General features: G+C 43.1%; 63 protein-coding genes (1 of these 63 running past the window's edge). 36 read left to right on the plus strand and 27 right to left on the minus strand.

Annotated elements, in window-relative coordinates:
- Window positions 1-446 (plus strand): IS630 family transposase (locus tag H6F41_RS07725; protein ID WP_190401965.1); only part of this gene is annotated, 446 nt, incomplete at its 5' end.
- A gap of 51 nt (window positions 447-497) precedes the next feature.
- A complete protein-coding gene (locus tag H6F41_RS07730) occupies window positions 498-917 on the plus strand; it encodes a hypothetical protein (protein ID WP_190402900.1) in 420 nt (139 codons plus the stop codon).
- 71 nt (window positions 918-988) lie between these two features.
- Here the strand turns inward: H6F41_RS07730 and H6F41_RS07735 are convergent, their stop codons facing one another.
- On the minus strand, window positions 989-1,552 hold the full coding sequence (locus H6F41_RS07735; protein ID WP_190402901.1) for a Uma2 family endonuclease: 564 nt from the start codon (window positions 1,550-1,552) through the stop codon (window positions 989-991).
- Between the two features lie 129 nt (window positions 1,553-1,681).
- Here H6F41_RS07735 and H6F41_RS07740 point away from each other — a divergent pair, with 129 nt between their 5' ends.
- Both H6F41_RS07740 and H6F41_RS07745 read left to right on the plus strand, forming a co-directional pair.
- The gene (locus H6F41_RS07740; RefSeq protein ID WP_199288701.1) at window positions 1,682-2,464 is read left to right on the plus strand and encodes a uracil-DNA glycosylase; all 783 of its coding nucleotides are present in this window, start codon (window positions 1,682-1,684) and stop codon (window positions 2,462-2,464) included.
- Entirely contained in the window at window positions 2,464-2,754 is a 291-nt protein-coding gene (locus tag H6F41_RS07745; protein ID WP_190402902.1) for a DUF2288 domain-containing protein, read from the plus strand. The genes H6F41_RS07740 and H6F41_RS07745 overlap by 1 nt, the downstream gene beginning before the upstream one ends.
- A 262-nt stretch (window positions 2,755-3,016) precedes the next feature.
- Here H6F41_RS07745 and H6F41_RS07750 read toward each other — a convergent pair whose 3' ends face one another.
- The 5 genes from H6F41_RS07750 to rnc all read right to left on the minus strand — a co-directional run bounded on the left by H6F41_RS07750 (window position 3,017) and on the right by rnc (window position 7,657).
- Entirely contained in the window at window positions 3,017-3,712 is a 696-nt protein-coding gene (locus H6F41_RS07750; RefSeq protein ID WP_190402903.1) for an esterase/lipase family protein, read from the minus strand.
- Between the two features lie 11 nt (window positions 3,713-3,723).
- Complete coding sequence (locus H6F41_RS07755) at window positions 3,724-3,936, minus strand: hypothetical protein (RefSeq protein WP_190402904.1); 213 nt, start codon at window positions 3,934-3,936, stop codon at window positions 3,724-3,726.
- A complete protein-coding gene (locus H6F41_RS07760; protein WP_190402905.1) occupies window positions 3,933-4,847 on the minus strand; it encodes a glycosyltransferase family 2 protein in 915 nt (304 codons plus the stop codon). Before H6F41_RS07760 ends, H6F41_RS07755 begins: the two co-directional genes overlap by 4 nt.
- A gap of 90 nt (window positions 4,848-4,937) precedes the next feature.
- Window positions 4,938-6,554, minus strand: coding sequence for a glycosyltransferase (locus H6F41_RS07765; protein ID WP_190402906.1), 1,617 nt, complete (start codon window positions 6,552-6,554; stop codon window positions 4,938-4,940).
- A 329-nt stretch (window positions 6,555-6,883) separates the two neighbouring features.
- A complete protein-coding gene (gene rnc / locus H6F41_RS07770) occupies window positions 6,884-7,657 on the minus strand; it encodes a ribonuclease III (RefSeq protein WP_190402907.1) in 774 nt (257 codons plus the stop codon).
- Between the two features lie 55 nt (window positions 7,658-7,712).
- Between rnc and H6F41_RS07775 the strand changes: the two genes are divergently transcribed.
- The 5 genes from H6F41_RS07775 to H6F41_RS07795 all read left to right on the plus strand — a co-directional run bounded on the left by H6F41_RS07775 (window position 7,713) and on the right by H6F41_RS07795 (window position 11,805).
- On the plus strand, window positions 7,713-9,029 hold the full coding sequence (locus H6F41_RS07775; RefSeq protein ID WP_190402977.1) for an ABC transporter substrate-binding protein: 1,317 nt from the start codon (window positions 7,713-7,715) through the stop codon (window positions 9,027-9,029).
- A gap of 128 nt (window positions 9,030-9,157) precedes the next feature.
- Window positions 9,158-9,547: a type IV pilus biogenesis protein EbsA gene (gene ebsA / locus H6F41_RS07780; protein WP_190402908.1), complete on the plus strand. Its 390-nt coding sequence runs from the start codon at window positions 9,158-9,160 to the stop codon at window positions 9,545-9,547.
- 122 nt (window positions 9,548-9,669) lie between these two features.
- Window positions 9,670-9,933, plus strand: coding sequence for a hypothetical protein (locus H6F41_RS07785; protein WP_190402909.1), 264 nt, complete (start codon window positions 9,670-9,672; stop codon window positions 9,931-9,933).
- A 44-nt stretch (window positions 9,934-9,977) separates the two neighbouring features.
- Entirely contained in the window at window positions 9,978-11,228 is a 1,251-nt protein-coding gene (locus tag H6F41_RS18750; protein ID WP_199288702.1) for a glycoside hydrolase family 19 protein, read from the plus strand.
- 16 nt (window positions 11,229-11,244) lie between these two features.
- Entirely contained in the window at window positions 11,245-11,805 is a 561-nt protein-coding gene (locus H6F41_RS07795; protein WP_190402910.1) for an AAA family ATPase, read from the plus strand.
- Window positions 11,806-11,807: 2 nt separating this feature from the next.
- Here the strand turns inward: H6F41_RS07795 and H6F41_RS07800 are convergent, their stop codons facing one another.
- The gene (locus H6F41_RS07800) at window positions 11,808-12,605 is read right to left on the minus strand and encodes an LmeA family phospholipid-binding protein (RefSeq protein WP_190402911.1); all 798 of its coding nucleotides are present in this window, start codon (window positions 12,603-12,605) and stop codon (window positions 11,808-11,810) included.
- 281 nt (window positions 12,606-12,886) lie between these two features.
- Between H6F41_RS07800 and H6F41_RS07805 the strand changes: the two genes are divergently transcribed.
- Both H6F41_RS07805 and H6F41_RS07810 read left to right on the plus strand, forming a co-directional pair.
- Window positions 12,887-13,399 carry a GNAT family N-acetyltransferase gene (locus H6F41_RS07805; protein WP_190402912.1) on the plus strand — a complete coding sequence of 171 codons (513 nt, stop codon included), beginning with the start codon at window positions 12,887-12,889 and terminating at the stop codon, window positions 13,397-13,399.
- A 138-nt stretch (window positions 13,400-13,537) separates the two neighbouring features.
- Window positions 13,538-14,314, plus strand: a complete 777-nt coding sequence (locus H6F41_RS07810) for a class I SAM-dependent methyltransferase (RefSeq protein ID WP_408962534.1) — start codon at window positions 13,538-13,540, stop codon at window positions 14,312-14,314.
- A gap of 62 nt (window positions 14,315-14,376) precedes the next feature.
- Here H6F41_RS07810 and thiD read toward each other — a convergent pair whose 3' ends face one another.
- Window positions 14,377-15,195 carry a bifunctional hydroxymethylpyrimidine kinase/phosphomethylpyrimidine kinase gene (gene thiD / locus H6F41_RS07815; protein WP_242022964.1) on the minus strand — a complete coding sequence of 273 codons (819 nt, stop codon included), beginning with the start codon at window positions 15,193-15,195 and terminating at the stop codon, window positions 14,377-14,379.
- Between the two features lie 189 nt (window positions 15,196-15,384).
- Here thiD and H6F41_RS07820 point away from each other — a divergent pair, with 189 nt between their 5' ends.
- From H6F41_RS07820 to brnA, 11 genes are all read left to right on the plus strand, one after another.
- Entirely contained in the window at window positions 15,385-16,032 is a 648-nt protein-coding gene (locus H6F41_RS07820) for a Mo-dependent nitrogenase C-terminal domain-containing protein (RefSeq protein WP_190402914.1), read from the plus strand.
- A gap of 180 nt (window positions 16,033-16,212) precedes the next feature.
- Window positions 16,213-16,830, plus strand: coding sequence for a DUF3611 family protein (locus H6F41_RS07825; protein ID WP_190402915.1), 618 nt, complete (start codon window positions 16,213-16,215; stop codon window positions 16,828-16,830).
- 126 nt (window positions 16,831-16,956) lie between these two features.
- A complete protein-coding gene (locus tag H6F41_RS07830; RefSeq protein WP_190402916.1) occupies window positions 16,957-17,718 on the plus strand; it encodes a DUF1350 family protein in 762 nt (253 codons plus the stop codon).
- A gap of 739 nt (window positions 17,719-18,457) precedes the next feature.
- Complete coding sequence (locus H6F41_RS07835; RefSeq protein WP_190402917.1) at window positions 18,458-19,888, plus strand: form I ribulose bisphosphate carboxylase large subunit; 1,431 nt, start codon at window positions 18,458-18,460, stop codon at window positions 19,886-19,888.
- 72 nt (window positions 19,889-19,960) lie between these two features.
- Window positions 19,961-20,389: a chaperonin family protein RbcX gene (locus tag H6F41_RS07840; protein ID WP_190402918.1), complete on the plus strand. Its 429-nt coding sequence runs from the start codon at window positions 19,961-19,963 to the stop codon at window positions 20,387-20,389.
- Window positions 20,390-20,478: 89 nt separating this feature from the next.
- A complete protein-coding gene (locus tag H6F41_RS07845) occupies window positions 20,479-20,814 on the plus strand; it encodes a ribulose bisphosphate carboxylase small subunit (RefSeq protein WP_190402919.1) in 336 nt (111 codons plus the stop codon).
- A 91-nt stretch (window positions 20,815-20,905) separates the two neighbouring features.
- On the plus strand, window positions 20,906-21,166 hold the full coding sequence (locus H6F41_RS07850) for a hypothetical protein (protein WP_190402920.1): 261 nt from the start codon (window positions 20,906-20,908) through the stop codon (window positions 21,164-21,166).
- 9 nt (window positions 21,167-21,175) lie between these two features.
- Window positions 21,176-21,556: a PIN domain-containing protein gene (locus H6F41_RS07855; protein ID WP_190402921.1), complete on the plus strand. Its 381-nt coding sequence runs from the start codon at window positions 21,176-21,178 to the stop codon at window positions 21,554-21,556.
- Window positions 21,557-21,584: 28 nt separating this feature from the next.
- Window positions 21,585-22,130 carry a hypothetical protein gene (locus tag H6F41_RS07860; RefSeq protein ID WP_190402922.1) on the plus strand — a complete coding sequence of 182 codons (546 nt, stop codon included), beginning with the start codon at window positions 21,585-21,587 and terminating at the stop codon, window positions 22,128-22,130.
- Between the two features lie 415 nt (window positions 22,131-22,545).
- Window positions 22,546-22,809 carry a BrnT family toxin gene (locus H6F41_RS07865; protein ID WP_190402923.1) on the plus strand — a complete coding sequence of 88 codons (264 nt, stop codon included), beginning with the start codon at window positions 22,546-22,548 and terminating at the stop codon, window positions 22,807-22,809.
- A complete protein-coding gene (gene brnA / locus H6F41_RS07870) occupies window positions 22,799-23,032 on the plus strand; it encodes a type II toxin-antitoxin system BrnA family antitoxin (protein WP_190402924.1) in 234 nt (77 codons plus the stop codon). The genes H6F41_RS07865 and brnA overlap by 11 nt, the downstream gene beginning before the upstream one ends.
- Here the strand turns inward: brnA and H6F41_RS19160 are convergent.
- The 5 genes from H6F41_RS19160 to H6F41_RS07890 form a co-directional block, all read right to left on the minus strand.
- On the minus strand, window positions 23,025-23,150 hold the full coding sequence (locus H6F41_RS19160) for a hypothetical protein (protein ID WP_277873987.1): 126 nt from the start codon (window positions 23,148-23,150) through the stop codon (window positions 23,025-23,027). The genes brnA and H6F41_RS19160 overlap by 8 nt on opposite strands.
- Window positions 23,151-23,190: 40 nt before the next feature.
- Window positions 23,191-23,634, minus strand: a complete 444-nt coding sequence (locus H6F41_RS07875) for a hypothetical protein (protein WP_190402925.1) — start codon at window positions 23,632-23,634, stop codon at window positions 23,191-23,193.
- A 168-nt stretch (window positions 23,635-23,802) separates the two neighbouring features.
- The gene (gene secF / locus H6F41_RS07880; RefSeq protein ID WP_190402926.1) at window positions 23,803-24,771 is read right to left on the minus strand and encodes a protein translocase subunit SecF; all 969 of its coding nucleotides are present in this window, start codon (window positions 24,769-24,771) and stop codon (window positions 23,803-23,805) included.
- A complete protein-coding gene (gene secD / locus H6F41_RS07885) occupies window positions 24,768-26,249 on the minus strand; it encodes a protein translocase subunit SecD (RefSeq protein WP_190402927.1) in 1,482 nt (493 codons plus the stop codon). Before secD ends, secF begins: the two co-directional genes overlap by 4 nt.
- Before the next feature lie 336 nt (window positions 26,250-26,585).
- Window positions 26,586-27,401 carry a mechanosensitive ion channel family protein gene (locus H6F41_RS07890; protein WP_190402928.1) on the minus strand — a complete coding sequence of 272 codons (816 nt, stop codon included), beginning with the start codon at window positions 27,399-27,401 and terminating at the stop codon, window positions 26,586-26,588.
- Between the two features lie 494 nt (window positions 27,402-27,895).
- Here H6F41_RS07890 and H6F41_RS07895 point away from each other — a divergent pair, with 494 nt between their 5' ends.
- Window positions 27,896-29,398, plus strand: a complete 1,503-nt coding sequence (locus H6F41_RS07895) for a protein kinase domain-containing protein (protein WP_190402929.1) — start codon at window positions 27,896-27,898, stop codon at window positions 29,396-29,398.
- A 44-nt stretch (window positions 29,399-29,442) separates the two neighbouring features.
- On the opposite strand, the gene H6F41_RS07900 is transcribed toward H6F41_RS07895, so the two are convergent.
- Complete coding sequence (locus tag H6F41_RS07900) at window positions 29,443-29,742, minus strand: hypothetical protein (RefSeq protein WP_190402930.1); 300 nt, start codon at window positions 29,740-29,742, stop codon at window positions 29,443-29,445.
- 23 nt (window positions 29,743-29,765) lie between these two features.
- Entirely contained in the window at window positions 29,766-31,109 is a 1,344-nt protein-coding gene (locus tag H6F41_RS07905) for a hypothetical protein (protein WP_190402931.1), read from the minus strand.
- Window positions 31,110-31,354: 245 nt separating this feature from the next.
- Here H6F41_RS07905 and H6F41_RS07910 point away from each other — a divergent pair, with 245 nt between their 5' ends.
- Window positions 31,355-32,644, plus strand: a complete 1,290-nt coding sequence (locus H6F41_RS07910; RefSeq protein ID WP_190402932.1) for a glucose-1-phosphate adenylyltransferase — start codon at window positions 31,355-31,357, stop codon at window positions 32,642-32,644.
- Between the two features lie 105 nt (window positions 32,645-32,749).
- Here H6F41_RS07910 and gatA read toward each other — a convergent pair whose 3' ends face one another.
- Entirely contained in the window at window positions 32,750-34,210 is a 1,461-nt protein-coding gene (gene gatA / locus H6F41_RS07915; RefSeq protein WP_190402933.1) for an Asp-tRNA(Asn)/Glu-tRNA(Gln) amidotransferase subunit GatA, read from the minus strand.
- A 198-nt stretch (window positions 34,211-34,408) separates the two neighbouring features.
- Between gatA and H6F41_RS07920 the strand changes: the two genes are divergently transcribed.
- The 5 genes from H6F41_RS07920 to msrA all read left to right on the plus strand — a co-directional run bounded on the left by H6F41_RS07920 (window position 34,409) and on the right by msrA (window position 38,354).
- A complete protein-coding gene (locus H6F41_RS07920; protein WP_190402980.1) occupies window positions 34,409-34,813 on the plus strand; it encodes an STAS domain-containing protein in 405 nt (134 codons plus the stop codon).
- Window positions 34,814-35,181: 368 nt separating this feature from the next.
- A complete protein-coding gene (locus H6F41_RS07925) occupies window positions 35,182-35,577 on the plus strand; it encodes a Mini-ribonuclease 3 (RefSeq protein WP_190402934.1) in 396 nt (131 codons plus the stop codon).
- Window positions 35,574-37,127 carry a 23S rRNA (guanosine(2251)-2'-O)-methyltransferase RlmB gene (gene rlmB / locus H6F41_RS07930; protein ID WP_190402935.1) on the plus strand — a complete coding sequence of 518 codons (1,554 nt, stop codon included), beginning with the start codon at window positions 35,574-35,576 and terminating at the stop codon, window positions 37,125-37,127. Before H6F41_RS07925 ends, rlmB begins: the two co-directional genes overlap by 4 nt.
- 144 nt (window positions 37,128-37,271) lie before the next feature.
- Window positions 37,272-37,568 (plus strand): DUF1816 domain-containing protein, encoded by a 297-nt coding sequence (locus H6F41_RS07935; protein ID WP_190402936.1) that lies wholly within the window; start codon window positions 37,272-37,274, stop codon window positions 37,566-37,568.
- A gap of 132 nt (window positions 37,569-37,700) precedes the next feature.
- A complete protein-coding gene (msrA, locus tag H6F41_RS07940; RefSeq protein ID WP_190402937.1) occupies window positions 37,701-38,354 on the plus strand; it encodes a peptide-methionine (S)-S-oxide reductase MsrA in 654 nt (217 codons plus the stop codon).
- Between the two features lie 43 nt (window positions 38,355-38,397).
- Here the strand turns inward: msrA and H6F41_RS07945 are convergent, their stop codons facing one another.
- Window positions 38,398-39,657 carry a glycosyltransferase family protein gene (locus tag H6F41_RS07945; RefSeq protein ID WP_190402938.1) on the minus strand — a complete coding sequence of 420 codons (1,260 nt, stop codon included), beginning with the start codon at window positions 39,655-39,657 and terminating at the stop codon, window positions 38,398-38,400.
- A gap of 176 nt (window positions 39,658-39,833) precedes the next feature.
- On the opposite strand from H6F41_RS07945, the gene btpA reads away from it, so the two are divergent.
- Window positions 39,834-40,700 carry a photosystem I biogenesis protein BtpA gene (btpA, locus tag H6F41_RS07950; protein WP_190402939.1) on the plus strand — a complete coding sequence of 289 codons (867 nt, stop codon included), beginning with the start codon at window positions 39,834-39,836 and terminating at the stop codon, window positions 40,698-40,700.
- Between the two features lie 83 nt (window positions 40,701-40,783).
- Window positions 40,784-41,659: a vitamin K epoxide reductase family protein gene (locus tag H6F41_RS07955; RefSeq protein ID WP_190402940.1), complete on the plus strand. Its 876-nt coding sequence runs from the start codon at window positions 40,784-40,786 to the stop codon at window positions 41,657-41,659.
- A 29-nt stretch (window positions 41,660-41,688) separates the two neighbouring features.
- Here H6F41_RS07955 and H6F41_RS07960 read toward each other — a convergent pair whose 3' ends face one another.
- Window positions 41,689-42,504, minus strand: a complete 816-nt coding sequence (locus H6F41_RS07960; RefSeq protein WP_190402941.1) for a transporter substrate-binding domain-containing protein — start codon at window positions 42,502-42,504, stop codon at window positions 41,689-41,691.
- Between the two features lie 261 nt (window positions 42,505-42,765).
- On the opposite strand from H6F41_RS07960, the gene H6F41_RS07965 reads away from it, so the two are divergent.
- Window positions 42,766-43,599 carry a glycosyltransferase family 2 protein gene (locus tag H6F41_RS07965; RefSeq protein ID WP_190402942.1) on the plus strand — a complete coding sequence of 278 codons (834 nt, stop codon included), beginning with the start codon at window positions 42,766-42,768 and terminating at the stop codon, window positions 43,597-43,599.
- Window positions 43,596-44,531, plus strand: a complete 936-nt coding sequence (locus tag H6F41_RS07970) for a glycosyltransferase family 2 protein (RefSeq protein ID WP_190402943.1) — start codon at window positions 43,596-43,598, stop codon at window positions 44,529-44,531. Before H6F41_RS07965 ends, H6F41_RS07970 begins: the two co-directional genes overlap by 4 nt.
- Before the next feature lie 2 nt (window positions 44,532-44,533).
- Here the strand turns inward: H6F41_RS07970 and H6F41_RS07975 are convergent, their stop codons facing one another.
- From H6F41_RS07975 to H6F41_RS07985, 3 genes are read right to left on the minus strand one after another with little or no spacing between them, the layout of a single operon-like run.
- The gene (locus H6F41_RS07975) at window positions 44,534-45,322 is read right to left on the minus strand and encodes a class I SAM-dependent methyltransferase (protein ID WP_190402944.1); all 789 of its coding nucleotides are present in this window, start codon (window positions 45,320-45,322) and stop codon (window positions 44,534-44,536) included.
- 43 nt (window positions 45,323-45,365) lie between these two features.
- The gene (locus H6F41_RS07980) at window positions 45,366-46,265 is read right to left on the minus strand and encodes a glycosyltransferase family 2 protein (protein WP_242022966.1); all 900 of its coding nucleotides are present in this window, start codon (window positions 46,263-46,265) and stop codon (window positions 45,366-45,368) included.
- Window positions 46,266-46,272: 7 nt separating this feature from the next.
- The gene (locus H6F41_RS07985) at window positions 46,273-47,520 is read right to left on the minus strand and encodes a glycosyltransferase family 4 protein (RefSeq protein ID WP_242022967.1); all 1,248 of its coding nucleotides are present in this window, start codon (window positions 47,518-47,520) and stop codon (window positions 46,273-46,275) included.
- A gap of 636 nt (window positions 47,521-48,156) precedes the next feature.
- Between H6F41_RS07985 and serA the strand changes: the two genes are divergently transcribed.
- The 3 genes from serA to prmC are packed head-to-tail and all read left to right on the plus strand — an operon-like array spanning window position 48,157 to window position 50,871.
- Entirely contained in the window at window positions 48,157-49,740 is a 1,584-nt protein-coding gene (serA, locus tag H6F41_RS07990) for a phosphoglycerate dehydrogenase (protein WP_190402947.1), read from the plus strand.
- A 54-nt stretch (window positions 49,741-49,794) separates the two neighbouring features.
- Window positions 49,795-49,941, plus strand: a complete 147-nt coding sequence (locus H6F41_RS07995) for a hypothetical protein (protein ID WP_190402948.1) — start codon at window positions 49,795-49,797, stop codon at window positions 49,939-49,941.
- Window positions 49,942-49,995: 54 nt separating this feature from the next.
- A complete protein-coding gene (gene prmC, locus H6F41_RS08000; RefSeq protein WP_190402949.1) occupies window positions 49,996-50,871 on the plus strand; it encodes a peptide chain release factor N(5)-glutamine methyltransferase in 876 nt (291 codons plus the stop codon).
- 66 nt (window positions 50,872-50,937) lie between these two features.
- Here prmC and H6F41_RS08005 read toward each other — a convergent pair whose 3' ends face one another.
- From H6F41_RS08005 to H6F41_RS08030, 6 genes are all read right to left on the minus strand, one after another.
- Complete coding sequence (locus tag H6F41_RS08005; protein ID WP_190402950.1) at window positions 50,938-51,429, minus strand: Tic20 family protein; 492 nt, start codon at window positions 51,427-51,429, stop codon at window positions 50,938-50,940.
- Window positions 51,430-51,499: 70 nt separating this feature from the next.
- Window positions 51,500-52,009: a Tic20 family protein gene (locus H6F41_RS08010; RefSeq protein WP_190402951.1), complete on the minus strand. Its 510-nt coding sequence runs from the start codon at window positions 52,007-52,009 to the stop codon at window positions 51,500-51,502.
- Window positions 52,010-52,112: 103 nt separating this feature from the next.
- Window positions 52,113-53,096, minus strand: a complete 984-nt coding sequence (gene bioU, locus H6F41_RS08015; RefSeq protein WP_190402952.1) for a (S)-8-amino-7-oxononanoate synthase BioU — start codon at window positions 53,094-53,096, stop codon at window positions 52,113-52,115.
- A 209-nt stretch (window positions 53,097-53,305) separates the two neighbouring features.
- A complete protein-coding gene (locus H6F41_RS08020) occupies window positions 53,306-54,271 on the minus strand; it encodes an acetyl-CoA carboxylase carboxyltransferase subunit alpha (protein WP_190402953.1) in 966 nt (321 codons plus the stop codon).
- A 192-nt stretch (window positions 54,272-54,463) separates the two neighbouring features.
- Window positions 54,464-55,561 carry a tetratricopeptide repeat protein gene (locus H6F41_RS08025; protein WP_190402954.1) on the minus strand — a complete coding sequence of 366 codons (1,098 nt, stop codon included), beginning with the start codon at window positions 55,559-55,561 and terminating at the stop codon, window positions 54,464-54,466.
- Window positions 55,562-55,574: 13 nt separating this feature from the next.
- On the minus strand, window positions 55,575-56,054 hold the 3' portion of the coding sequence (locus H6F41_RS08030; RefSeq protein ID WP_190402955.1) for a pentapeptide repeat-containing protein. Its footprint extends 228 nt past the window's final position; the window shows 480 of its 708 coding nt (coding positions 229-708); its start codon lies off the right edge, out of view; it ends in the stop codon at window positions 55,575-55,577.

The following is a 56,054-nucleotide window of genomic DNA, read 5'->3' on the forward strand; positions in this document are numbered from 1 at the left end:
TTCCCTATGCTTGGCAAGAGAAAGGGACGGGTTTAAGCTTACCCAGTCAACGCAGTAAGAGGTTAAATGTCGTGGGTTTGATGAATCGAAACAATGACTTATCTGCTTATGTTTTTGAACGCAGTATCACCAGTGCAGTCATTCTCGCTTGTATCGATGACTTTGCTCGTCAATCTACCAAGCCAACAGTGATTGTTATGGATAAAGCCTCTATTCATACCAGTCAACTGATTCAAGAGAAATTAGAGCAGTGGAAGAACCAGCAAGTTGAGATTTTCCAGTTACCCCCTTATAGTCCCCAGTTGAACTTGATTGAAATTTTGTGGCGTTTCATGAAGTATGAGTGGATTGAACTCAATGCATATGAATCTTGGGAAAGTTTAGTCTCTTATGTTGAAAAAGTTCTTCGAGACTTTGGTTCAACTTATGTAATTAATTTTGCTTAGCTACTTATGTTTAGGTGGCTTTGGTAAACTTAGGAAAAATCATGATGCTTTATGATGAACGAGCTAAAAATCTCAACTGAACATCCTGATCGAGCGATCGTCATTCTCCAAAGAACAATTCGTGCTGAAATGTTACGCATAGAACAAGGTAAATTTCAGATTGAGCAGAAACTGAAAAAATTTGAGCAAAAGTATCAAATTTCATCCATTGAGTTTGCAAACCACTGGACAGCAGAAGACCTAGAAGGGAAAGATTTAGAGTACATAGAATGGTTCGGGGAATATCGTTGTCTACAAAATATTGAACAAGATTTACAGATTTTGAACAGCTTGCAAAATATTCACCTATTAGGACTTACGCAGAATTTGCTAAGACCCTCACCCCTAGCCCCTCTCCCATCAAGGGAGAGGGGAACAAGAAAAACCTCTTACTCCCCTTCTCCCAGAACGGGAGAAGGGGTTGGGGGATGAGGGCAATTTGGATTTTGTGTAAGTCCTAAATATGTTGATCAAGGCGATCGCCCCAATGGAAGTCGAACCCGCTAAAATTCCACATCTTCATAGATGGCTGCGATCGCACATTCAAAATCAATACTAGCAAGTTGTACCAATTCACCTTCCCCATAAGAAGTTAACTCCCACTTACGGCGTTCATTTAGACGAAATGCTTCGACAGTAACTTGCTCAGAGCTAACTAATACATATTCACACAAACTCGTTAACTGTCGATAACGCGCAAACTTACCACCTCGGTTATAAGCCTCTGTGCTAGGCGATAGCACTTCAATGATTAGAGTGGGATAAAACACAGCCTTTGCTGAATTGCGATCGCGATCATCACAAGTCACTAATAGATCAGGATAAAAAAACTCACCATTTTTAGAAATCCCCACCTTCGCATCTGAACCTAATACCCGACAGTTGCGCCCTCTCACATGGGGACGTAACAAAGCAATTAAATTAGCAGCGATCGTACTATGGTCGATTGTCCCACCTGCCATCGCAAATACTTCACCATTGATGTACTCATATCTGATTTCTTGCTTTGCTTCCCATTCAAAATATTCATCAGGGGAAATTTTTGGGTTATTCGGTACAGCAATCATAATTTTAAGATCCTATAATTTGCTCTAGTTTTAGAATAAGGTTGATTTTGACCGATTCCCAGTGGATGAGGGGCTTGAAAATTGATATAAGATATTAAGCAAAGATTTTGGGGCGCATATCCTTATTCTATGACCGAAAAAGAACAAATGAGCCTGTTTGACCTGACTCCATCGGATGTACCGTTGGCAGATCTTCTCCATGCAGAAGGAGCTATTGCCGAGGTCGCGCCTACCAAAAAGACTGGACGAGCTTCTAAAAATGCTAGCCTCAAGCCTGCGGCATTAGTACCAGTCCATGAGCAATTTGCGAGCCTAGATGCATTGCGAGAGGCGGCTTGTAACTGCCAGAAATGTCCCCTTGCCCCCACCCGTACCAACGTTGTCGTCGAGAGAGGCAATCGTAATGCCAAAATTCTGATTATCGGTGAAGCTCCGGGAGAACAAGAGGATCTATCGGGCTTGCCCTTTGTTGGTAAATCAGGACAGCTTTTAGACAAAATCTTGCAATCTGTGGGCTTTGACACCGAGAAAGATGTTTATATTTGCAACACGGTTAAATGCCGTCCCCCCAATAACCGTGTCCCGACCGAAGTGGAGACCACTACCTGCAAACCCTATTTACTTGAGCAAATTCGACTAGTCGATCCTAAAATTATTTTGCTAACGGGGGCGACATCTCTCAAGTCAATCATCGGCGAGAAATTGGGAATTACAAAAGTGCGTGGTCAATGGTATGAGTGGGAAGGTCGATTAGTCATGCCAATTTTCCACCCTTCCTATTTATTGCGAAATCAAAGCCGTGAACAGGGCAGTCCGAAGTGGCTGACATGGCAAGATGTTAAAGCGATCAAAGCTAAGTACCTAGAAATTATCGGTGCTGATCGCGTAATTGATGATGATGAGGAGTTTTAGTGAGTAATTCAAGAAAAGAGTTAGAGGAAATGGTGGATGTGGCGCTATGGGAATGGTTGTGTCCCCATGCGGCAAGGGCAAGAGTTATTTTAGTTGGGGCAAATCTAGATCTGGTTGATGTGGGCATCGCGCTGACGGAGGATAATACCCAGTTAGTCCAATCATGGATCGAGGATGGATGGCTGCGCCATCCGACCGCTGAGGAACTGAGTGCTTGGAATGCCAACAAAGAAAAAGAATTTACGAGTTTGGTTGTACCACCCTTTGTACTTGCCAGAATTGATGTATAAAACATAAAAAAGAGAGACGGCATTGCCGTCTCTCTTTTTTATTAACAGTAACTAAAAGAAAAAGCCTAGGTTACTTTCCCTGTTTCGTTCCTAGGCTTTTTCTTTTGTTCGCTCCTCACACTCCTATACTATACATCCATCTTTCTGAAATGTCTACTAGTTCGTGGAGCAATATTGGCTTTTTTAGTAAGCATTTTGGCTGGGATTTGTGCTTTGAGCGTCATGATGCCCCATCGAGGGGATGCAAAATGTTACGGTCTGGCTAGATTAAATACTGTGACCAAATTGCGATCGCATCGGCAGAACCATACCACTTACCCGATCTGGGCGAATGATAAACCCCATCGATCGCAATATTAGTTGCGCCATCTAAATATGCCGCCTCAATCGGAATAATGCCATCGCCCCAAGCATCTCCCTGTCCTGTCGTTAGCTCATAGCTGCTATAGGCAAGCCACTTTTGTGGTGAAGACTTTGCGCCCTGTACTGATTTACCCGCAATGCAAATATATTCAATATCTGCATAAAAAGCATGGGGGTAATGATCATTCACAAATCCTAAATTTCTGACTGCCCAAGGCTCAAGGCTGCGTTGGGGTGTGCCGAGACAGACGAGCTTAACTACCTTTGAGCGTGCATTCCAAACCTTGTCGTAATAGGGCTGATCGCCTAGATAAATTCTTGATAACCAGCCCCCCGCCGAATGGGCAATGATGTTTACTTTCGATGCGCCTGTTCTGGCTAATTCCTGATTTACAGTTTGGTCAAGCTTTTCTAAAATGGGGGCGATCGAGCGTCCACCCAAGGTCGGAACCCAATCCCACCATTTTAAAGGAACTACCGTTGCTGACAAATTTTGGGCTTGGAGTATTTTTGCGATCGGCAAGTAGTCAGCCGCACCCGCCAGATATCCAGCCAGAATGATATTGGGAATTTCGGAATTATTTACAGTCTGCATAGTTTTTAGGTTTACTCACTCACCTGATCATCGGGCCGTTGACTGAGGCAACTGCCGCCACGCGCCGCATTCCGAAAAGTTTGCACCGCTTCGACCGTATTAATATGTCCGCAGTAAGGACAATAAACCTGCTCGCCGATTTGTGGCTCGATGTCAGCGCGACTCCACCATTTGCGACAGCGATCGCAGTGGAAATGATAAAGAAATTCTAGGGAAACTTTCATAGACCTTGCCGCGCTTCTCGATAGGCGGTGTATACGCCTTTGACGTTGTACCAATTTAAGAAGATTCTCGCGATTTCCATGGCTAATTGCGGTTTACCTTGATCGATGAGCCACTTAAGTAATGGTTTGAGAGATCGCTCATTAAGTAAACCACCTAACGACAATATGCCCCACAAAAACACATGTAGCCATGTCATCTGAATCATCATTTTTACTTCCCATGTCGGATGCTTTTGATAAAACAAAACTCCCATGCGTCCGCGTTGTGCTTCCACATCGACGAGATGCGGTAATTGATCAATCGTAAAGGCTGGATGCCAGTGATAGCCAACTGCCTCAGGACATTTGATCAGTTTTAAACCCAAATTTTTGAGGCGCACCCCTAGCTCTAGATCTTCCCAGCCATATTGACGAAAGCTAGGATCAAATTTGCCTGCTTCGATGAGCCAATGTTTTGCGATCGCAACATTACCAGTCGCAAAAAAAGCATTGGAAATATCTTGGATTTTCAGTTTCTCAGAGGTTGGATGATCAAAATTATTGGTATTAATCACTCGACCATAGGTGAAGGCACGATCAGCATTGCCAAGGGCATGGGCATGGGCGCACAAAAATACAGGGGTCACCACCAAGTCACTATCAATAAAAACAATAATGTCGCCTTGGGCAACATCGATACCTGTATTTCTGGCGATGGCAGCGCCTTCATGGTTCTGCTGATATAGCCTCATATGGGGAAATTGCTCAGGATGGGCTTGCAAAAATTCCACCGTACCATCGGTAGAGCCATCATCAACCACCACAATTTCATAGGGTTGCGTAAAATCTTGTGCTTCCAGAGCTTGCAAACACTTTTGCAAGATGGGCAAGCGATTATAGGTTGGGATAATAATTGACCACATAGCAACCATTATAAAATCAGAGGGCAGCTAGCCGCCCTCTGATTTTTTATATTAGTACGTACCTCACTTTGCGACACACTCGCGACGTACTAATAGAGTTTAATTGCGTGACTGTTGCCAAGATTGCCACAGGGTCAGCCCGCCAACATAGCCATAGCTCAAGGAATATAAGATCATAAATGGTAAGGTGACATATAAGCCTTTGCTGAGTGCTAAGCTCGCTGCGATCGCACTATAGACACATAGCCCCAGCTCAACTAACACATTGGCATCAAGAGGAACTTTGTAGGCCTTATTTGCCCAGCGATCGCTTTTGTGTTTGATGTCAAACTTGGGGGTACGTCGGAAATTTGCACCTGTATTCGATAAACCTGCAAATACCGCACGGCTATTGCTCCAAGATATCCCTGTTCCCAAAAGTGCCAAGAGGAAAATTCGACCTAATCGACGCGACCAAGATTGAGGATATAAATCGCGTTGAGCATGGAAGTATAAAAATGGGGGGCCAAAGGTAGCGGGCAGCATAAAGACCGACCAAATGCCTTCAAAGGAAATCCGTAATGAGATGGCACTATCTGGTGTAATCAGCATTAAAGGAATCGCAATGAGGATCAAAATTAGCATCAAAGGATGTGCTGAATATCCTGTTAAGTGCATGGTGGCTTGAAATTTTACCGCCAAACTGAGATCGGCTTGCCAAATCTGAGCAATCAATTTCTTGGCACATTGAATGCTGCCCTTTGCCCAGCGAAACTGCTGCAATTTGAAGGCGAGCATGGCAACAGGTAACTCTGCGGGGGCAACAATTTGATTGTCATAGACAACTTGCCAACCCTTGAGTTGGGCGCGATAGCTCAAGTCCATATCTTCAGCGAGGGTGTCGGCGTGCCAACCACCCGCATCAATGATCGCCTGACGATTCCAAATACCCGCCGTACCGTTGAAATTGAGGAAATAGCCGTTATTAGCTCTAGCTTGTTGCTCGATCGCAAAATGCCCATCAATGCCCGTTGATTGCAACTTGGTTAGTAATGAATATTCCGAGTTGACATGCCCCCAACGGGTCTGCACAACCGCAACCTTAGCATCAGGAGCCTCGACATAATGACGAATTGTGTCCTTGAGCCAACTGGATGACGGAATAAAATCGGCATCAAAAATCGCAATATAATTGCCCTGCACTAGAGGCATGGCATCTTGTAAAGCTCCTGCCTTAAAACCAGCCCGATTAACGCGGTGGATATAGTCGATCCAAAAGCCTCGGCTCTGATATTCTTGGACAGTTTCAATAAGAATTGCCTGAGTATCATCAATAGAGTCGTCGAGAACTTGGATTTGCATCCGATCGCGGGGATAGTCGAGATTACAAACTGCATCCACGAGTCGTCGTGATACATAGCGCTCATTGAAGATCGGTAACTGAATCGTCACAACTGGCAAATCTTCTAAGGCGATCGCATGGTGTTCAGGAGAGCCGATCGCCACAGCATAACTATTAAAGTTATTTGTGAAATTGTTATCAAGGCGAAATTGCTCGAAGTTATCAAAATTATTGACAGCGATCGCACTTGAATTAGACGATGCTGCGGCTTGAGCGGTTTGATATTCTCTGGCACGATTAAACTTAGGAACAACTAGCTGTTTCCTTACAGAGCCTTTAGACCTATGGACAGCAGTGAGCCAATAAGCATTTAGCCCATAAAGTAGTAGCCACATTGCTGCCACAGCGTTGATGACAGCTAAAAAAGCTATTAGTATCAGAATGACTTTTGACTCCTTCTTACCACACGAAGCACTTTAAAAAATTTGGTTAAACAGACAAGATTAGACCACTAAGAAATATTACGATGATTGTCGGTGATTTATAGAGAAACTTGCAATTTAACTTTAAGTATTTATACGGGCGCTTGTTAATCTCATAATCTTAACAAATTCAAGATAGGCGACACGAAGCAACACCGATAGCCAAACTTGCTTTGCTATTCAAAACTCAATAATCGGGCAGCGGCGCTTCGCGCCGCTGCCCGATTATTGAGTTTTCTGTCCTATTTTGAATTTGTGTCCGCTTGCATTTTTTCTAAGGCAATTGCCGCCGCCGCTTGTTGAGCGGCTTTGATACTTTTTCCCTGTCCTTGTCCCCAACAGCGATCGTCAAACCATACTTCGACGCAAAAAAGGGGTTGCTTTATCTGATCTGATGTCTGAAGTGCCAGATTGCAATCTACATTGCGATATTCAGGTAAACGTTTCCAGCGTCCTTGAGTTAGCTCTTGGAGGGCAACTTTATAATTTCCTAAGGCAGGGATCGCGAGTAACTCGGTTGCAAATTTTTGCATATGCGGATCGAGCCATTGCCTGACAAAGGCTAAATCTTGCGTACTGATATATAGAGCCGCCATTAGTGCTTCGAGGGCATCAGCCAATAGCGATCGCAATGCTTGGGTATCATTACGGGCTGCATTGGATACGACCACATATTTTTGGAGATTGTAAATACCTGCAATCTGAGCAAGGGTCTGGTCACTCACTAGGTGCGATCGCAGTGCTGCTAAATCCCCCACTTTGCGATCGCCATAGTGTTCTTTCAAAAATAAACTCACTGATAGTCGCAACACACTATCGCCCACAAACTCTAGTTGATCATTGTTATAGGTTGTTGAAAAACTGGGATGGACTAGCGCCTGATCAAGCAACATCCAATCAAATCCCTGAGCCTTAACCGATGGATTAGCTTGTTCTAATTTGGCTTGATCTAGTCCCATTTGATCTAATAAGCGGACTAATTCTCTGTGGCGACGTGGATCAATGGTGGATGGCATGAGACTTTGCAGATACAATTACAGCAACTTTATCAACATGATCGTAGTTCAAACCATGACTAAAAGGTTTTTCTCTGCACTGTGCTTATCTTTATTAGCCACAGTGACTATGATTGGGATTGTCGCCTGTCAGCCGCCTAGTACCACAACTAATAATGCTAATCCTACAGCGACTACTGCTAACACTTCAGGCAGTGGCGGCGTAAAGGATAGCTTGCGACTAGGCGCACTCTTGCCTGTAACTGGTGACCTATCTTCGATTGGTGCACCGATGGTCAAATCCATTGATTTTCTTGTCGAAACCGTTAATAGCTGTGGTGGCGTATTAGATAAGCCCATTACTTTCATTAAAGAAGATGATCGCACTGACCCACCCGCAGGTGCAGAAGCGATGACCAAACTTGTAAAAGTCGATAACGTTGGGGCTGTAGTTGGCGCATTTGCTAGTAGTGTATCGACCGCCGCTCTTGCGATCGCAGTTCCCAATAAGGTCGTGATGATTTCCCCAGGTAGCACCAGTCCCGTATTTTCAGAACGGGCTAAAAAAGGTGAATTTAATGGGTATTGGGCGCGTACTGCCCCCCCCGATACCTATCAAGCCCTTGCGCTGGCTAACTTAGCCTACAAAAAAGGTGCTCGCAAAGTTGCCACTCTGGTCATCAATAATGACTATGGCGTAGGTTTTGAAAAAGCCTTTGTGGAAGCCTTTGAAAAACTTGGTGGCACAATTGTTAACAAGAGTCGCCCCACCCGTTACGATCCCAAAGCCACTACCTTTGAGGCAGAGGCAAAGGGAGCATTTGGTAGCAAGCCCGATGCCGTTGCGGCAATTCTCTATCCAGACTCTGGTGGCGCAGTCATCAAAGCTGCCTATGAGCAAGGCTTGACTAAGGATGTGCAGATTTTACTTACCGATGGCGTGAAAACTGAAGATTTTCCTAAGCTGATTGGTAATGCCCCTGACGGTAAATTGATTTTGGCGGGTGCAATCGGTACTGTACCTGGTGCTGATGGTAAGTCCCTTGAGACTTTTGCGAAGAACTTCAAAGCGAAAACAGGTGAAGAACTTGGCGCTTTTGTTCCCCATTCCTATGATGCGGCTGCCCTAGTTGCGATCGCAGCCGAAGCTGCCAAGGATGGTACTGGCGACGGTATTAAGAGCAAAATTCGTGAAGTTGCTAATGCCCCCGGTCAAGAAGTCAGTGATGTCTGTGAAGCGATTAAGTTAGTGAAAGCAGGTACAGAAATTGATTACCAAGGCGCAAGCGGGAATGTTGATATTGATGAATTCGGCGATGTGAAGGGTAGCTATGATGTTTGGGAAGTCCAAGCGGATGGCAAGATTACCGTCATAGATCGTGTTTCTCCTTAGTACATAAGTACATAGAGCCTAACAGCAAAACTAAAAATGGCGTAGCCATTTTTAGTTTTGCAAATCATTACTGGGTTTTGCTCAAAACCTGATAACCTTTCATTACATTTTTTAGAGACAAGATACCTATGGCGATCGAACTCAAACAGGCTTCGCCGCAAGAAGTTTCCATTTATATGCCCTACTACCGAGAGCCTAATAAGCGCATGGCACTACCCTATGCCATCTCTCTGTATAAGCAAGCTGAACTGGCGGGTGAACGTCATATAGAAGGTAGTCCTCCGATTTCATTTGTAGCAGTGTGGCGAGTTGCTAACTTACCATCAGATATCACTCTCTGTCGTGTCACCTTTGCAGGAGATGATGACATGAGCTATGAAATGACCTTAGAAAATTCTGAATTTATGGGATATCTAATTGAGGTAGTGGCTAGCATTCGCGACAAAAACTGTATTGATTTCCCGCAAATTTTTTATAGCAAGTTGTTTAGGCTGAAACTATCTGGTGGTGAGCTATAGTCCTAGTCTGCAATCTTGCTAAAAAAAACAAAGTCAGCTAAAGTCCTGATGCTACTTTTGTTAACAAACAAATAGCAATCAATTTAAATCAATTTAACAGTCAAATTTAAGGGGTTGATATTGTGTCATATGCCGCCCAACGCTTTGAACCACAAGAAAAACAATCGGAGTCTCTAATTTCTAAAATTGATCCGATGGTCGTCAGGTCTGCCAAACAGATTTATCGCTATTATGCCGACTCCTATGCTGCCCAGATGCCTCGTCCTAAAGGAGTTGCCATTAATCGAGTTGATATGTCAGGCAAGCTAATTTTTTCACAGTTGATTTTGCTGCCACAGGAAAGTTTTGTGCCGATGGAGTTGATTGAATTGTCGGAATACCATTAACAAATGGTGTTAATTAAATTGGAAAGCAACACCCGATTAAGGTCATGAAACAAGTTGAGATTTGGCGCTCACAGGCTGCCGCAACCCTTGCATTTCTAGTTCCCAAAATCGTCGGCAATACCACCAATGAGCGTGATGGACTTGTGGATGATCTCATGCGTGCGCTCAATAACTTACCCCCACGTCCTGCCAATCGCCAACCCTACGCAGGGCTTTTGCCTGCCGCCGATATTGCCACATGGCGCAGTCGGGCTGCCCTAGTCCTCCAAAACTCAGTTCCTAAAATCCCTAATGTTGAGGGTAGTGTTTTTGACGGCGCGATTGATGACTTGATTCGTTTTTTAAAAAATTTACCAGCCCGTCCCACAGGACGCGCACCCTATGCAGGTCTATTTGCACCCGCTGATTTGACCACATGGCGCAAACAAGCTGCCCAAACTCTAGTAGCCGATATTTCGCGAATTACTGATCCAAAACATACGAGTGCTGATGGCAAAGTGGATGACCTAGTAAGAGCGATTAGTGGTTTACCTTTGCGCCCAATTATGCGTAAACCCTACGAAGGTTTATATGAAGCTCCTAACCTGATTGATTTACGGAAGTTAGTTGCCAAACGACTGGGGCAGTTGATTACGAATTTAAAAGATGACTTTAATCCTAAGGATGTGCTAGTCGATCGCACAATTCGCGTGCTTAATAATTTGCCACCCCGCAGTGCCGATCAAGAACCCTATGCAGGTTTGTATCCACCTGCGACGGCAACCCCAACTTTGATTACGCAAGAGCAACTAATTGCGATCGCACCCTATTCCCGCCGCGATCGCCTTGCTAGTTTGCTGCCGCACCTGAATACAACTATGCAGCGCTATGCCATCACCACACCTCTGCGTAAGGCGCATTTTTTAGCCCAAGTCGGACATGAAAGCGATGGCTTTAATACCAACGAGGAATACGCCTCTGGGTCTGACTATGAATGGCGTGATGATTTAGGGAATACGCAGTCAGGGGATGGTGTGCGCTTTAAAGGTCGGGGACTGATTCAGGTAACAGGGCGAGCTAATTATGCTGAATGTGGACGTGCCTTGGGCGTGGACTTGATTAGCAACCCGCGCCGCTTAGCGGATTATGACCTCGCTTGTCTTAGTGCAGGTTGGTATTGGGATACGCGCAAACTAAATGTCTATGCCGATCGCGATGATATTCTCACGGTCACCCGCATCATCAACGGTGGCACTAATGGTTTAGCCGATCGCCAGTCCTATTTGGTCAGAGCCAAGCGTGTATTTGGAATTTAGGCTTATTTAGACTTATATGATCAATGGCAATCTAGGTCTCTGTGGTGCTCATCGCACTGGCAAAACTACTCTTGCGATCGCAATTGCCGATCGGCTCAATATCCCCTTTATCCGCACCACCACCAGTCAAGTTTTCGCAAATTTAGGGCTAGATCCTGCCGAGTCGATGGATTTTCAGACAAGGCTATTTGTGCAGAACCATGTGCTTGATGCAGCTGAACAGATTTGGCAAAATTCAGCGACCAACTTTATTAGCGATCGCACTCCGATTGACATGATTGCCTATACGCTTGGTGATATTCAGGGAAAAACTGAGGTTGACTTTGATTTGCTTAGTCAATATATAAATCGTTGCTTTGCGAGTACCAATAGTTTTTTTCAAAAGCTCGCGATCATTCAACCGGGTATTCCCCTTGTGTACGAGCAAGGCAAGGCGGCGTTAAATGCTGCCTATATTGAGCATATTAATGTTTTGGTGATGGGGTTATGTGGCGATCAAAGACTTAAGGTAAATGTGTTTTGTAATCCAAGGGATGCGATCGCAATGGATGTAAGAATTAGCAATATCTTGGGCTAGTGTTACTCAGGAATGGCATCCATTTTCGCAAACCCAATTACCTGCATCGAGCCATCAACCAGCTCCAGTTTGATTACCCTTGCGGTAATTCCTGCACTTTCTAGCTGCCGTAAATCCAAGACCCTATTTAAACCTTCCGTAAAAGCATTGGCAATTTGAGCAGGTACAGGTATTTTGGACAGTTCAATTTTAGGATTGATAATTTGTAATTTTGTACCGCCAACGGTTTTTAATTCAGCGTTTACCGAGACATCAAGCTTAGTTGGTTCAGGGTTAGTTGCGGTGGGTTTTGCCTGTAAAGAAGCCGTCAAACGGATGCGATTGTCGCTTAAAAAAGTGACCTCTGGGTCAGCAAGGTCAAGCACTTCTGCTTTGTTCGGATTAGAACCAGTAATATCAATACTGAGGTTTTTGAACGAAGATTGTACCGTTGGCGATCGCAAGGCGTAATTAATATCTTCAGAGCGTAAGCGCACACGTACCGCAGCCTGTAATGGTCGACGCAGAACAACCTTGCCCGACTGTACAGAATTGGGATCGATGCTAATTGGGTCAGTTTCTAGATCAACTTCATCGATGCGGAGAAACTCTAAAATGTAAACCCCCCGTCCCGCAACACGAATTCGAACAACATTACCCAGCAGGATTTGATAGTTAGGAGCATTATCAACACGCACCTCTAGGACATCTGCCTTGACAATTTGTCCACGCAAAAAGTCGGTTGCCACCTTATCGATCGCAATTCCTGGCGCACCAGCTAAACCTAAAAATGTTGTTAGTAAACCAGCCAGTAATTCCATAATCAATCTGCGGCAGTATCCTTGCGATCATAAACCAAAATACTGAATTACGGCTTGCGAATCTCCTATGACGAGTGGCGGCGCGTAGCGCCGCCATTCGTTTTCTGGTTTTATGTCCTCAGCAAAACTTTTTTTGCTATATAAGTAGCTAGGCATAATTAAAACCCAAAGCTAAAACCTGTGACGCACGCGCAGCGTGCGCCACAGGTTTTAGGGTTTTATATTTAATTGCGCCCAGTTATTTAAAACATATCTTCAAGAAAATTAAGGCATTTTTATCCATGCAAATTCGGTTGGCAATAGAGGCAGATTTGCCTACGATTATCGAAATTTATAATGCTTCTATACCTAGCCGTCTTGCCACCGCAGACCTTGAGCCGATCACTGTAGAGAGTCGTCGTACTTGGTTCCGATCCCATGACGATCGCTATCCTGTGTGGGTAGCAACCATTGGCGATCGCAACATTCAAGGCGATCAAAATGAGCAAATTATTGGTTGGCTAAGTTTGCAGATGTTTTACGGTCGCCCTGCCTATCACAAAACCGCAGAGGTCAGTATTTATATAGATCCTAACTATCAAGGTCAAGGTATTGGCAAACAGTTACTCGATTTTGCGATCGCACAATGCCCTAAGCTTGGCATTTCTAAACTAGTCGGCTTCATCTTTGCCCACAATGCCGCTAGCTGTCATTTATTTCAAAAATTTGGGTTTCAACAATGGGGATTGTTGCCACAGGTGGCGGAATTAGATGGCCAAGAACAAAGTTTACTGATTCTTGGCAAAAGTATTTAGCTTATATAGTTACTGCTATTTGGATTAAGACCAATCAAAACCCAAGAAGCGAGTTGCGGCGCGAAGCGCCGCAACTCGTCTTCTGGTTTTGTGTCTTAACAAGACTGGCGACAGCTATAACAGTGCTATCTATATAAAATGATGAACATGCAGAAAATAAATAGATTGCATCAATTTGGTAAAGTCTTTGGTTCTTGGTTGCTGATTCTCCTGATTAGTATTCTAGGCATCACTTCCGTTAATAACGAAACTGCGATCGCAAGTATTGGTCAAGATGTCATCTATCAATACAAAACTCCCCACAGTCCCGATGGTATCGGCAAATTTTATATGGGACGTGAAATCGCGCAAGTTATGGGACATCTTGGTGCAGGATGGCTAGAACGCTCTAGTCGTGAGCGAGAAGAGAAACCAAGTCAACTAATTGCCGATCTAGACCTCAAACCCACCGATATCGTGGCGGACATTGGTGCAGGCACAGGTTATCTCAGCTTTAAAATTGCATCATTCTTAACCTCTGGCAAGGTTTTGGCAGTAGATATTCAACCTGAAATGATTGATATTTTAGGTCTCTTCAAACAAGAAACCAAACTCAGCAATGTTGAGCCAGTTTTGGGTACTGTGAGCAATCCTAACTTGCCAGCATCGAGCATTGATCTAGCGCTCATGGTTGATGCCTACCACGAATTTGACTATCCCCAAGAGATGATGCAAAACATCGTCAAGGCTTTGAAGCCTAATGGAAGAGTTGTCTTGGCAGAATATAAAGCTGAAAATCCTTTTGTGGCGATCAAGAAATTACATAAGATGACTGAAAAACAGGTCAAAAAAGAAATGGCAGCCGTGGGACTCACTTGGCAAGAAACCAAACAAAGTCTGCCCCAACAACATCTGATGATCTTTCAGAAGAATTAGAAGAAGATTGTGCCGCCTGCGTAGCAGGAAGCGCAATCTTCAAGTAAAGACAAAGCACTGGACTACTTTGATAACAAAGGGAAAAAATGCCCCACTGGCCCCTGACCTTTACCGATCGCAAGGGCATATTTCAAAGCTTCCGTGACATAGTTTTTTGCATCGACAACTGCTTGAAATCTTGGTTTCCCTAATGCCAAATTTGCCGCGATTGCCGCCGATAGGGTGCAGCCAGTCCCATGGGTATGGTTTGTATCAATCACCTCAGTTTTTAGCACCTCAAAGCCTTCGCCATCGAACCAAACATCTACGGCTCTGAGATCTTGCAGCATCCCACCACCCTTTACCAAGACCGATCGCGCTCCCAATTTATAAATTTTCTGCGCCGCCGTTTGCATATCCGCCAGTGTTTTGATTTCCATATCCGCGAGAATCTGTGCCTCATAGCGGTTTGGCGTGGCGATCGCCGCGAGAGGAATTAACAGCTCACGGATCGTTTTTACGGCTTCATCATCAATTAGTTGTGCTCCTGCCCGTGAAACCATCACAGGATCAACCACCACATTTCCAAATCCAAAAGCGACTAATTTCTTGGCAACGGTTTTAATGATGTCCTGATTGAGCAACATCCCCGTTTTGATTGCTCCCACTTGCATATCAGTCATCACTGCTTCAAATTGAGCCGTTACTGATTCTGCCGACATCGCATCTACTCGCGTTACGCCCTGTGTGTTTTGGGCGGTGATGCAAGTCAGCACACTAGTTCCATGGACACAATGAAAGGCAAAAGTACGGAGATCAGCCTGTATGCCTGCGCCGCCACCACTATCTGAGCCTGCAATCGTCATTGCGATCGGTATTGACGAATTATGCGAGTTAACCATGATTTATTGAAAATTTATACAAAGCCAGTAATTAAGTTTAAAACTTAGATTGTCATCCTGCCCGCTACGCGGGCGGGATGACAATCTAGGTGCAGTTACTACCAAACATTAAACTTTCTTTAACGCATAACCGATCCTAATTACAGACAAAGCAATCTATGATTTAGTCAACCTGTAGACTGACTGGTTATGCAAACAGATCATCCAATTTATACACAAGCACAGATTTCAGCTTGGTTGCGGGGACTCATGAGTGTTGCCCTCGCGGACAATGATTACAGCGACCAAGAGCGCACCTTATTTGACCAAATTAGTCATAGCGATGAGTGGGGTGAGGACTTAAGCAATAGTACCTTTGACCCAATTAGCGCCCAAGAATTAGCAGAAGCATTAGGTTGCGATCGCGATATTGGACAGAATTTTTTACGCATGGCAGTGATGATGGCACTTGCCGACGGCAAATATACCGATGCCGAAGACGATATTATTCAAGGCTTTTGCAAAGCCCTTGGTCAAGAAGTTAAACCAATCAATGATTTACGTCAAAACTTAGAAGCTGCATCCCACCATGGCGAACATCATCCCGATCTTCTCAATCCTGTCAAAGAATGGCTAGACCATATGGAAATCCATGATTCACGACTGGCGAATCTCATTTGTAAAGTGATTCCTGCCCAATGTCCTTTTGAGCGTGACGTTGTTTTGTTTGGGCGCAAAATCATGCATATTCCCGCAATGTGTGAAATTAACCCGCTCTACGATCAGCTAGTCGGTTTACGTTTTCGCTCCCTTAGCTATCTCGCCGACAAAGGCGAAGATGTCTCGAAATATTGCTAAGTAATTCAGTATATTTAAAAATTAAAATCAGAGCTTGTGCTGCTCGCTATGCGGACGGCACAAGCTTTTAGGCTTGCTGAAATACCTGAAATCAGGGCGCTCTGCGCTCTCTTACTTTTTGGGATAAAAGCGCAAAGCGCTATAGTATTTACAGTTTTTACTAGCCAAACCTCGACAGCTATGCCCAGAGAACTCAAAAATGCCCAAAAAGAAGACGATAACAGTGATGTCTCGCCTAACGTGTTGCGAGTTGTCTTAGCATTTCGGCGCTGGGGCTGGACTGCTTTTTGGACGCAGGTTGTCCTGTGCATAGTTTCATCGGTTGTGTTACTCCAGCTTTTCCTATTTCCCAGAACTGGTCAAATCCCTAATAACACAGGCTTAGATACTAGTCCAGCCACATTGCCAGGGCTAAGTTTTGCATGGGCGGGTGTAGCCGTGTTAGGCGCAAGTATTTTTTGGCATTATCGCTATACCCAAATGGCAAAGAAATTGCGATCGCCCGATCGACCCACCAAAAGTCAAACCATCTTGCAAATCAAAATCGGACTCATCATTAACCTAATTGGGATGTTTGTCACTCTAGTGGGAGCCTTCGCCATTATTGGCGCATTAACTCTCAGAGCAGGACAAGGACAAGCGATGTTACCGGGGGCAGGTACATTTAACTCCGTCATTCAGCCCCTCGATTTTCAAATTATTCAAGCTAGTTTCAATATTATTTTTGCCCACTTTGTCGGGCTAGTCGCCTCACTCTGTCTGCTCAACCGTGCCGCCGACAAACCCAATCGGGAGTAACAAGTAATCATAGGCAAGTGGCTTAAGCCCCTTGTTCTAATTAAAAAGGAGAGGGGATGCTTTGCATCCCCTCTCCTTTTTAGACAGTAGAATGATTATAAAGAAATGTAAATAGTGGCAAAAACAATGGAGTGGAAGCAAATCGAAGAAAACTGGGTGTTGACCCCGCCCAAGCCTAAGGGCGTAATTCACTTTTTGGGTGGGGCATTTTTTGCCGCAGCACCTCACCTTACCTATAGTCGAGTGTTAGAGCAACTAGCCAACAATAACTATGCAATTGTCGCCACACCATTTCTGAATAACACCTTTGACCATCGTCAAATTGCTCGCGATGTTCACACTTCATTTCGCAAAGCTCGCAGCAAACTATTCCTTGATTACTTTCCCGTCTTTGGGATGGGGCATAGTATGGGTTGTAAAATCCATCTCTTAATCAATAGTCTGTATAGACCCACCCGTGCTGGCAATATCTACATCGCCTACAACAACTACAGTGCCGATCGCTCAATTCCTTTCTTTAAAAATCTCGCTAGCACCATCCCTGAAATGTCTGCTATGGAGTTCACTCCCAATCCTAGAGAAACTGAGCAATTGGTCATTGACAATTACCAAGCCACTCACAACTTACTCGTCAAATTTATTGACGATGACATTGACGAAATTTCCACCCTAGCGAAGTTGCTTCAATCTAAATTCCCGAAAACTGTTAACTTGCAGACTCTCCAAGGCACTCACCTCACCTCTATGGGGATTGATATGAAATGGCAAGCGGGTTCCAATTTCTCTGCGATTGATGCGATCGCCCAATGGGTTAAGCAAGAAATCCACAAAAATAATCAGACCTTGGAGCAAGTTTTACTAACATGGCTTGCCCAACATACCGCTTAGATGCTCTGTAGATGCTCTGTAGATGCTCTTAAGGCATTGCACTGAAATGACGAAGGAAAAGTTTCAAACTATCAACGGGTAGCATCAATGAGTAAAAATACTCTATTCAGATTAATAGCAACCCTAACAAAAAAGTCAGATCAAAACTAACTCATTTTGTATTTGAATACGAGTGATTAGGATTTCTAATATTGTTTTAATCTTATAAAGATTCCTGACCATTCATATTAGTTTTTGTATCACTGTGTAGCAAACAACTTCTAAAAAAGATCAATAGATAGAGGTTTTTCTTAATATCAACCTCAAGGTGAGCATCGTAAGCAAAGCCATCTCTACAAAGCTTTGGAAGGTTTGCTTTACTCAAATACTCCCCCAACAACTGCTAGAGGATATATCTAACTTATTAAAGCTATATAAATTTTTTATATAAATTCATTGCTTATAAATAGGCGATTTCCAAAAACTTTTTTCAAAAAAAGTAAATGTGGATACGCACTTTATGTTTAAATTAGAGACATCGCTCAAGGGATTCGCACGAAGGATTCCTGATAGGATTAACTTATATAAAGCAAAAAAATATTTAAACGAAGAAGCAGATATCAAAGGACTAATTAGATCTTTAATGGATTTTTAATCTCTTTTTAATTTTCGATTTGGCTATTGACTCTGACTCTTAGAATTTTTTGCAGCGCTCCGTGCGGTTTACCGATTCTCATTTAACTATAGTAAGGAGATATTAATGTCTTACTCGAAAACACAGTCTAAAGCCAAGGCTGGCTATGACGCAGGTGTACAGGACTACAAACTAAAGTACTATACTCCCGATTACACTCCTAGAGATACTGACCTTCTCGCCGCTTTCCGCTTTGTGCCTCAACCAGGCGTACCTCCAGAAGAAGCTGCTGCTGCGGTAGCTGCTGAATCTTCTACAGGTACTTGGACAACTGTATGGACAGACTTGTTGACCGACCTCGATCGCTACAAAGGTCGTTGCTATGATGTCGAACCAGTACCCAACGAAGACAATCAATATATTGCATACATTGCATATCCTCTCGACTTGTTCGAGGAAGGTTCTGTAACCAACTTGCTCACCTCATTGGTTGGTAACGTATTCGGTTTCAAAGCTCTTCGCGCACTTCGTCTAGAAGACATCCGCGTACCCATCGCATACTTGAAGACTTTCCAAGGTCCTCCTCACGGTATTCAAGTTGAACGCGACAAGTTGAACAAGTACGGTCGTCCTCTCTTGGGTTGTACCATTAAGCCCAAACTAGGTCTATCTGCTAAGAACTACGGTCGTGCAGTATACGAATGTCTACGCGGTGGTTTGGACTTCACCAAAGACGACGAAAACATCAACTCTCAGCCTTTCATGCGTTGGCGCGATCGCTTCCTGTTTGTACAAGAAGCAATTGAAAAAGCTCAAGCTGAAACTGGCGAAATCAAGGGTCACTACTTGAACGTAACTGCTCCTACCTGTGAGCAAATGATGGAACGTGCAGCTTTCGCTAAGGAAATCGGCACGCCAATCATCATGCATGACTTCTTGACTGGTGGTTTCACAGCAAACACCTCTCTTGCTAAGTATTGCCGTGACAATGGCTTGCTATTGCACATTCACCGCGCTATGCACGCAGTTATCGACCGTCAAAAAACCCACGGGATTCACTTCCGCGTTTTGGCTAAGTGTCTGCGTATGTCTGGTGGTGATCACCTCCACTCTGGAACCGTTGTTGGTAAGCTCGAAGGCGAAAAGGGCATCACCATGGGCTTTGTTGACCTAATGCGTGAAGACCACATTGAACTTGATCGCTCTCGTGGCATTTACTTCACTCAAGATTGGGCTTCTATGCCTGGGGTACTTCCAGTTGCTTCTGGTGGTATCCACGTATGGCACATGCCTGCTCTTGTTGAAATCTTCGGTGATGATTCTTGCTTACAGTTCGGTGGTGGTACTTTGGGTCACCCATGGGGCGCAGCTCCTGGTGCAGCAGCTAACCGTGTTGCTCTCGAAGCTTGTATCCAAGCACGTAACGAAGGTCGCGACATGATGCGTGAAGGTGGCGATATCCTTCGTGAAGCTGGTCGTTGGTCTCCTGAATTGAATGCAGCTCTTGAACTCTGGAAAGAAATCAAGTTTGAGTTTGAAGCAATGGATACCGTCTAATCGATTAGCTCTATTACCATAAGATTTGGCATTGCCAAACCTTATGGTAGTCATTCTTGGTTAACTCAGCCTATGGATATCAAGCGCAGCACTAAGTCCACTGCTAGGATGCTCATGAATTTTGTGACATACGAAGCAATTAAGACGGTCTCCGAGCAACTGCAAGAAACAGATTTGTTAAAAGCTCACTGGTTTAATCAGTTCTCGACGCGCGAGAAGGTACAAAATGGCGAGCTTTATATTCAAGAACTTTTAGAGGTTCACCAAGATTTAGCTTTTCGGGTGATGACTGTGAGAGAGCATCTGGCTAATGAAATTTTAGATTTCTTACCAGAGATGACTCGTACAGGAATTCAGCAATCAAATATGCAACTTCGTTGTCAGCACCTCGAACGCATGATGAATGTTCAGGCTTCGCAGGGATATGCGGAATGCGAAAATCTAGATCCTAATTTGGAAGCAGGTTTAGATCTAGATGCTGATTGCGATCGCAAACTCTAAATAATCAAATCGGTATGGGTGGATGTCGCGGAGCGCTGCACATCATGACCCTAAATCAATAGAAATATAACTGTAATCGCGAGGAAATCATGCAAACTTTACCAAAAGAGCGTCGTTACGAAACTCTTTCTTACCTTCCCCCTTTGAGCGATGCTCAAATCACTCGTCAAATCGAGTACACCTTGAGACAAGGTTTCTATCCTGCGATCGAATTTAACGAAGATTCCGATCCTGCTGTTCACTACTGGACTCTTTGGAAGTTGCCTTTGTTCAACGCCAGAACTCCTCAAGAAGTTTTGAGCGAAGTTCAAGCCTGCCGTTCTAGCTACCCTGGTTCTTTTATCCGTGTTGTTGCTTTCGACAACATCAAGCAATGCCAAGTCCAAAGCTTCATCGTACACAAGCCTAACAGCGCTCGTTACTAAGCTTTAACAACCAAAAAAGCCCCGCAATGCGGGGCTTTTTTGTTATTTGCTATATTGATAGACAGCAATGCCAAATCCCCAAATTAAAACTATGACAATTTCTTTGGATTTGCCTCAAGAATTGGAACAAGAGCTATCTGTGGAAGCAAGAAAAATTAGTTTATCCTTACCAGAATATATCCTTCAACTTCTAGCTGTTAGAAAATTTTCAGAGGGTCAGCTTAGAACTGGTGCAGAATTAGTGAGTTATTGGCAAAGTGAAGGACTAATTAACTCGCATCCTGAGATTAAGGATAGTCAGGAATATGCTCGTCAAATTCGCCATGCAGCAGAACATCGTCAACATTTATAAAGTGATTTTATGTATGTTTTAGATACTGATATTCTGATCGATGTTTTGCGAGGGCATCAACCTGCGATCGCATGGTTTACCACTTTATCAGAATTGCCCAGTGTTTCAGGTTTTGTGGTGATGGAGTTAATCCAAAACTGTCAAAATAAACAAGAAGTTAATCAAGTTTTTAGGCTGACTGCACCTTTATCATTAATTTGGTTGACTGAGGCTGATTGCGATAATGCTTTATCAGATTTTAGTAAATATCGCCTTTCTGATGGAGTAGGTCTATTAGACGCATTAATTGCTCATTGTGCCATTAGCAAAAATAAAACTCTTTGTACTTTTAATGTCAAACATTATCGGATTATCCCTAATCTAAAAATTATTCAACCCTATGAGCGCTGATTACAAAGATAATTAGAGGACTTTCATTATGGAGCCGTCAGTAATATTTGGATCGCTTAAATTAGCAAGATCTATAGCTGAGTTTGCTGGTTTAATTGAAACTATCGGAACAAAAATTGATCGTCTTGCAAATGCAGAGTTTGAAGCGGGTTTCCGTGCGCTAGAGCAAGCTGCTATCAGTAGTTCTGAAAAAGATAGTTTACTTAGAGAATCCAGATATCGATTTAATAAAGCCATTTCTTTTGAGAAAGAAGAACGCTTATTTTTATGCCATGTTGGACTCGCTATATGTCATAAAGAGCTAGGTGATCATCCTAACTTTAAGATATCTTTATTACAAGCTTCTGAGGTTCAAATTCATTCAGCTATCGAAGAAGTAGCTAATAGCCTAAGTAGCAAGGTAAAGAGTAATAAGGTTGCTTCAATAGTAGCTATAGGATTATTCCTTTATCCCCCTATTACGGCAGGTGTGCTTTACACTACATCTGAATTAGAAAAAATTAAATCGAGGCGATCAGGTTTAGAAAGTCAGAAGAAAAAGATAAAAGGATATCTTTCAAATATTGGTATTTAGGAATTGACTGTAACTAATCTACTCTTTGATGTCTGGTTGGGTGTGATCGCTTTGTGGTAGGGAGATGATGTTGATTTTGATTGGGGACGATCGCAGTATTGTTGATTTTAAATTGGTGGCGATCGCTTTGTTGTGAGGGGATGAAGGGGCGATCGCGGGTTGTTGATACTTGGTTAGATGCGATCGCTTTGTGGTGATGAGATGGAAGGGCGATCGCTGTTTATTGATTTTGATTAGGGTGATCGCTTTGTGGAGAGAAGATGAAAGGGGCGATCGCTGTTTATTGATATTGGGTTAGGGGTGATCGCTGTTTGTTGAGGGAGATGAATGGGCGATCGCTGTTTGTTGGTATTGATTAGTGGCAAGTCGTGATATGGTTCAAAACCTAATTTTTGTAATTATTTGAAGATGAACCATGAGGAACTTTGAATATGATGAAAATAAGAGTCAATCTAATTTTGCTAAACATGGAATTGACTTTGTTGAAGCTCAAAAACTATGGAACGATCCAAATTTGCTAGAAATCCCTAGTAGAATTCAAGATGAACCGCGATTTGTAGTTATTGGTAAAATAAATAATAAACATTGGTCTGGAGTTATCACCTACCGCGATCAAAATATTCGGATTATATCTGTCCGCCGATCACGCACACAAGAGGTTGCCCTGTATGAACGCTAAAGACTTTGATCAAAAATTTGATGATGGGGAAGAAGATATTATCGAAATGCTCGATCTATCTCAATCTAAACGTCCCTTAGCTGCTCAAAAAAGGCTTAGCATTGAGTTACCGATCTGGATGATCGAGCTAATTAATCAAGAAGCAAAACGTTTAGGAGTAACCCCCCAAACAGTTGTTCAAACCTCCCTTGCTGAACATTTAGCAGTTAGTAACTTCAATTAAGTGCGATCGCTGTTTTTGATATTTGATTAGGGGCGATCGCGTTGTTTTGGGAGATGAATTTGCGATCGCGGGTTGTTGATATTTGGTTAGATGCGATCGCAGATTCATAATAATTCATATTTTCATCAAATGCCTCGATTCACTTCTCAAACATGATCTTATGACACTCTTTCTTCGCAAACCCATCGCCATAGGGGATGACTCTTTCCTTTTGTCTGAATCTTTTTGATCTGCTTAATTAAAGATTGCCTTTCACTCGCACTAATTCCCCACAAAATAATTGAACTCTGCCATACCAAAGTTGCTAGAGTCATCGCCACACACAAACCGATACCCATCATCGGCAAACGGTTATATGCCAAGGTAATGCGAACTGCTGCCCATGTAAACGCAGCTATCCATAACTCAATATCCGATCGCAAAGCCCAGATACTCGCTGCGCCCACTGTTAACCACAAACATCCATCAAATAGCCACCGCAGATAAGTCTGTACTTCGATCAGACGTTGAATTTGTCTCTCTAGTAAAGGGTCTTCTGCCAACTTTTCAGGGCTAGATTCCGAGAGAGATTCCGAGAGAGAATCACTATTATCAGCATTCATCGTCAAATTCCCAATGTTAGATTTAAGCCAGAGTATGTGTTTATAGCTATTGTCACTTGGATTAGGAAAACACAAAACCCAAGAAGAGAGTTGCGGCGCGAAGCGCCGCAACTCGTCTTCTGGTTTTGCGTCTTAACAAGACTGGCGACAGACACACATGCTTTGATCTTAGCTAACTTCAATACTTGGGGTACTGTCGTTGTAATTATTGCCACGACCGCGCCACCATGCTAGGAAAATGCAGGCATTAAAGATACTGGAATAAACTCCAGACAGGAATCCGATGATCAGAGCAAGGGCAAAAAAGCGTAAGGTTGCGCCACCAAATAAGAAGATAGCAATCAAGGGCAAAGTAGAAGTCAATGTCGTATTCATCGAACGCCCCAAGGTCTGATTGACCGAAGCATTAACCAGATCATTAAACTTAGTTGCCCCTCCGTCGAGTTTGACATTCTCACGGATGCGATCGTAAATAACTACGGTGTCATTCACCGAAAAGCCACAAATCGTTAGCATAGCTACAATAAACAAGCTATCAATTTCTATGCCTAAGGTTAGCCCCAGAATCGAGAACAGACCTGCGGTTACGAAAATATCGTGAAATAGGGCGATAATGGCAAAGCTAGCATAATCTGATTGAAAGCGAAAGGCTAGGAAAATGCCAATGCCAGCAAAAGAAATTGCCAAGGCTAGCAAACCGTTATTAAGGGCTTGCTGACCAATTGCAGGGCCCACATCATCAATTTGTGATTTTTTAGGATCAATCTCACCATATTTCTTGAGAGCATCGGTGAGGGTAACTCGCAAATCTTCTCGTTGTTCTGGAGATAGTCTGGCGGTGCGAACTGATACTCCCTTGAGATCTTTACCTTCAACCGATTGAATCACACTATTCGTAAAGCCCTTGCTTTCGATTGCTTGACGCACTCCGCCAATATCGATATTTTTGCCGCAATTATTGGCACTATCGCAAGCTAATCCGAGGGTAATACTAGAACCGCCTGTAAAGTCAATTCCCAATCGCAATGGTGAACCAAACTGCTGAAATGACAGCACCATCGCCACGATTCCTGCCAAAATGACGGCAGAAGAAATGGAAACATAGAGGCGAGCATTTTTAATTACATCTAATTTCATAACACTGCACCTGTTGTATTGTCGTTTTTCTTGTCTTCTACTACTGCTTCAGAAATTGCTGTATCTATATCGGCTGTCGAGATTTTGCCAAAGGATTTCATGCCGTAATATTCGGGCTTACGGAAGTTGGGGTTGCTAATCATCGCCAGCATCAATGAGCGGCTTAAGGTCACTGCCGTAAACATGCTTGTTAATACACCCACGCCAAGGGTAACTGCAAATCCTTTCACAAAACCAGATCCGAGCCAAAACAAAGCACCACAAGCGATCAATGTGGTCACGTTGCTATCGAGGATACTCGACCATGCACGGTAAAAACCTGCCTCAACGGATTTATAAAGGGTGCGTCCTGCCTTTAATTCCTCCTTCGTCCGCTCAAAAATCAGTACGTTAGCATCCACTGCCATACCGATACTGAGGATGAAGCCAGCAATTCCTGGTAAGGTCAAGACCACTCCGACCAAACTAAATAGCGCAAAGGTAATGATTGCATAGGTAATCAGGGCAATATCGGCAACTACACCTAAAATGCGGTAGTACACCACCATAAAAATCAGGACTAAAGCTAAACCTGCTGTACCTGCATAAATGCTGCTGAGGATGCTATCTGCGCCAAGGGTTGCCCCAACGGTTCGGTTTTCGACGATTTCCACAGGTACGGGTAAAGCACCTGCGCGTAGTTGCAAGGCTAATTCATTAGCAGTATCAAGATTAAAGTTACCTGTAATTACAGCACGATTGCCTGTGATCCCCTTGCCTTGAAATTCTGGACCAACGGAGGGATAGCTGATCAATTTGTCATCGAGAAAAATACCGAGAACACGTCCAGTACCACCAATTTCACCTGTGGTTTGGGCGAATAGGTTGCCGCCTTCGTCATTAAAGGTGAGGGCAACTTGCCAAGAGTCGGGGCCATTCCCTGTTGGTGAAGCAACGGCATCTCTGAGCATATTACCTGTTAAGCCTGTGCGCTCAAAGATCCCTTTTAAGTCTTCAATACTCTTTTTGTAAGCTACTTCATTCTCTGCGATCGCATTTTTATCGCCAGAAGTTTTGAGGATTTCACGCTGAATCGCCGCCGCATCGCGTATTTGCAATCTTGCCCTTAGTTCACTTTCCGTACCTTTTTTTTGCTTACGAAAATCAAGCTGAGCGGTAGTACCAATTACCCGTTCTGCTTGGGCAGGATCATTGACCCCCGGTAGCTGAACGATCAGTTGGTCATTACCTGATATTAAGATTGTTGCTTCGGAGACTCCCAAGCCATTAATACGCTGTTCCACCACGAATTTGGCAGTTTCCATGATGCGCGGCGTAATTTCATTAATCCCTTGCTCAGGGTTAGTTTTTGCTTGGAGTGTAAGCTGTGCGCCACCTCGCAAATCCAGTCCCAACTTGGGTGGATTGCTAATGCTGAGATACACAGCCCCGATTAAAATTGCCAATACAAAGGCAAGCAGGCGGCTTTGTTTACCCATATTTTTATAGATTTTGCGATCGCTATTTTTGCAAAGCTGAAAGTATAGCTATAGTCAAGTAAGACAAAACCCAAAAGAGAGTTGCGGCGCTTCGCGCCGCAACTCTCTTTTGGGTTTTGGTTTTGTCTTAACATAGATGGCTACAGTTATAGCTTTAATATAAATTCATAAAATCCACAATGAACTTAGAGGATTTTGAGACATCTGCCATCATAGCTCACTAACTGTATTTGTGATGATATGGAAGCTGTTGCCACTTGGCTTATATCGCATCCAAGTACCCAGACAATAAAAAAAGAGGGCATCTGCCCTCTTTTTTTATCCTTAGTTTTGGGATTAAGACTGACGGACTTGAAAATGCTGTTGAGGAACGGCAAAACCAGAATCACTAAAGCTTTCGCGAATTATGCGATTGGTATCGAAATAAACTTGCCAATAGTGAGCATTGTTGCAGAAAGGTCTGACTGCTAAAACTGGCCCCATGGGTGTGAAGGAAATAATTTCAATGGAAGGTGCGGGATTACTCATGACGTTGGGAATATTCGCAATTCTATCTTGCAGAATTCTGATAGCCTCATTGGGATTAACCGAGTGATCTAATTGCGCCTGTAACTCAACACGACGATAGGGGTTAGCCGAGTAATTTTGAATATTGTCAGAGAATAGCTTGTTATTACCAACAAAGGTACGCACGTTATCAGGGGTATCAATGGTCGTTACAAATAACCCAATTTCCACGACCGTACCTGTGATTCCTCCCGCACAGATAAAGTCGCCCACTTGGAAAGGGCGCAAAATAATCAAAAATGCCCCTGCGGCAAAATTTGCCAACAATCCGCTCCATGCTGCACCGATCGCAATACCAGCCGCCGCCAAGAGAGCCGCAAAGGAAGTAGTTTCAACTCCAAAGTATCCGAGAATTGCAACAACTAAGACGATATTTAAGAGCACGGATAGACTGGCAAGCATATAGCCAATCAGGGTGGGATCAATCCTTTGCTTGGTGAGGGCGCGAGATGTCAGGCTACCTGCAATTTCAATCAATTTACGCCCGACAAACCAGAGAATAATTGCTGCAAGAACCTTAAATACTGCACCAGATATCAGATTTAAGTTGGTTGACAACACATTTTGTAAAGTTTGAGTATCCATTTTGTAAGATTTCACTCCAATCGTAATGAAGACAGTTATCAATATAAATCAAGAAATGATCTAGTCACAACATAGATTCTGATGCATATTAAGAACGATTTAATCGTGTTTATTAATATAAATTTAATTAATAAATAATACAGGGATAATTATAGAATTAAGCGACATATAAACAAGCTAATTAGTGCGACATCGTTAAAGGTGAAATCCAGAGCTTAGATTAACTACTATGCTGACAGTGTAAGTCTTTAAACTTTAAGTTTGCTTGTGCTGAGATACTTTCAAGTTACAAATCCAGCATTATTTAAAATTAATTTTAAATAATGCTGGATTTGTAGCAATCCTCAATAGTTTATAGCAAGATAAAAATATTCAGTACCATTGTTTGGCAAGATTTACATTCCATCAATGATGTAAAGATACTGTATTTATGGAAACTTAAAATAAGATAATATTAATGCAAACTTATTTATCTATTCTTTTATAATGTCTTTATGTTAGGTAAGTTACTAGATCACCGCTATCGCATTATTAAAGAGTTAGCTGAGGGAGGTTTTTCACAAACTTACCTTGCCGAAGATACGCGCCTGCCCAAAAATCCACCCTGTGTGGTTAAGCATCTTAATCCCACTATTGATGATCCTGTATTCACCAAAAAGGCTCTAGAGCTATTTAAATCAGAGGCGGAAACTCTGCAAGAGTTAGGTAAGCATGATTTAATTCCGCAGCTTTATGCTTATTTTGAGGAAAATCAAGAATTTTATCTTGTGCAAGAGTTTATTGCTGGTCATCCTCTGAGTACCGAGATGCCTGCGGGTAGCCAAATGGCAGAGTCAAGAGTTGCTCAGATTATTAAAGAAGTTCTCGAAATTCTGCAATTTGTCCATACATATCATGTGATTCACCGTGACATTAAGCCTAGTAACTTAATTCGTCGGCATCGGGATGGCAAACTCGTATTAATTGATTTTGGGACAGTCAAGCAAGTGCAGATGGAAGTTGCCAACGCCCATCACAAATCTAGGGTGACGTTGCCCATTGGCACGCTCGGATATATGTCCTATGAGCAGGAGCGTGGACAGTCGGTTCCCTCCAGTGATATTTATGCGCTAGGGATGTTGGCTTTACAAGCTTTAACAGGCAAACATCCTAGTCAGTTTCCGAGAGATCGCGATAATGAGGTGAACTGGCGGAGCTATGTAAAGGTCAGTCGTGAATTTGCGATCATTTTAGATCTAATGACGCGCTGTAATCCTCGCGATCGCTATCAGAGTGTGGATGAAGTGCTAAAGGATATTTCTAAACTTCCCAAACTCAGTCAGGAATCACCAAGAATCAGTGATGATCGGGTGGCTGAACAATTTAAACCGAGTTGGTTAGTTATGCCATCGGTGGTTGCATTGTTCATATTTGGTGGTGTTTATCTCGTAAATCGTCAGGTTAATGGCAATCTATTAAATGCTAATCGCCCAAGTAATCAACCAACTGCGATCGCAAGTCCATCTCCTACAGATCCCACTCAAACTACTAGCAAATCTAGCTATAGCCAATTAAGTAGCTATCTCAAAGCCAAAGACTGGCAAGCGGCGGATCAGGAAACCTATTTACTGCTGCTCAAGGCGGCGGGTAAGCGCTCCTATGCTGATGGCACGTTCCATCCTGATGAGTTAAGTCGCATTCCCTGTGCAGATTTGGTGCTAATTGATCAGCTATGGACAAGGGCAAGTAATAGCAAGCAAGGACTGACCGCCCAAAGAAAAATCTATGAAAATTTAGCTCAGGATATTCGCAATACCTATACTAATGTCGGCTGGCTGAATGAGTCGGGTGTATTTGCGATCGCAACCATCTACAATCGCCAAACTGCACGTTGGGAATATCTTGAGGGTAGTCAACCAAATTTTAAGAATCCCCCTGTTGGACATTTGCCGTTCTTACTTCGCGCTCCTAGCAAGAATCTAGAGCAGATGACTACTTTATATCGCTGTAGCTCTTAAGGATCTTATGTCTCTCGCATCGCGAGAGACATAAGATCTAGCTTCTAATCTTCAACGGTAGATACTAATCTCAATTCACGGGGGATTGCCTCTGTTTCCGCAGCGAATTCTAATTGAGTCTCGCGTGTTGGTAAATAACCTGACTCCGCAAAGGAAATCAACATTCTTTGCAAAGCAATCCATACTTCCGATTCAAATTCCCAATCATGACGTGAATTGGCGCGACCAGCAATTGATCGCAAAGCCCAAAAGTAACTATTACGGACAATTGAGCCTTGTTTATTATATTTCGGTACATCCTCACGATGAATAAATAGAACTTCATTCTCAATCTTGACGCGCATTTTAATTCTTTCGATCTGCTGAACTACTTACTGATTCCCGTATAGATATTCTCATTTACTAAGCCCAACCAAGGATCACTTGCTGGAGTAAGAAAAAGTTGATCATATACACGTCGATTCAGTAAAACAAGGGGGCTTTCATCACGCCTCGGCTCGCCATTTAGATAATTATCTATAAACTCGCCATTAGCAAACCAACTGTGAATCTGGGCATGGAATACATATTCATTACGAACTGTATCCTGTGCGATCGCAGTTTCAAAACTGCTAACTACCGTAGGCAAAGAAGCACTTGCTGGCAATTTACGCTGCATTAATTTCAAGCTACCTTGATCGAGGTAAACACGATTTTGATACAGCCTTGCCAATCTCGCCCAATTCGTATCACTGAGCTTTGAAAAGGGATCGGTGGGTGTGACTTCTGGTAATGGCTCACTGCTAGTGCGGGTCAAGGTGGGCATCTCAACCATCATCTTTCCTACGGTCAATCGGCTAGCTAGCATAGCACTTGGAGTATTCGCTGTTGTCGCTGGACGCTCTAATAATGGTTGCAGTGGTAAGCGTAACCTTGTGAGATCCGAGCGCCAACTTTGTTCGAGCTTAGCAAGTTGCTCACGATGGTATGTAACTAGGGTTTCCCGACGCAGGCTAGGGTTATTTGACTTGCTCAACAATTTGGCGACATTCTCAGCATCCTTGAGTTGTTCGATAAATGCTTGAGGACTATATAGCCCCGGAATCGCATCAATCGGCAAACCATCGGCATCTAAAACATAGTGAATGCTGTTGCCTGTAATTGTTTGCTCTAACTTACGACCATCGCCAAAATCAATTGTCACCTTAGGGACAGGACGCTCTGACTGCCAGTGCAAAATAAAGCGATCGCGTAATAGTTGTGACACCGCCGTATTAGGATAAAGCGCCGTGCGGAAAAATCGACTATTGGCACAACTTAGCTCATCACTGAGATTGCCCAACAAGCGCAAAGACAAAATCGGCTTACCTGTATTTTTAGCAGCAGTTTTGGCAGCTTCTAGATCTGTGTACCAATACAAGCGCGAGGCATCACAATCCTTTTGTTGACAAATGGCATCAAGAGTTGCTCTTAATTGCGGATTATTGGGCAGATCCTTTTGATAGGCATTGAGAAAAGCCGACACCCCCGCATCTTTAAAATCTCTTAAATTTGCGATCGCAGTTTTTGCTGTAGCGGGATCGCTGAAAGTTGCTTTTTGTAATAAACTAGCCAAATTTTGCGGCGAATTGGCAATAGCTGTCTGTGGCGAAGCGATGACCGTAATTGCGATCGCACCCAAGCCCATGAGTGCAACAGATGAATTAGCCAGCATTTGTTTCACAAGCATCATAAAACTTTCCTACTACAGTCAGTCACATTTGGCTTCACTTTACCCCGCCCGACGTGTTGATATGACATCTTGTTCCCAAAGTTAATTTTTCCAGATAGTTACGCCGTAACTATCTCTATTAATTAGCCCTACGACTTTATGCGTTTGTGTTCTTACATTACTTGCCACGATCCCCGCAAAGATAGACAATGTTTGCATTCAGAAAAAATATGCAAATAAAAAAGCCAAGATAATCCGAATAATTTATGAAAAATGTACTGGCTATCATTCTGGGCGGCGGACAGGGAAGCCGACTATATCCCCTCACTAAGACACGCGCTAAACCCGCCGTCCCCGTAGCAGGAAAATATCGCCTGATCGATATTCCTGTAAGTAACTGCATCAACTCAGGCATTGAAAAGATTTACATCCTGACCCAGTTTAACTCCGCCTCACTAAATCGCCACGTTAATCAAGCCTATCGTCCTGCGTCTTACTCTGATGGCTTTGTCGAAATTTTGGCGGCGCAGCAAACTCCCGATAGCCCAGACTGGTTCCAAGGTACTGCCGACGCTGTACGTCGATATTCATGGCTTTTAGAATCTTGGGATGTAAGCGAATACTTAATCCTATCTGGTGATCATCTGTACAACATGGACTATGAAAAGTTCGTCCAACATCACCGCGAAACTGGTGCAGATATTACCCTATCAGTCTTACCCGTCGATCAGAAAAAAGCTTCAGCCTTTGGTCTGCTCAAAACTGATGACTCTGGCAAAGTGATTAATTTCCTAGAGAAGCCCAAGGGTGAAGCCCTAGAGGCAATGCGTGTTGATACAACTAAACTGGGTTTAGATCAAGCCTCTGCGATCGCAAATCCTTTTATTGCCTCAATGGGTATCTATGTATTTAACAAGCAAGCAATGTTAAAGCTGCTTAGTGCCAATCCTGAACACACAGATTTCGGCAAAGAAATTATTCCTAATGCCATCAATAGTTTGAATGTTCAAGCTTATCTCTATAAAGGATATTGGGAAGATATCGGAACTATCGAGTCATTCTATCAAGCCAATCTAGAATTGACTCGTCATCCAGCTACAGGTTTTAATTTCTACGAAACCAAAAAACCGATTTACACCCGCGCCCGCTATTTACCCCCCAGTAAAGTTCATGATTCTAAGGTCAAGGACTCTGTAATTGGCGAAGGCTGCCTCATTAATCAAGCAACTGTCAACAATTCTGTTGTCGGTATTCGGATGCACATTGATGCTAACTGTGTGATTGAAGACACCCTACTCATGGGCTGTGACTTCTATCAACCTCAAGAAGACCGACAAGATGATCTAGAAAACAATCGAGTTCCCATGGGAATCGGAGAAAACACGATTATTCGTCATGCGATCATCGACAAGAATGCTCGCATTGGTAAGAATGTGCAGATCATTAACAAAGATCACGTTCAAGATGTAAATCGTGAAGATCAAGGCTATTGCATCTGTAACGGTATTGTCGTCGTTGTCAAAAATGCCGTTATTCCTGATAACACCATTATCTAAACCCTAAAAACCATGGCGCACGCGCAGCGTTCGTCTACAGATTTTATAGCTGTAAGCCCAAAAAGCGAGTTGCGGCGCTTCGCGCCGCAACTCGCTTTTTGGGTTTTATATAGCAGGCTGTTGTTGATGCCATGCCGTTGACTGCTCATAGCCATAGGCAACTTGCAATAACACATCTTCCCGCAATACATTGGCAATCATCTGCAAACCAATGGGCATTCCTTTAGAATCAAATCCACAGGGAATACTAATTCCCGGTAAACCTGCCAAGTTTACAGGAATGGTCATCAAGTCAGACAAATACATGCCAAGGGGATCTTCAGTTTTACTACCTGCCTTAAAAGCCGTAGTTGGGGCGGTTGGGCAAACAAGTACATCGACTTGTTCAAAGGCTTTTTGGAAATCTTGAACAATCAACGTTCTCACTTTTTGCGCCTTGAGGTAATAGGCATCGTAATAACCTGCCGACAAAACATATGTACCGATCATGATCCGTCGCTTTACTTCTGCACCGAAGCCTTGCTCACGTGTATTTTCGTACATCTTTAGCAAGTTATCCGCATTCTCATCACGGAAACCATACTTTACGCCATCATAGCGAGCAAGGTTTGCAGACGCTTCCGAAGGCGCAATGATGTAGTAGGTGGGCAAGCCATAGCGGAAGCGAGGACAAGAGATTTCATAGACCTCTGCACCCATACTCTCCATATGTGCGATCGCATTTCTGACTGCGGTTTCCACTTCGCTATCTAGCCCTTCGCCAAAGGTTTCGGTAATCACACCAACTTTTTTGCCCTTAAGGGATTGGGTTAAATCGGGTGTTAATAATGAAGCGTAGTCAGGAATTTTAGTGTTAATGCTGGTGGAATCTTTAGGGTCATAGCCCGCGATCGCACCCAAGAAAATTGCCGCATCTTCAACGGTATTGGCAAAAGGCCCGATCTGGTCAAGGGACGAGGCAAAAGCAACTAGTCCAAAGCGAGAGACTAAACCATAGGTCGGCTTGAGCCCAACCACACCACAGTAAGAAGCAGGTTGCCGAATCGAACCACCTGTATCAGAACCCGTGGCAATTACACATTCGCCACTTGATACTGCTGCCGCCGAACCACCTGATGACCCACCGGGTACATAGTCAGTATTCCAAGGATTAGCGGTTAAGGCGATCGCCGAGTTTTCGGTGGAGCTACCCATGGCGAATTCATCGAGGTTGGTTTTGCCTACCATCACTGTGCCCGATGCTCTCAACTTGGCGGTAATGGTGGCTTCGTAGGGGGGCGCAAAATTTTTCAGCATCTTCGAGCCGCAGGTGGTGGGCATTCCCTTGACACACATGTTGTCTTTCATGCCCAGTGGCACACCCGCCAGTGCAGGCAAATTTTCCCCTGCGGCGATGGCGGCATCAATAACTTTTGCCTGTGCGATCGCAACTTCTGGGGTAACGGTCACAAAACTATGTAATTTCGGCTCTAACCGATCAATCCGATCTAAAAAATCTTGAGCAATTTCGGTTGCTGATCGCTCTTTATTTAATAAGGTTTGGCGAATTTGGGCGATCGACATCATAAAGAATCTAATATGTCATTGGGCTAAGCTCTTAAGTATAAAACTAAACCCTAGCGACTTGAGATCCGATTTCTATTCCCTGAGCCAATCAAACATCATTAATAGTATACAGATTCAAAAAATAAAGGGGGCTAAACCCCCTTTATTTTTTGAATCTTCTGGACAAGTGCGGAGAAAGCAAATAGAATATATCCGCAAATTAAGGTACGCTCGCACCACTTGGAGGTTATTATTCCTGAACCGCTAACCCTGACTGTGAGTTTAAGAGGCAGCCGCGAAGTCAAGGACACCTATCAATTAATCCGCCTCACAGGTCTTCTCGACGCTTTTTCTGAGCCAGCCTTTAAAAAGGTCATTGGCAAATGCGTTGAGGATGGGCCTTTTAACGTGATTTTAGATCTGTCAACCATTGATTTTGTTGATAGTTCTGGATTGGGGGTTTTAGTCCAGATGGCAAAAAAGACACAAACCCTAAACGGTACGCTGCAAATCATCACCAACGCTAGAGTTACCCAGACTGTGAAATTGGTGAGACTCGACCAGTTCTTGTCACTTCAGACATCCATTGACGAAGCGCTAGCAAAGCTGAATCAATCTAAGTAGACATTCTGTAAATTTATTAAAATTTATTAGTGAATTTAAGTGTAGTTAGAACAGGCTAGATATACAAAAACTAAGCACAATCGATCGATTAACAACCACTAGGACTCAATAGGTAGGCAAATTAAGCGGGGCAATTTTTTCTGAATGAACTACCCGTCAAGGATTTGTAGATCTTGACAGCCTAGACCGATTTTGATTAAGTCCAATTGCGTTTGATTTTGTCAAAATCTGCCGCAATCAACCTATGATGTAAGTAAGATAAAATTTAGAGATCAAGGGGCAAGCATAACTTACTCCTTGGTCTCTAATTGTCTGAAGTTCTTTCAAGCCAATCATCCCAATATATTTTGTGATGGCATTATCCTGTAATGTCCTTTAGCCCAGTATTTAACAATATCGCTGAGATCCCTGTCTCTGCCCTAGCTTATATTGGAGATGCTGTGTATGAAATGCAGATGCGGTTGCATTACTTATTGCCGCCGCGCACAGCCAAACAGTATCACCAACTTGTAGTTAGTCAAGTTAGAGCAGAGCAGCAAGCACACCTTCTCGAAAAACTCGATCTCACAGATTTTGAGTGCGATCTGGTCAAACGCGGGCGCAATGCTGCGGGATCTGCACCACGTAAAGTTGATCCTCGTATTTACCAAAAGGCAACAGGATTTGAAACACTGATTGGTTATCTTTATCTAACCGATCGCGATCGCCTTGACCAAATTTTTACCCAGCTAATTAGCCACATCGATACACCAGCGCCGCTATGACAACGCAACCTAGACTCAAATCTAAAGAAAATTCTGATCGCACCAATTCTGATCGCCCTAGCCGAGACACCGATCGCAAATTTGAAAAGCGTTCTGACAAGTCTTTTGATAAACCCTTTGATAAGTATGCCGATAAGCGCTCTGACCGTAGCGCAGGAAAATATTCAGACAATAAGTACGGTGACAAGCAAAGATCGGACAGTCGTCCTGAGCGTGGTGGTGAAAGCTCTTTTGAGAAACCTTACAAGTCCGCTGATAAATCCGATAGGTACTCAGACAAGCGTTCTGATAGTCGTTCCGATTCCAAGTATTCTGGCAAGTCTGATAAATATGCAGGTAAATATGCAGACAAGCGCTCTGACTCCAAGTATGGCGGCGATCGTCGTCCTGAAAAGAGCTATGAGAAGCGCTCCGATTCTTCGTCAGAGCCAAGGTTTGATCGCAAATTTGATAAACCCATTGGCAAGAAGTTTGGCGACAAGTTCGCTGAGAAGAAGTTCGGCGATAAAAAATTTGCTGATAAGAAATTCGGTGATAAAAAGTTCGGCGATAAAAAGTTTGAACGCAGCGATCGTCCCGAACGCTCAGATCGCTCTGATCGTGGGGATCGCAATTTTGGAGATCGTCCTGAGCGCAACTTTGGCGATCGCAAATTTGATCGCGATCGCAATTTCGGGGATCGTCCATCCGTTCCTAATTTTGAGCGGCGCTCGTTGCCGCCAATTTCCCGCAATGTTGATCCCGATGGCGAACTAGGGATTGCTGCGCCAGTCCATAATCCAGACAATCCTGATATTGTTTACGGTCGTCATGCCGTTGAAGCAGTACTAAATAGCGATCGCAGCATCAACCGCGTGTGGGTAACCCCCAGATTGCGTTATGCTCCCGACTTCTTGCCGCTCATTGATGCCGCCAAGTCATCGGGGGCAGTTGTCGATGAAGTCGATAACCTGCGCCTTGATCGGATTACCGACAATGGCAGACACCAAGGTATTGCCGTACAGGTTTCCGCCTATGAATACACTGACATTGATTTGTTAATTGCTAGTGCTAAAGAAAAATCTGCACAGCCCGTGATCGTTATTGCTGATAGCATCACCGATCCCCACAACTTAGGCGCGATTATTCGCAGTGCCGCCGCCTTGGGCGCACAAGGTCTAGTCATTCCCCAGCGTCGCGCCGCAGGCATTACTGCCACAGTTGCCAAGGTTGCCGCAGGTACATTGGAAGTCCTGCCCGTTGCCCGTGTTGTTAACCTCAACCGCGCCCTTGAAAAGATCAAAGAAGCGGGCTTCTGGGTCTATGGCACTATGGCAGGCGCGAGTGAACCGATTCATAAAGCCAAATTTTCAGGCGCGATTGCCTTGGTAATCGGCGCAGAAGATGAAGGCTTGAGTCTTTCTGTTCAGAAAAACTGTGATTTTCTGGTGTCTATACCTTTAGAGGGAAAAGTAGAAAGCCTGAATGCTTCAGTTGCCACGGGAATGGCGCTGTATGAGATTTTTAGACAACGTTGGGTGAATACGTTAAACCTGAACAATTTGTCTTGAAGTCTTGTTTTAAGTTATATAAAGATATAGAAAAGCTTTAATATCTGGTGAGGTTTGCAATATCTGGTTTACCGAAGATATTGCAACTCCCTACAGTTAAAGCTTTTTCCTCCCCTAAACCATTCACTCTAGTTATGTAAAATCATGGGTGGTAATTTGTTTAAGAATATATTTACCTCAGCTCTCGAAACATTTGGTCTCGCGGTATGGGTCGAAATCGTTACTGATTCGCCCCGTTGTACTTACTACTTTGGACCATTTGCTAGCACATCTGATGCTGAGGAAGCCAAAGTTGGCTACATCGAAGATTTGGAAGCAGAAGGTTCTAAGGGTATGACAGTGATGGTTAAACGCTGTAAGCCCGAAAAATTGACTATTTACGATGATTCACTGGATTTTAAGTTAGACCGTTTTTTTGCATTTAGCGGTCAGACTCTATAGTCATCATTTTGATGAATGAATTGGGGGGCTATAGCCCCTAATTTTTTGTGAGATAAATGCATAATTTAAGATTTGCAAAAATCTATAAATTTTCAAATTTTCAATCAATTTTTTAATTTTTAAAACAACCGTATGTTATTTGGATTTGGTAAAAAACTAACCCTTCCCACGGCAGCAGATGCTCTCCCTGGAAGGACAACCAGCATCCCTACCGCTTCACACCATTTTGTGAATGGTCATGCTTTAAAGCCACCTTTTCCTGAAGGTATGGAAATAGCTGTATTTGGTTTAGGTTGTTTTTGGGGGGCAGAGCGCAAGTTTTGGCAACAAAATGGGGTTTATGTGACGGCGGTGGGCTATGCCGCAGGACTAACACCCAACCCCACTTACGAAGAAGTTTGTTCGGGGATGACAGGACATAACGAAGTTGTTTTAGTTGTGTTTGATCCTAAGTTGATCAGCTATGCCGATCTGCTCAAAGTATTTTGGGAATCGCACAACCCTACCCAAGGAATGCAACAGGGCAACGACAAAGGTACTCAATATCGGTCGGGCATTTACGTGTATAACGATAACCAAAGAAAACTTGCTGAAGAATCGAGGGAGATTTATCAGGATGCTCTCAAATCGTCGGGAATGAAACAGGGCATCACTACAGAAATTCGTGATGCTGGTGAGTTTTATTATGCTGAGGGCTATCATCAGCAATACCTTGCCAAGAATCCAGGGGGATATTGCGGCTTAGGCGGTACAAATGTTTGTTACCCCACTGCCGTAGCATCCTAAAACTCAAATAACAAAAAATCCTCGCAAAGCGAGGATTTTTTGTTTAAAGCATAGAAATCGCCATCTCAGCAAGTTTAGTAGCTGCACCTGCCTCACCACACACTTGCTTTAAGCGATCGCAAATTTTGGTCAGCTCATCAGGATGCTCAAGATAAAAACTAATTTTTTCGGCAACTTGGGTCGGCGTTAATTTACCTAGCATCTCTGGCACAACCATCTCACCTGCCCAGATATTTGGCCAAGCTAACAGTTGCCCTTTCTTTTCAATTTGGGCAATCAGGATAGCATTAATGACCATCCCTAAGGATTTGCCTAGCAATGGCGTAGCTGCCAATAGCCCCAGAATGCCATCCCAGCCAACCTTCATATCCGTAAAGTTTGTGGGTAATAGTACGATCATCGGCTGATTTAGTGCTGCTAACTCGGCGGTATTTGCGCCAACTGTCGTCACACAGATCTGACTACTTTTGATTAGCTCATGGGCAGGGAAAGCGCGATGAAGTTTAATCACAGTACCTTTAGCGGTGACTAGGTTCCCATCATCAGTTAAGTTGGCTGTAGAGCCTGTACTGTCAGAAGTCGGGAAAACATTTTGAGCATATTCTGCAAGAACTTCAGGGGTGGTGGTTGGCGCAAGGGCAATTACAAACTCTAACTCAGGACGTTGTTGTTGCAAAATATCTGCGATCGCAACGACCAGAGGTACACCGATTTTAAGCTTGTGTCCCTTAGACCCGGGCATAAAACAAATTCTTTGGTTAGATGCAGGATCTCTAACGACATCTTGTCCCGATTGATCGACCATCAAATCACCAATCACCCGTGCCTTGTCACGAAATGGAGACGGGATGCGATCGGCAATCGTTTGATTCCTGACGGCAAAGCTATCTGCCCAGCGATACCATCGTGCTTCCCATTCGGCATAAATCAGGGTTTTATAGCCCAGTCTTTTTGCGATCGCAAGGGCAAAAAATTGATCGCCGCCCAAGAAAATGACAATCCCCTGCTTTGCCCATGCCCAATCGGGAGTTCTGCCCCACAGCAAAAAATCAAAAAACTGATCCTGCGGTAAAACCCGTGCCACATTAGGGAAACTTTTGGCTAGTTGTGCTTCCTGACCACTAGCATTTTGGCAAGGGGATAGGGCGATCGAAATGCGAATTGAGGATCTATGGGAATCTGTTGGCGATGCTGTTTCTAAAGCGCGTAGAAATGGATATACCCATGTAGTTAGTTCCCCAGGACCATTCGACAGAATCAAAATATCTGCGGAAACATCAGTGGAGAAAGGGATATTAGCCATGTATAACGTAGACAAATGATTGCGGACTATGTTTACTTTAAGGGACTTGATCGGTTTATCGGTAGAAATTGAAATGAGGGGATCGAATTCACGATAAAATTATGCACTCATAATCAAGTTAAATTAAAAGTTAGTTACCCAGCTTTTTACCCAAATTTTTTATAAGCGTCACGCATGTGGATTTAAGTAGTTTATTTGATACACCGAAACCCGTAATTGGGGTCATCCATCTTCTGCCCTTGCCGACTTCACCACGTTGGGGTAGCAGCCTCAAAGAGGTCATGGATCGAGCAGAACAGGAAGCAACCGCACTCGCCGCAGGTGGAGTGCATGGAATTATTGTTGAGAATTTTTTTGATGCACCATTTACTAAGGATCATGTTGATCCTGCGGTAGTTAGCGCCATGAGTCTGATTGTCCATCGGGTCAAGCAGATGGTTGGTATTCCTGTCGGCATTAATGTTTTGCGGAACGATGGTCATAGTGCCCTTGCGATCGCCTCCTGTGTTGGTGCAAAGTTTATCCGTGTCAATGTGCTGATGGGTGTCATGGCAACTGACCAAGGCATTATTGAAGGTGATGCTTACAAACTCTTACGCTATCGCCGCGAACTAGGCTCAGATGTCAAAATCTTTGCTGATGTGTTGGTCAAGCACGCCCAACCTATTTCTGTACCGCAAATATCTGCGGCTGTTCACGATACGATCCATCGTGGGCTAGCCGATGCCGTGATTTTGTCAGGATGGGCTACGGGGCAAGCACCAATATCAGAAGACCTCAAGGAAGCAAAAATTGCTTGCGGTGATACACCTCTATTTGTTGGTTCTGGCGCAACTTGGGAAAATGTACCGCAGTTGATGGAATATGCAGATGGTGTAATTGTCTCTAGTTCGCTCAAACGTAATGGTCAAATTCAACAGTCGATTGATCCCATCAGAGTTAGTCGTTTTGTCGATGCGGTGCGACTAGATATTGCCAATAAAAAAAACAAGCATCTTGCTGAAGAGCAAATATTGCGATCGCCACCCGTATCAATTGGTTAAAATTTTATAGAGGGTCATCACCTCGTCATTGGAGGTGATGCTCGCAAGTTTTATTAGTAGGTAGGTACAAATTGTCAGGAACTATGCGAAAACGATCTGAGCCGTGGTTGCATCGGTGGTCGCGCCCTGCGATCGTCGCTTTGACTTTATTTGGTTTTTCTCTAACCACTTATTTGACCGTAACTCATTTTTTTGGACAAAAAGTTGCCCTATGTGATGTCCAAGGTAGTGGCTGTGACTTAGTGCTAAGCAGTGAATACGCCAAGATTTTCGGAATTCCTCTGACAATTTTTGGGGCGCTAGGCTACCTCACGCTAGGTCTATTGGCGGGATTACCCTTAATCTTAAAAAAGGATGATCCCAAAGCTCAAGCCCAACTCAAAGAAACCGCCAACTTCTTGATGTTTATGGTGTCTTCGGCAACCTTTGTTTTTAGCGGCTACTTGATGTATCTATTAGCATCAGGCAGTATTGGCGGTCAGCCACAGGTTTGCCTTTACTGCATTTCTTCAGCAGTGACGATGACCACAATTTGGTTGCTGACCATTTTTGGCAATGCTTGGAAAGATATAGGCAATCTATTTTTTACAGGGGCGATCGTGGCAATCGTCACGCTGACGGGGACACTCGGTGTTTATGCTAGCCAGGGCAAACTCTCGGCTCAGAGTAACTCGTTTGCAGGACGATTAGCCCAACACTTAACTACCACTAATGCCAAGATGTATGGCGCATATTGGTGTTCACATTGTGAAAACCAAAAGAGAAAGTTTGGTGAAGCTCAAAAGCTAATTCCCTATATTGAATGCGACCCTAATGGGGAAAAGTCCCAAACTGCGTTGTGCCAACAAAAAGGAATTAAAGGATTTCCTACTTGGGAAATCAACGGCAAGATGCTTTCGGGTGAGAGAAGTTTAGAAGAATTAGCTAATGAGTCTGGATATACAGGCGATCGCAGCTAAAAAAAGAGAGTGCCAAGCACTCTCTTTTTTTATAAGCCCCAAAAATTTGCGCGTTCCTTTAGCCAGTCATTTTTGCGCCATTTTTCAACAATCGCCATCACCTTTTCGCGTAAGTCTAAATGTTGCAGTCCACGCGGCATTGCGATCGCAAAACTATGCACTGCCAAGGGTTGTCCAACCACTGAAAATTCAGGATTTTCGGTCAGCCATTGCGTTAGGTTGATGCGATCGCCCACAAAAGCGGCAATCTGCCCATTTTGCAAAGCAGCTAATCCCTCTGCATAGGAATTTGCACCGATAATTGCCGCTTTGGGGAATTGCGATTGAATGGCGGCAATCGCTGCTGAATTTTTGAGAGCACCAATTGCAGAGGTTTGCTTGATTTCTTGAGTCGTGATGTCACGCTTCCCGATCGCCACCGTACTGTCGGTGTAGTAGGGCAATGAAAAATCTATTAGACGTGAGCGATTTGTTGTGACCGTAATTTGAGCAATTGCTACGTCAATTTGATTATTTTGCAAGGTAGATAGGCGATCGCGATTTTGGACTGGGACTAGCTCAACGGGGATATTTAGTTCCTTGGCTAATTCACGGGCAATATCAATTTCTAGCCCTACTAAGTTGCCACTGCGATCGCGAAATCCCAAAGGCGATAGATTATCTTTGACCCCAATTCGTAACTTACCGCGTTTTTGGATTTTTTCGAGGGTATTAACTTCTGGAGTGATCGATGATGGCGATTCTGTTGCGATCGCAAATTCCTCATGAAAGAAAAGTTGTAGAAAATTTGCACTACTAAATAAAGCGAAGCCATTCAGGAAGGCGATAAAAATTAGCCAATTCATGATCACCTCTAGAGACAATAACAATGATTACAGCGCTTTGCACTTACTTAAAACCCAGAAATATTTTTAAAAGCGTCGCTTTTAAAAATATTTCTGTACTACATAAAGCCTCAATAGGCTGTATGTGTAGTTTAAGCAGTAAACCTAGACTTTCTTACTAATTTTATATGATGAAATAAGCTTTTCTGATATAGCATTAGTTATAGTTACTTTAATTTTTAGTTACTACTTGTTTAGTTGTTTAGGTAAGTTAGAGCGAAAATGACTCGTTGCTACATTCTTTTGCCAGTTCACAATCGACGCGATATCACTCAAAATTTTATAGAATGTCTAAAATCTCAAACTTATCAAAACTATGAACTAATCTTGATTGATGATGGCTCCATTGATGGAACAGCACAAATGGTAGCGAGTCAAATATCTAATTTAAAGATAATTACGGGGAAAGGTAATTGGTGGTGGGCAGGTGGATTGCAACAAGGTATTAACTGGCTAAAAACTAATATTCCTGACTCCAAAGACGTGGTTTTGATGATTAATGATGATGTATTTATAAAGCCAGATTTTCTAGAAATAGGCTTAAAACTTCTACAAAGAATGCCCAATACATTATTACAAGCTCAATGCTACAGTATGCAGACAGAGAACTGTTTGGATGTGGGAATAAACGCTGATTTTAATACCTTTACTTTTAGTACGCCTAATTCCTATCAAGCGATTAATTGTTTGTCAACGCGAGGCTTATTTATTAGTTGGCAAGACCTGCAAAAGGTAGGAGATTTTTATCCAAGACTATTACCACATTATTTGTCAGATTACGAATTCACAATTCGGGCATACCGTAAAGGCTTAACTTTATGCACCCAATCAGACCTGAAAGTCTGGCTCAACGAAGAGACAACAGGATTTCATCCTAGGGGGAAACTTCAATTCACCTCTATACTAAAAAGATATTTCTCTAGACGCTCTTCATCAAATAAAATTGACTGGACAATGTTTGTCTTATTAGCTTGTCCCAGAGACAAAATATTAATAAACCTAGGACGAATTTGGATAAATGGGCTAGTTAAGTTATTTGCAGGGAGGGGCGCATGACCACTTGGCAGTTAAACACTCCAGTCGCCTTTATCATTTTTAATCGCCCAAATACAACTAGTCGAGTGTTTGAAGTAATCCGTCAAGCTAAACCACCTAAGTTGCTGGTTATCGCTGATGGAGCAAGAAATAATCATCTTAACGATCAGCAAAATTGTGCTGCAACTAGAGCAATAATTGACAAAATTGATTGGAATTGTGAATTACTAAAGAATTACAGTGACTATAACTTAGGTTGTCGTGATCGTGTCTCCTCTGGACTAAATTGGGTGTTTGAACAGGTTTCTGAAGCAATTATCTTAGAAGATGACTGTTTACCCCATCCTAGTTTCTTTCGATTTTGCGAAGAGCTACTCACTAAATACAGAGATGATTCGAGAATCATGCACATCTCTGGTGATAACTTTCAATTAGGTAAAAAGCGTACTCAAGCTAGTTATTACTTCTCTCGCTACAACCATTGTTGGGGATGGGCAAGTTGGAGACGCGCTTGGCATTACTATGATGTAGATATGAAGCTATGGAGCCATATTCGTGATGGCAATTGGCTATATGACATTCTTGGTAATAGTAATTATGTTAAGGATTGGCACAAAAATTTTCAAGGAAGTTGCGATCGCATCATCGACTCTTGGGATTACCAATGGGCTTTTGCCTGTTGGGTACAAAGTGGGTTGAGCATTTTACCTAATCAAAATTTAGTAAGCAACATTGGTTTCAGCCGTGGGGGAACGCATACATTACGCAAAAACCTATTAGCAGACCTGCCACTAAATGCAATGGAATTTCCTTTAAATCATCCAATTGCTATAGCTAGAGATTTAAAAGCAGATGACTACACACAAAAGCTTTTATTTAGCCGTAGCTTGATTTCTAAAATACGTCGAAGACTATGGGTTAACTCAAGTAGAAATATTTTTTCTAGACTTTAAATTTATTTGTGTAAGTGTCGCAAAATGTAAAAGTAAGTCTTCTGAGAAAGATATTCTATTGTACGGATGATTTTCCAGTTTGTTGGTCTTTTATGTATTTTTTGATAGATTGTTGCATGTTTGCCTTTGCATTTACCTAACACTTTCAAACCCATCAATCTAGCAAACAGATTAAACGTATATCTAAAGTGGAAAGTTGAAGGGAGGTGACATTTAATTACAGGGCGGAAGCAATTAGCAATTATTAAGTACCCATTTAGAGATACAGTTTCTATCATGTTTTCAAAAATCTGAAGAGGATCAGTTACATGTTCTAGAACATCGGTGCTTACTAAACAATCATATTTTTTGTGTAAATTATGCACGAACTGAATTAATGGATAATCTTTACATTCTTCAATAGCAAAATTATTAGGATATGGCTCATAAATATCAATCTCAATATTCCCAGACTTATTAGCAATTATCCTAGCTAGTGTTCCAAATCCACCACCAAAGTCCAAAACATGTTTAACTGATAATTGAACAATCAAATCTGCAATAATATGACGATGTTGTAAAGATACTTCATGCTGTTCAATAAAGAAGCCATTTAGCAACCAAACTGGATGCTTATAAAAAGCAGTAATTTTTTCTTGATCTAGTATTAGATTGTCACAACCTAGATCATCCCAAACCTGATCCATCAGTTGCCACATTTGAGAAAGGCTAACAGATTTGTCTGGCAAAGTTGCAAGCAACCTTTGTATTTCTTGATATTCTTCAGAAGCTAAGGTATTGCTAATCTGCATAAATTTTAGTGGTTATTTGTGTAGTTGGTTTTACAAGCAATTTTTATTTGAATTGACTTTTACTTTCCCATCTTAATGTTATAAATCTCTGAATTAACATCCATAAAGTCAATATTTTTTTATTGTTGGGACAATACATAATAAATATATAAGTTAATGGTACGATAAATAGATGTGATTTTTTGTGAAATAGTGCATAGATGAATCCTTGAATATGATTAAGATTTAGTTTCTTCTGTTCATTATGAAAATCATTTAATAAAATAATAGATGGAGCAACAAAAACTTTGATTTCCTGAGAATTAGCACGAATAGTAAGCTCAGAATCAGCATGATAATGAGGTAAAAATGACTCGTTGTATAGCCCGATTTTAGTAAACACTTGGTGATGGATTAAAACACCATTACCTGCCAATGCATCTACCTGAATTATTTCATTATTCTTTATATGTTCGGGAATCTTTTCTAGTTCTAGATTGTGATAATTCAATTGTAAAAAATTCGCAGTTCCCCAATAATTAGTAGTCCCTATAGACCAGATTAAGTTGGGATTAGACAGATAGTTAATAGAATTTCCTAAAATAAGTGCTTGATGTTTTTTTGCGATCGCAACCATTTTTGAAATATGATCGACCTTCACGACTGAATCATCATTGATAGTAAAAATATATTCACATTTATCCTTTAAAGCTATTTTTATCCCTGAATTAGTAGCACCTGCCCAATACTCATTATCTGTCACCATAACTAAAGTCACTTGCGGAAAGCGTTTTAGAAGCTCTTCCCTTGTACCATCAGTAGAATTAGAGTCAACAACTATAATCTGAAGATTTGGGTAAGTTTGCAAAATAAATTGTCCTAAAAATCGAAACAATTTATCTTTACGATTACGAGTTGGAACCACTGCTGAAACTTTTGGGAATTCTATAAAACTACAATCCATAGTGAATTTAGCGAGACAGCTCCAAAATATTCTCAAACAAAGCTTGGTATCGCTGAGCTTGAGTCGATTGATCAAACTCTTGCAATGCTTTTTGTCGAGATTTATATTGTAAATCTCGACAGCGCTCAGCATCTCTTAATACCCAATCTATTCCATTTGCTAAATCCTGACAATCAAAAGGTTTTGCCAAATACCCTTGAAGTTTATGCTGAATCATATCGGGAATACCTCCGATGTCAAAAGCAACGCAGGGAGTTCCACAGCTAATTGCTTCCATTACAGTATTGGGCAAATTGTCTTGAGTAGAAGGGACTAATAATAAATCAACGGCTGCATACATAATTGATAGGGAAACGTCATCATGTAATTCCCCAAGATAATGACAGGGAAAACCCAGATTAATAGGAGTTTTAGGTTCTGATGCACCAAATACTACCAACTCTAAATCCTCACATAACCCAGAGTTTTTTAAATATTGCAGAGTTGGCTGAAGAAATTGCCAGCCCTTACGAGGATCACTGGTTGCACGCATTGCCCCAAATAAAATCAATTGTTTATTTTGAGGTAACTGTAATCGGTCTCTAGCTAGCTTAGATTCCAATGGCTTATAAGTCTTAGTGTCCAAGCCATTAGGAATAACCTGAATGGAGCAATTCCCTAAGAGAGAACTTGCTCTAGTAACATCGGCTAGCCAATTGCTAGGGGTGACAATTGTTAAATCCAATGCTTGCCAAGCTTTTGCTTTGCGTTCCCATACCCACTTGGACAAATCTTTTTCTCGCCTACTGTGTAATTGAGGACACTTACCACAATTAATAATGTAGCGATCACATCCTTGACTATAGTGGCACCCCCCTGTAAAAGCCCACATATCGTGAAGGGTTAATACTAATGGTTGTCGCAACTTCTTTAAAGACTCGATTTGTATAAATCCACCCGAAATCCAATGCAGGTTAAGAATATCAGGATTAATTTGTTTTACTTCACTGGGTATGGAATCAGGAATCCATTGAGGAAAAAAAGCGCCGTAGTTATCAAATTTACGGTAGGTATACAATGGAAGAGAATCAATTGTTGCTCTTGTCTTCGCAATTCCAATCTTTAGTTTTGTCTCAGGGGCTATTACTGTCCAGTCATCACTAGATTTCTCCTGTACTAGCATTTGTGATTCTAGACCAATGTTCCGTAATCCTCGGTGCAATCTATAGGCAGCGCGAGCAGCTCCACCACGAGTATCAAAAGTGCTTAACAACAAAGGTTTCAAAACAACAAATACTGTATATTACAAGAAAAATTTTCATATGCTTTTATTCCAAACCCCAAAAATCATAAAGACGTTTATTGACTATTTAAGTAGGAAATACAACAATCTAATGAACCAAAGAATACTTCGTAAGGAGTGAGATAGTCAAGAGATTGTCTCAGTCTATGATTTATTACTAATGTTCCGTGGAACAGTTTGGCTAGGTGTACAAATTTATAAGATTTACAGGCAATCAACACTTTGGACTCTCATCCTAAAGTTGAGAATATGTAAGCTTTTTAAGATCTCCACATAACACCATTTATGGAAGTGTTGAATTAAAAGGGCATTGGTTAATCGGGGATAGGGTCTAAAAAGTCCATTTCATGACGACAGATTATCTCTGTGAGTTCTTTTCTGAAAAGATCTCTAGACACTGCATTTCATTTGAATTGGTGTTCTTACCCCAATATTGCCTAAATATTGATTTTTACGCAGAGCGCAAAGCGCTGTAATATTAACCAGTAAGCAATTATTGTGATCTTAGTGTGTCTAAGCTGCGTAATATCTAGCGTTAAACATGCGCCTAGGATTTAGAGCGTAGCCGCAAACCCTCCGCTACAGGCACTGGTACATTTTTTAATCGTTATGCCCAAAGTTCTCGTTTCTGACCCCATCGATCAAGTTGGTATCGATATCCTTTCTCAAGTCGCCACCGTTGACGTAAAGACGACCCTCAGCCCCGAAGAATTGATCCAGATTCTTCCTGAATATGATGCAATCATGATTCGCTCTGGTACAAAATTAACCAAAGAAGCGATCGAAGCTGGTAAAAACCTCAAAATCATCGGTCGTGCTGGTGTTGGGGTCGATAACGTGGATGTTCCCACTGCTACTCGTATGGGTATTGTTGTGGTTAACTCCCCTGAAGGCAATACAATTGCAGCAGCAGAGCATACCCTCGCCATGATGATGTCGCTATCACGCTTTATACCTGCGGCGAATCAATCGCTTAAGGGTGGTAAGTGGGATCGTAAGAGCTTTACTGGTGTCGAAGTTTACAAGAAAAATCTTGGTATTCTCGGCTTAGGTAAAATTGGCTCCCATGTGGCATCTGTTGCCAAGTCTTTAGGGATGCGTGTCCTCGCCTATGATCCATTTTTGACCGCAGAACGTGCTGAAAAATTAGGTGTAAATCTAGTAGATCTAGAAATCCTATTGCGTGAAGCTGATTACATCACTTTACACTTGCCTAAAACTAAAGATACTGCTCACTTAATTAATGCTGAACGTATTGCTATCATGAAGGATGGTGTCAGAATCATTAACTGTGCTAGAGGCGGCATTATTGACGAAGTTGCGATCGCAGATGCGATCAAGAGTGGCAAAATCGCAGGTATCGCCCTTGATGTATTTGAAAATGAGCCTCTCGAAGCTGACTCTGGCTTGCGCGAACTCGGTGATAACGTTATTTTGACCCCTCACCTCGGTGCATCAACCGAAGAAGCCCAAACTAACGTTGCCGTTGATGTGGCTGAACAAATCCGTGATGTCCTGCTTGGCTTGCCAGCCCGCTCAGCGGTGAATATCCCTGGACTGCGTCCCGATGTATGGCAGAAACTTAAGCCTTATCTTCAACTTGCCGAAATGCTCGGTAACTTGGTTGGACAATTGGCAGGCGGTCGCGTTGACACTCTCAATGTCAAGCTCCAAGGTGAAATCGCTAATAGTGAAAGCCAACCGATCGTGGTGGCAGCTCTCAAAGGTTTGCTATCCCCTGCGCTCCGTGAGCGCGTTAACTTTGTGAACGCCAGCATTGAAGCAAAGGAGCGTGGTATTCACGTTACCGAAACTCGCGATCCTTCCGTTGAAGACTACAGCGGCTCGATTCACCTCACCGCCCATGGCAACCAAGGTCAGCAGTCGGTAACTGGTGCATTGCTAGGCAAATCCGAAATTCGCATCACAAGCATCAATGAGTTCCCCATCAATGTGGCTCCAACCCATTACATGCTGTTAACCTTACACCGTGATATGCCAGGTATTATCGGTCGCATTGGTTCTTTGCTTGGTAACTTTAACGTCAATATTGCCAGTATGCAAGTTGGTCGCCGTATGGTACGCGGTGAGGCGGTGATGGTCTTAAATATTGACGATCCATTGCCTAGTGGTTTGCTCGATGAAATCGTGCATATTCAAGGCGTAACCGATGCTTTTGTGGTGAAGCTGTAGTGTAGATGTGGCGCAATGCGTTACCCTATGAACTAGATTTAGTGGGTATGTATTATGTCAACTTCAAAGCAATATATTCCGTCAGAAAAGTATCGTCAAATGTTGGTGCAGGATGCCAATCGCCGTTTTCAGGAATGGCATAATCGCTTTCTCAGCTACCAACAGGCTTATCTCGAAGACATGAATAAGCGTAAAAAATAACAAAAAGGCTCGCAATGCGAGCCTTTTCTTTGCGATATTTTTTGAAATATAACTATGGATTTTTGGGAATGGTACGATCGCAATTTTGTTGCTGCTAAGGAACAGGATGTCCCCGTATATGAATTAGAGTGGCTGATTTTAAAGCTCACAGGTTTAGATAAACTTGACCTGCGATTGCGATCGCAAAACATATCTCACAAAATTTCCCCAGAGCTATTTACCCAACTTGAGCAACTTTGGCAACAACGACTTTGCGATCGCATTCCCGTGCAGTATTTAGCAGGATCGGTAACATGGCGTAATTTGGAATTACAAGTTTCTCCCGCCGTTTTAATTCCCCGTCCTGAAACCGAACTAATCATTGATATTGTCGTGGAGAATTGCCAAGCTTTGAGCTATCAGCAGGGAATTTGGGTTGATCTGGGAACTGGCAGTGGCGCGATTGCGATCGCCATGGCGAAACAGTTTCCCCTAGCCGAGATCCATGCTGTTGATTGCAGTGTGGCTGCCCTAGATATCGCCAAACTGAATGCTAGCCACAACCATCAAAATCATCAAACAATTCAATTCCATCAGGGCAGTTGGTTTGAGCCATTGGCTAACTTAAATTTGCAAAACCAGCTAGCAGGCATGGTTTCCAATCCTCCCTATATTCCCAGTCGCGAGGTTCTCAAACTTCAGCCAGAAGTTACTAAACATGAGCCACATCTAGCCCTTGATGGTGGGGAAGATGGTCTTGATGATCTGTGGGAGTTAGTGGATACAGCCCCGCAATATTTGATGTCAGGAGGCTTTTGGATCGTGGAACTGATGGCAGGTCAAGCGCCCCTATTGCGATCGCAATTAGCAGCAGATGGCAGATATACAAATATGCAAATCCATCAAGATTATGCAGGTATTGAGAGATTTGTGTCAGCTTTTAGGAAGTAATGTCAATTCATGAATTGCTGCTACCCAAAACCAGAGATTGTGCTGACCGCTAAGCGGACGTTGGCTTTAGGGAATCTGATGATACGCAGCCTCAGATATCACGGGTATTTCTGCATATTTGCCACGCACACATTGAAATACTGAATAGAGGAATGCGGCGGTGATTCCTAAGAACGTAACATTGATCAGAATCTCTAGGATAAAGTTCAAAAATGAGGCTTGTGCTAGCAATCTCACGATCACGCTGACCAGTACCACCACAATATCTAGTAATAAAGCTTGAATGGTGTTAAACCTGACGAAATGATTAATTTTATGGTTTCTGACTACGCCAATAAATAGGCTAAACCAAACCACAAGACGTATGGAAATAAAATCAATAATTGAAGTTGATAAAATGTCTTCTATAAAGATTGCGGGTAAAAAGATTTTCTCTAAGATCGGGATTTGTGGAAACAGTGAAAGTCTACCAAACAAAACTACTGATGCGAGGGGTAGCAGGTAAGGCAAACTACCATAGAGTCGATCGAGATAATTAACGGAACTGCGTCTTGCCATAAATGATGTTCTATTACTGAGATGATATAGTTTTGGCTAAAGCTAATAACTCGCGGCTAAATTAATGTGCCTACAATTCACACTGGACTAAAGCTGATTGAGAAAGAGTGGGAATATCGGAATATTCGCCTTTAATGCTGTGATAAATGGCATAGCCCGCTAGTAACATCGTTCCCATAAATAGAGTGTTGGCAAAGGTGCTACTAATGATTGATGGCAAGCTATTTCTAGATACCTGTTCCGTGACTTGAAATAAAAGCTGGGCAATGAATAATACAATCTGCATCAGTAGAGCTTGCATTGTATTAAAGCGAATAAAGTGGGGTACTCTTGTGTCTCTCACCACTAAAAAAAATAATCCCATAAATAGAAAAAATTCACCAGTCAAGCCCAGTATAGGCACTAAGGGAAATGTCAAAACATTACCATAGAGCCAGATCAGTGGAAAAAATGGCAGAATCAGGATTGGAAACTGCTGGAATAAAACGGCTCCATAAATCACGCCTGCCGCCATCGGCAGTAAGTAAGGCAAGCAACTATAAAAGCGATGCAGAGGTGTTACAGATTGCTGCCATGCCATAACGATTTCCTTGAGTTTCTAAGACTTGGATAGGTATGCCTTCAATTTTAGCTCATCCTATAGGCTAGTGCTGCCCGCTATGCGGGCAAGCACTAGCCTATAATTACCGCACAAAAGCGGGCATTACTTCCGCAGCAGTCATCAGACCATAGATACTGCGTCGGTGAAATTGAGTACCAGCCTTGAGATAACCAAAGGCTGGACCACATACATTAGCTGCCATGCTGGTTTCATCACCGAGGGTGAAGGTGTGGGTAGAGATTTTGCCCTCAAAGGTGCGACCTGTCAGCTTCATGTTGGTGCTGAGGGGCTTCTTCGGATTGCGGGTATCAACTACGCCGCCAACGGTGACACGATCGCGATCGCAAATTCCTGCTCGCTCGAGCATGATGTCATCGGCATGTTCCATATTTTCCAACGAGATTAAACCATTGGTGGTTTCCAGCAATGCTTCCACTTCGGCATCGGTCATCGCTTGAGCCATATCGACGGTATAACCCGACATATGCGCGATATCTTCGCGGATAGTGGCGCGATAGGCATTCCAGTTGGCAATCCCGACTCCAAAGGTAATCTCAACCTTGTGAACTTCGGCAAAGCTCTGAGCGGCAATCGCTGCGGCTGCGGTTAACAATCCAGGGGTTGCACCACAACCAGACATATAGGTAATCCCTGCGGCTTCGAGTTCTGGGGCAAGGGCAATCATTTGCTCAACGGCGCTAGTACGTTTAATCGCATCGACTAGTACGCCCCTCCAACCTGAAGCGATGAATTGCTTAGCCACACTTGCCATGAAGGTATTGGGTAGGTTTGGCAAGGCGAGGAAATAACCATCAACATCCATTGCCGCAGCAATTGCTGCGGCAATGCTGTCTTGGCTTAGCGTGCCTGCACCTCCGAGATAGCCCAATGAGCCTTGTTTTTGGTAAATTGCGATCGCAGCATTAGCATCTAGCCCCTGTGGATCATAGGCAAAGCCTTCTTTATCCGCCGCCACGACTAGTTGCATTTCCTGCTTAGCGCTCAGCAACTTTGCTGCCGCTTGACCTAATCCACCAAATCCTAAAATTCCAACTTTTAATGTCATTAAGTTTAACTTCGTTTATCGTTATGGTAATTTACAATGCTGATGCGATCCTTTAATTTGCCATATTTTCGGACTCATTGGCATAGAGAATTTATGAACTTATACATCGGAGTTTGCAGCATCGCAGGTGCTGCAAACTCTAAAATAGTTTTTTGAAAGTCAGCAGGCGGCGGACTTTCAAAAAACTATTTTTATAATGATGCTGATACTTATGACTCCAAAAATACACCCATCTTGCGAAACTTTTGATAACGCAATTCCTGTAAATCCTCTGGAGATAACTTGCTGAGGCGTTCAAGATTTTTGACAATGGCAGCTTTGAGATTTTCGGCTGCTTGCAAGGGCGCACGATGCGCTCCACCGAGCGGCTCATCAATTACATAGTCCACAATGCCCAACTCCAACAGGTCAGGAGCTGTAATTTTTAGAGCTTCGGCGGCTTTACCTGCCTTAGCGGAGTCGCGCCACAAAATTGCGGCACAAGCTTCTGGCGTTGCTACCGTGTAAACGGAATTCTCAAACATCATGATCTGATCCCCAATGCCGATGCCTAATGCGCCACCAGAGCCACCTTCCCCAATTACAGTGCAGATAATCGGCACACGCAAACCAAACATTTGGCGTAAATTGGCGGCGATCGCTTCCCCTTGTCCTTGCTCTTCTGCCGATACCCCCGGATATGCGCCGGGTGTGTCAATGAGGGTAATGATTGGCAAACCAAAACGATTGGCATGATCCATCAGTCTCGCCGCTTTGCGATAGCCGCCGGGGGATGCCATCCCAAAATTACGGGTCATATTGTCCTTAGTATCGCGTCCCTTTTGATGTCCCAAAATCAAAACGGGGCGATCGCCAATTCTGGCAATGCCACCGACGAGCGCAGGATCATCATTCCCTCTACGATCGCCATGCAGTTCCATCCATTCATCGGTAATCGCCTGCACATAGTCAAGGGTGCTAGGCCGACGGGGATGCCTCGCGATCTGCATCCGTTGCATCGCGCCTAATCCCGAAAAAATCTCTCGCCGCAAAAGCTCGGCTCGTTGCTCTAAAAGGTGAATCTGCCCCACCATATCAACATCGTTGTCATTCGCGAGTTCGCGGATTTGGGCGATACGGTTTTCTAGTTCAACAATGGGCTTTTCAAAGTCAAGCAGGATTTGGCGATCGGCCATGATGCAATTTTGTATAGTAGATACCAAATCTCAGATTAGCAGACAAAGCGCTAGTTATATCACATGGGCAGCGCCAAACTGCCGCCATTCATCTTCTGGGTTGCTAGAAAAGCCAAACTATAGCCTTTAAAATCCAAGAGTAGGGTTGCGGCGCGAAGCGCCGCAACCCTCTATCTTAGCTATAAATTGCAATTATTTGATTTCCGCTAATACCTTCCGAGTTTGCGCTAAACCATCAACATTGCCCTGTTGATTAAAGAATCGCTCGGCATTTTGCAACATTTTTCTCGCTTCATCTAAACGCTGTTGCTCTGCCAATAATTTTCCTAATGCCAAATAAGTACCTGCATCCTCTGGCAATGTATCAAGGACTTGGCGATAGGCAACAATTGCCCCCGACAGTTGCCCTTGTTGTATATAAATCTTGGCAATTTCTTTTTGAATATTTGCCGAAGTTGCAGGAGCCATGCTGCGATTGAGTGCGGCTCGACGCAGTGATGTAATTGCTTCGGTATAGTTACCTTGAGATTGAAAAACTTTTGCGATCGCAAGATTAGCTTGAGGATGACGAGGATTAACATCTAGCGCCCGTTTGTATTTAGCAATTGCCTCCTCTTGTTGGTTTCTCTCGGCAAATAAATCAGCAATCGCCACCAAGACATCGGCATTGAAGGGGGCAACTTGATCGGCTTGTTGATAGGCAGCAAAGGCGGCTTGACTGTCCCCTGCCAACTTCAGCACATAGCCTAAATTGAGGTGATTTTTGGCTTCCCTCGGTGCAATGGCGATTGCTTGGCGATATATTTTCGCCGCCTCGGTATAGTTTTTCTGTTCCGTCAATAAAAAGCCAATGCTGTTATAGGCATCAATATTATTGCGATCGAGGGCAATCACACGGCGATAAGCTGCGATCGCATTGGGATAGTCATTAACCCTGACATACACAAAACCCAACGCACTAAAAGCCCTCGTGTTTTTAGCATCTATTTGAGTAGCCCTTTCTAAGGCACTAATCGCACCTGAATAGTTTTGTTGCTGCGTTAGTAAAAAACCAAGACTCGTCAGAATGCGAGAATTTTTTGGCTCCAAATTCGCAGCCTGCTGATAGGCGGCGGTTGCGCCTGTAATGTCATTTTTTTTCCAAAGATCCCGCCCCTGCTTAATCCATTCCGTGGCATCTTTTTTAGCCTGAGCATAGGCAGTTTGGATCGGCATCGCAGTGATCGTCCCAGCGATCATTGTCGCTAATGACAGGCGAGCGAGTGTAGTTACTGAGCGAAACAAGCGCATAAGCTTTTCAGATCTATGTATCAGAATTCAGCTCCTCCATACTAACAAGACCAACTAAATTCGGTGCATTACGAGAATCCGTGAAATCAGTGCCTTCAATACTCTTGAGCGTAGATAGATAAGTTCCTGTCAAATCTGCACCAATTAGCTTGGCATTAGCCAGATTTACCCAATTTAACTTGGCATCAGTCAAGTTAGCACGACTAAGATCCGCTCCTGCCAGATTTGCGCCTGTCAAATTAGCTCTGGTCAGATCTGCTTCAGTGAGATTTGCCCCGCGCAGATCTGCCCCATTCAGGCAAGCACCTGTCAAAAAGGCATTGCTCAAGTTAGCGCGGCATAAACGCGATCGCGTCAGATTTGCGCCTGTCAGAAATGCCTTACTAAAATTGGCTTCTACTAGCACCGCATCGCTGAGATCGGCTTCAATCAAAAATGCCTCTGACAAATTTGCCCCAATTAATGAGGACTGTTCCAAAATTGTGCCATTGAG

It is taken from the genome of Pseudanabaena mucicola FACHB-723 (assembly GCF_014696385.1).
GTDB lineage: Bacteria > Cyanobacteriota > Cyanobacteriia > Pseudanabaenales > Pseudanabaenaceae > Pseudanabaena.

Excerpts from the sequence above, each read along its gene's own strand:
- H6F41_RS07730 (WP_190402900.1), top strand. The coding sequence starts at position 498 with ATGATGAACGAGCTAAAAATCTCAACTGAACATCCTGATCGAGCGATC.
- H6F41_RS07735 (WP_190402901.1), bottom strand. The coding sequence starts at position 1,552 with ATGATTGCTGTACCGAATAACCCAAAAATTTCCCCTGATGAATATTTT.
- H6F41_RS07740 (WP_199288701.1), top strand. The coding sequence starts at position 1,682 with ATGACCGAAAAAGAACAAATGAGCCTGTTTGACCTGACTCCATCGGAT.
- H6F41_RS07750 (WP_190402903.1), bottom strand. The coding sequence starts at position 3,712 with ATGCAGACTGTAAATAATTCCGAAATTCCCAATATCATTCTGGCTGGA.
- H6F41_RS07755 (WP_190402904.1), bottom strand. The coding sequence starts at position 3,936 with ATGAAAGTTTCCCTAGAATTTCTTTATCATTTCCACTGCGATCGCTGT.
- H6F41_RS07760 (WP_190402905.1), bottom strand. The coding sequence starts at position 4,847 with ATGGTTGCTATGTGGTCAATTATTATCCCAACCTATAATCGCTTGCCC.
- H6F41_RS07765 (WP_190402906.1), bottom strand. The coding sequence starts at position 6,554 with ATGTGGCTACTACTTTATGGGCTAAATGCTTATTGGCTCACTGCTGTC.
- rnc (WP_190402907.1), bottom strand. The coding sequence starts at position 7,657 with ATGCCATCCACCATTGATCCACGTCGCCACAGAGAATTAGTCCGCTTA.
- H6F41_RS07775 (WP_190402977.1), top strand. The coding sequence starts at position 7,713 with ATGACTAAAAGGTTTTTCTCTGCACTGTGCTTATCTTTATTAGCCACA.
- ebsA (WP_190402908.1), top strand. The coding sequence starts at position 9,158 with ATGGCGATCGAACTCAAACAGGCTTCGCCGCAAGAAGTTTCCATTTAT.
- H6F41_RS18750 (WP_199288702.1), top strand. The coding sequence starts at position 9,978 with ATGAAACAAGTTGAGATTTGGCGCTCACAGGCTGCCGCAACCCTTGCA.
- H6F41_RS07795 (WP_190402910.1), top strand. The coding sequence starts at position 11,245 with ATGATCAATGGCAATCTAGGTCTCTGTGGTGCTCATCGCACTGGCAAA.
- H6F41_RS07800 (WP_190402911.1), bottom strand. The coding sequence starts at position 12,605 with ATGGAATTACTGGCTGGTTTACTAACAACATTTTTAGGTTTAGCTGGT.
- H6F41_RS07805 (WP_190402912.1), top strand. The coding sequence starts at position 12,887 with ATGCAAATTCGGTTGGCAATAGAGGCAGATTTGCCTACGATTATCGAA.
- H6F41_RS07810 (WP_408962534.1), top strand. The coding sequence starts at position 13,538 with ATGATGAACATGCAGAAAATAAATAGATTGCATCAATTTGGTAAAGTC.
- thiD (WP_242022964.1), bottom strand. The coding sequence starts at position 15,195 with ATGGTTAACTCGCATAATTCGTCAATACCGATCGCAATGACGATTGCA.
- H6F41_RS07820 (WP_190402914.1), top strand. The coding sequence starts at position 15,385 with ATGCAAACAGATCATCCAATTTATACACAAGCACAGATTTCAGCTTGG.
- H6F41_RS07825 (WP_190402915.1), top strand. The coding sequence starts at position 16,213 with ATGCCCAGAGAACTCAAAAATGCCCAAAAAGAAGACGATAACAGTGAT.
- H6F41_RS07830 (WP_190402916.1), top strand. The coding sequence starts at position 16,957 with ATGGAGTGGAAGCAAATCGAAGAAAACTGGGTGTTGACCCCGCCCAAG.
- H6F41_RS07835 (WP_190402917.1), top strand. The coding sequence starts at position 18,458 with ATGTCTTACTCGAAAACACAGTCTAAAGCCAAGGCTGGCTATGACGCA.
- H6F41_RS07840 (WP_190402918.1), top strand. The coding sequence starts at position 19,961 with ATGGATATCAAGCGCAGCACTAAGTCCACTGCTAGGATGCTCATGAAT.
- H6F41_RS07845 (WP_190402919.1), top strand. The coding sequence starts at position 20,479 with ATGCAAACTTTACCAAAAGAGCGTCGTTACGAAACTCTTTCTTACCTT.
- H6F41_RS07850 (WP_190402920.1), top strand. The coding sequence starts at position 20,906 with ATGACAATTTCTTTGGATTTGCCTCAAGAATTGGAACAAGAGCTATCT.
- H6F41_RS07855 (WP_190402921.1), top strand. The coding sequence starts at position 21,176 with ATGTATGTTTTAGATACTGATATTCTGATCGATGTTTTGCGAGGGCAT.
- H6F41_RS07860 (WP_190402922.1), top strand. The coding sequence starts at position 21,585 with ATGGAGCCGTCAGTAATATTTGGATCGCTTAAATTAGCAAGATCTATA.
- H6F41_RS07865 (WP_190402923.1), top strand. The coding sequence starts at position 22,546 with ATGAGGAACTTTGAATATGATGAAAATAAGAGTCAATCTAATTTTGCT.
- brnA (WP_190402924.1), top strand. The coding sequence starts at position 22,799 with ATGAACGCTAAAGACTTTGATCAAAAATTTGATGATGGGGAAGAAGAT.
- H6F41_RS19160 (WP_277873987.1), bottom strand. The coding sequence starts at position 23,150 with ATGAATTATTATGAATCTGCGATCGCATCTAACCAAATATCAACAACC.
- H6F41_RS07875 (WP_190402925.1), bottom strand. The coding sequence starts at position 23,634 with ATGAATGCTGATAATAGTGATTCTCTCTCGGAATCTCTCTCGGAATCT.
- secF (WP_190402926.1), bottom strand. The coding sequence starts at position 24,771 with ATGAAATTAGATGTAATTAAAAATGCTCGCCTCTATGTTTCCATTTCT.
- secD (WP_190402927.1), bottom strand. The coding sequence starts at position 26,249 with ATGGGTAAACAAAGCCGCCTGCTTGCCTTTGTATTGGCAATTTTAATC.
- H6F41_RS07890 (WP_190402928.1), bottom strand. The coding sequence starts at position 27,401 with ATGGATACTCAAACTTTACAAAATGTGTTGTCAACCAACTTAAATCTG.
- H6F41_RS07895 (WP_190402929.1), top strand. The coding sequence starts at position 27,896 with ATGTTAGGTAAGTTACTAGATCACCGCTATCGCATTATTAAAGAGTTA.
- H6F41_RS07900 (WP_190402930.1), bottom strand. The coding sequence starts at position 29,742 with ATGCGCGTCAAGATTGAGAATGAAGTTCTATTTATTCATCGTGAGGAT.
- H6F41_RS07905 (WP_190402931.1), bottom strand. The coding sequence starts at position 31,109 with ATGATGCTTGTGAAACAAATGCTGGCTAATTCATCTGTTGCACTCATG.
- H6F41_RS07910 (WP_190402932.1), top strand. The coding sequence starts at position 31,355 with ATGAAAAATGTACTGGCTATCATTCTGGGCGGCGGACAGGGAAGCCGA.
- gatA (WP_190402933.1), bottom strand. The coding sequence starts at position 34,210 with ATGATGTCGATCGCCCAAATTCGCCAAACCTTATTAAATAAAGAGCGA.
- H6F41_RS07925 (WP_190402934.1), top strand. The coding sequence starts at position 35,182 with ATGTCCTTTAGCCCAGTATTTAACAATATCGCTGAGATCCCTGTCTCT.
- rlmB (WP_190402935.1), top strand. The coding sequence starts at position 35,574 with ATGACAACGCAACCTAGACTCAAATCTAAAGAAAATTCTGATCGCACC.
- H6F41_RS07935 (WP_190402936.1), top strand. The coding sequence starts at position 37,272 with ATGGGTGGTAATTTGTTTAAGAATATATTTACCTCAGCTCTCGAAACA.
- msrA (WP_190402937.1), top strand. The coding sequence starts at position 37,701 with ATGTTATTTGGATTTGGTAAAAAACTAACCCTTCCCACGGCAGCAGAT.
- H6F41_RS07945 (WP_190402938.1), bottom strand. The coding sequence starts at position 39,657 with ATGGCTAATATCCCTTTCTCCACTGATGTTTCCGCAGATATTTTGATT.
- H6F41_RS07955 (WP_190402940.1), top strand. The coding sequence starts at position 40,784 with ATGCGAAAACGATCTGAGCCGTGGTTGCATCGGTGGTCGCGCCCTGCG.
- H6F41_RS07960 (WP_190402941.1), bottom strand. The coding sequence starts at position 42,504 with ATGAATTGGCTAATTTTTATCGCCTTCCTGAATGGCTTCGCTTTATTT.
- H6F41_RS07965 (WP_190402942.1), top strand. The coding sequence starts at position 42,766 with ATGACTCGTTGCTACATTCTTTTGCCAGTTCACAATCGACGCGATATC.
- H6F41_RS07970 (WP_190402943.1), top strand. The coding sequence starts at position 43,596 with ATGACCACTTGGCAGTTAAACACTCCAGTCGCCTTTATCATTTTTAAT.
- H6F41_RS07975 (WP_190402944.1), bottom strand. The coding sequence starts at position 45,322 with ATGCAGATTAGCAATACCTTAGCTTCTGAAGAATATCAAGAAATACAA.
- H6F41_RS07980 (WP_242022966.1), bottom strand. The coding sequence starts at position 46,265 with ATGGATTGTAGTTTTATAGAATTCCCAAAAGTTTCAGCAGTGGTTCCA.
- serA (WP_190402947.1), top strand. The coding sequence starts at position 48,157 with ATGCCCAAAGTTCTCGTTTCTGACCCCATCGATCAAGTTGGTATCGAT.
- H6F41_RS07995 (WP_190402948.1), top strand. The coding sequence starts at position 49,795 with ATGTCAACTTCAAAGCAATATATTCCGTCAGAAAAGTATCGTCAAATG.
- prmC (WP_190402949.1), top strand. The coding sequence starts at position 49,996 with ATGGATTTTTGGGAATGGTACGATCGCAATTTTGTTGCTGCTAAGGAA.
- H6F41_RS08005 (WP_190402950.1), bottom strand. The coding sequence starts at position 51,429 with ATGGCAAGACGCAGTTCCGTTAATTATCTCGATCGACTCTATGGTAGT.
- H6F41_RS08010 (WP_190402951.1), bottom strand. The coding sequence starts at position 52,009 with ATGGCATGGCAGCAATCTGTAACACCTCTGCATCGCTTTTATAGTTGC.
- bioU (WP_190402952.1), bottom strand. The coding sequence starts at position 53,096 with ATGACATTAAAAGTTGGAATTTTAGGATTTGGTGGATTAGGTCAAGCG.
- H6F41_RS08020 (WP_190402953.1), bottom strand. The coding sequence starts at position 54,271 with ATGGCCGATCGCCAAATCCTGCTTGACTTTGAAAAGCCCATTGTTGAA.
- H6F41_RS08025 (WP_190402954.1), bottom strand. The coding sequence starts at position 55,561 with ATGCGCTTGTTTCGCTCAGTAACTACACTCGCTCGCCTGTCATTAGCG.